This is a genomic window from Rhizobium favelukesii (assembly GCF_000577275.2).
Classification (GTDB): domain Bacteria; phylum Pseudomonadota; class Alphaproteobacteria; order Rhizobiales; family Rhizobiaceae; genus Rhizobium; species Rhizobium favelukesii.
Genome location: NZ_HG916854.1, coordinates 56652 through 113175 on the forward strand (window position 1 = coordinate 56652; position 56524 = coordinate 113175).

Consider the following 56524-nt stretch of genomic DNA (forward strand, 5'->3'; position numbering starts at 1 on the left):
GCGCTAACACTGGAGGAGGCGCATGCCAGCCCGGAGAGTTGCGATTTATTACGCCTGGAGTCGGCCTGACGAGGCGAAAGCTCCGCTCGACGTCATCGAGGATCGCTTTCCGGCGCTCTTCGAGAGCCGCCGCATGCTCTTCCCTCGGTTCGAGGAACTGAGTGATCCTTCGCGCTTCGATCAGGGCATTGCTGGGTTTCTTGATCACATTGTGAAGAAGAACTTCGCCGCCGTGACGCTCAGCGAGGCGATAACCTGCGCACCGGTTATCGAAATCGAGCGGGTCGATGAGGACGGACGGCTTACCCCCATAGTCCCGGAAAATCTTAAAGGTACCGACACGCTCGTCGTTATCAGCTTCGATTCTCGCCGGACCGTTCAGCAGGCAAGCCAAGCCGAAATCACTTTCGTTTGCTCGTTTCTCTCCATTCCGGACCATCTCATTTTTGTCTGTCCCCACCACGACATTGGCGAGGAACCGTCTGTTTCGCATGAGAAAGCAATCTTCCGGCAAGTTGCGGACTTTTTGCATCATGGTGACAAGACAATTCCGCCGCGACAGGGGTTTGGCGGCTTCGGGCGCTCGTTGCTCGCCGGTCTGGGCGTTCCCGTTGAAAACAGGTTTGGACTGCGTCCGGCCTCCGAGGCCGATGGCACGCCTTTCCCCATCGAAGCCGAGGCATCTCTCGACCGCCTTCATCTGCTCGCAGGTGTGGACACCTTCAATCTTCATCCCCATCTGCCCCACTTCGAGCGCATGGACGCGGCCATCCCGAAACTCGATGTGCTGGCGCGCCAGAAGATAGACCCTGCGGCTCCACCGCATCCATTCACTGCTGACGGTCGCACCTCCTTCGACGCATTGCTGCAGTCGAAGCCGGACACATTCGCGGGGACGCTCTTGGTTGGCGACGCAACCCTGTGGAGTTCAACGGCCGGCGGTGTCGACAGCCTTCGCGCCTTCTGGACCAACGTTGTTCAGCGTCCCCATCGAGGAGACCACCCGTGACCGGCGCGATTCGCAAATTGACTCCGAGTTTGGCGGGCTCCGAACACGATGCTGGCATGAACGGGTTGGCCGACCGGCAAGCCGACTTCGCCAGAGCACTGCTTAATCCGGAAATACCGGTTCCTTCAGGTCTGGTCGGTCCGGACGGACTGCCAAGCGCCAAGCGGTTCGCCGTCTACCGCAACAATGTCGTGGTCGGGTTGATCGAGACCCTGAAGGCGGCGTATCCTATGGTCCACCGCCTTGTTGGCGAGGAATTCTTCGCTGCCATGGCGCGTTTGTATGTGTTGGCAGAACCGCCGGCCTCTCCGATCATGCTCGACTACGGATCTGGCTTTCCCACCTTCATCGCACGCTTCGAACCCGCAGCGGTGCTCCCCTATCTCGAGGATGCTGCCCGGCTCGAGCGAGCATGGGTGGAAGCATACCACGCAACCGAAGCAACGCCGCTGCCGTCTTCTGCTCTCAGTCGGGTGCCGCCAGGCGACCTGCCAGCGCTACGGTTCGCCCTTCATCCGTCCGTCCGCATCGTAAGGTCAGTTTTCCCGATCGTGAGCATCTGGCAGGTGAATATCGATGGCGTCGAACGTGCGCAAATCGACTTGGACGACGGCGGAGAGGATGCGCTCATTGTTCGTCCCGAGGCGGATGTCGAGGTTCGGCGTCTGCCGGCGGGTGCAGCCGCTTTCATGGAGGCTCTGCAGGCAGGTTCGCCAATCGCCCACGCCCTTAAGCAAGGGCAGTCCGCCAGTCCGCGTTTCGACCTTGCCGGCACGCTCCGTGGCATGATCGAGTCAGGTGTAATCATCGGCTACCATACGCAGCCGATCCGGTCGTTGGAGATCGCATGAGTTCGCAACCGACACTGCTGAACGGGATTGTGACGGCCATCCATCAAGCGCATCTCCAGATCAGTATGATCACACGATGGATCGCACCGCCGGTGTTGCGCATCGCCCTGGCGCTTCCCTTCCTTCGCTCCGGCCTCACACGCTGGGACGGTTTCCTGTCCCTCTCGCCGGGCACGCTGTTTCTGTTCGAGGAACAGTTCAGGCTTCATATCTTCGGCGGCGAATATGTCCTTCCCGCACCAGACCAACTCGCATTGTTAACCGCGACTGCAGAGATCGTATTGCCGATACTGTTGATCTTCGGCCTCGCGACGCGCTTTGCCGCACTCAGCCTGTTGGTCATGACAGGCGTGATCCAACTGGTGTTTCCGGATGGTTGGGCCAACTTCCACCTCTATTGGGCGGCTTTGGCCCTGGGCGTCATCGCGATCGGTCCCGGCGCAATTTCCGGCGATTACTTGCTTAGACGCATGGTCAATGGTTTCCGTGCGTCGGGGTCGAGATGGTAATGTCCTGGTGTAAGATCATGGTCAACCGGCTCGCGCCTGTGAGGGTGCGGGGATGAAGGATGAAAAGCGCAAGCGTCTTACAGTGGTGACCTCAGATGGAGCGCGCACCCGAACGAAAGAGAGAGATCGTTTGCAGGACGAGGAGACCGCCGCATCACGCGACCTCGACTGGACTATTCTCATGGCGCGTGCGCAGGATGGCGATACCGTGGCCTATCTCCGTCTTCTTCAAGAAATCACGCCATATCTCAGATCACGGGTCAGACGGTGGCATAGGGACCCTTGGGACATCGAAGATACAGTGCAGGACATCTTGCTCACCCTCCACTCGATCAGGCACACCTACGACCCTTCGCGTCCGTTCGGTCCCTGGCTCGTCGGCATCGCCAATCGTCGCGCCATCGACCGGCTGCGTCGCCGTGGTCGGCAAATGCAGCGCGAGGCGCCACTCACTGCCGAACACGAGGCAGCAGCAACGGCGCCCGATGAAAACAATGGCATGCTCGACAAACACAAACTGACTGAAGCCATCAGAGTGCTGCCGCCGATCCAGCAGAAGGCCGTCGATCTCCTGAAACTCAAGGAAATGTCGTTGAAGGAGGCGTCCGATGTTACCGGGATGTCAGTGGCATCCCTGAAAATGGCAACGTATAGGGCACTTCAGAATTTGCGTGCCCTGCTCTCGGATCGGAGGGATTGGTGATGGAGACGTCCGACTTGATCCACTCCCTCGCCACCAATGCAACCCCCGTCAAGCGTCTTCGGCCGCCGCTGGTCCGTGCCGCCGGCTGGCTCGTCATCGCGGCGGCGATCATGGCGCTGATGACGATCAGCCATGGCGTGCGGCCGCAATTCACTGAGCGCATGCAGGACACAGTATTCGCCATCAACATGATGTCGTCGCTACTGACGGGCGTTCTTGCGACCTTCGCCACCTTCTTCGCCAGCCTGCCGGACCGGTCCCGCCGATGGCTTCTGTTGCCCATCCCGCCGCTCGGCGTCTGGCTCTCGACAATCGGCTATCAATGCTTCGCAGGATGGGTGCCTATACCACCGGGAGCAGTTACGGTCGAAGCGGCATCGAGTTGCGTTGCCACACTCGTCCTGACCAGCCTGCCGCTGTCGCTTTTGATGCTGGCGATGCTGCGTTACACGGCTGCACTCCGGCCAACGTCTGTCATTCTCATGGGAAGCCTTGCCGTTTCGGCAGTCACCGCGACAGCCTTGTCGATGTTCCATCCGCTCGATGCCACAGCAATGATCCTCGGATGGAATCTCGGCACGGCCGTTCTGTTCCTGGGAGGGGCCGCAATCTTCAGTCGGAAGGTGGCGCGCTCGAGTAATGAGCGGAGAGACCGATCGCCAAGATGATGTTCCTATTGGGTACACGGGCGAATGCCTCGTCAGGGCGGCCTCTGAAAGGTGATTGATCGGATGATTGCCTCACCGGCTCAATTTTCAATCCTGAAACAACGCTGCGATGGCCGGACTTCGGAGGCCATCGAACGTTTTTTTGTGCGAAGCGTCGGACTTCCGCGTGAACCGCATCAATCCGCTCGCTTTCGCCATGGAGGTTGGCCTTGACGAGACGGCCTGCATCGGCGCCTTCCTTCACGCTACCCAAATCGGGATCGTCGATCTGGCTTGGAACGTCGTTTGCGGTGGGTGCGGCAGCATCCTCCATTCGGCTAATTCCCTTAAAGCAATAAACGATCTGCACTACCGATGTGGGCTCTGCGCTGCCGACTGTCAGACGATGCTCGATGACAGCGTCGAGGTGACCTTTACTGTCAGCCCGAAATTGCGTGCCATTTCTGCCCACGAGCCGGATACACTGCCACTGTGGGACTACGTCCGCCAGGTCTACTGGAGTTCAGGGAGTGATCTACCTGCCGATCTTCGGCCGGTGGTCGACGGAGCCGCGCTGGATGCGATCGAGTTGTCGGCCGGCTCGTTCGCGACCCGAACGCTGCGGATGGCCGAGGGGTTCGTGGTGGTTTTCGACCCGGTAACACACAGCTCGACCCTGCTTCGCGTCGTTGGAACACTGCAGGATGCTCAACAAATGCTGACCATCGCTCTCGCCGAAGGAGTGGAAGAACGCGCTCAGATAGAGGTGGCGCCGGGCCTGTTTGAGCTCACGCTGGAAAACAGGACAAGGCAACGTGCAATGCGATCCTGTGGCTTGCGGGCGACGCATTGCGCGAACTCATCAGCCGACGGGTGCCGTCTCTGAGCGCCAAGCGGTTGCTCAGCCACCAGACGTTCCGCGATCTATACCAAACAGACGTATTCGACATTAACCAGCACTTCCGCATCACCAGCCTGACATTCCTGTTCACCGACCTGAAGGGATCGACGGCGCTTTACAGGCGCGTCGGCGATCTCGCAGCGTTCGATCTGATCCGGGCACATTTCCTTGTGCTAACCAATATCATCGCACGGAATTCCGGGGCGGTGGTAAAGACCATCGGCGACGCGGTCATGGCATCGTTCCCCACACCGTCCGATGGCATGGCGGCTGGACTGCTCATGAAAAAGGCGATGACCGAACTCAATGCACAGCACGGCAGCGAAGACATTCTCCTCAAGATAGGACTACATGCCGGCTCCTGCATTGCCGTGACCCTCAATGAACGGCAGGATTATTTTGGGCAGACAGTGAACATTGCATCCCGCGTGCAAGGACTGGCCGACAGCGAGAAGATCGTTGCTACCGAAGCTGTACTGGAAGACGCGGGCGTCCGGGCGCTGTTTGGGGGGCGCGAAGTCGGTATCATTCATTCCCGCCGGCGGCTACGCGGGTTTGACGAAGAGATTTCTGTCTACGAAATTGCGTGAAGGAGTGGCTCCCTTGACGGATGTAACCACTCGCCTTGGTTTTGAGGACGTAGGAGAGCAGCGATGAGCTATCACGTCGGATTGAACGTGACACTTCTGACGCCGAATTCAAACTGCTATACGTGATCAACGAGTCCACACCTGCCCGCGCTGCTGACCAACGCTGAGCGGTGTGAGAAGTCGAGAATTATGCTCCACATGTGCAGATTCGTTGGTGTGGGACCCTAAATATCGTAGCCACTTATCGCGGCATCTCGAAGCGGGAGGCCGTCTTCGTGCCGGTCCTTGGATACCTCGACGACATCGTCATCGTCCCGTTGGGCATTCTCCTGGGCGGTCAAGCTGATCCCGCCCCACATCCTGGCCGAGCGCCGTGCGACGGCGGCGTGCTCGGAAAGACCCCTGGAGTCGCGCCGCCATGGTCGCCATCGTCGCGATCTGGATTGGCGTCGGGCTGATCGCATCGACAATGATGCTGAAGGCGATCTCAGCTCGAGCCTGAGGATTTGCCAGGCATCCCTAAAGGTGCATGAAGCCGCCGAACCACAACCAAAGGCCGGCGAAGATCATGGACAGAACCGTGATCGGTACACCAGCTTTGGCATGATCCCGAAAGGTCAGCCGTACGCCTTGGGCTGACGCACGCTCGGCCACGATCAGATTTGCAAGGCTTCCGACCAGAAACAGGTTTCCGGCCAGCGTCGAAAGAATGGCGAGGCCAACCAGGACCCCCTCCGGAATCCCCTGCCAGACCTTCAAGATCATCACCACCGCGGGAACATTGCCGATGGTGTTGCTCAAAAAGAGCGAGATCGGCACAAGGAACGAAACTCGATCGGGAAGGAGGCCATGGGCGGCGAGCATCCGCACCGCCTCCTCCGGAAATCCTGTTCGGGCGAAGGCGTCGTTGACGACGAACAAAGCCGCAAACAGGATCAGCAATGGCAGATCGATTTCGCCGAAGAGCTGCCGGGTCGGAAGTGTGCGGCTTACGATCAGGCAGGCGGCGACCAAAAGAGCCGAAATCTCGCGTGGCAGCGGCGTGGCAAACAGGACAAGCAGCGCCAGAAGGGCGATGGCACAGATTCCGACCTGAACGCGGTCGAAGGCAACAGGCTCGAGGGGTGCGCCGTCGTCTGCCGCTGCGAGACTTGACCGCCAGATGAACGCGATGCATCCGAAACTGAGAGCAAGAGCTGCGATCGCCGGGGCGACGGCCTGTGCGAAATAGGACCAGAACCCCAGCGCGCCGGCCTGGCCGATGAGGATGTTCTGCGGATTGCCGATCAAGGTGGCCGCCGAACCCGCGTTGCTGGCGGCTGCAAGACCAAGCAGGAATGGCCTTGGGTCGAGTTTCCGCACTTTGAGGCCGGTACACAGCAGCGGCGTCATGGATCATCAAGCCGCCGAGCAAAAGCAAGGTCGGAAAATGGATCGCTTCGCTCATCCCGTCGACGGGAACTGCCCCGAGAGCTACAAGCGCGACTGCGACGATCATCGCGATACCGGCGCGGTCGATCCTCAGTCCTGGGACGCGTCCTAATGCCATCCCGAGATAGGTGAGCCCGAAGAGAATAACGACGAGGTTTGTCATTGTGTGAAGCCGTCCATCGCGTCCGTTTACGATTGGGCCACTGTGTCGACAAAGGCGAGCAGTCGGTCAAGCGTCTCCTGACCTGCCCACATCATTGTTTCGCTAATTTCCAACGCGTGAGGAGACGCTCTCCGCCAGCATTTATCCAGCTTCGCATCGTTCCCCCTCCCACCTTATTATGTTGGGACGGCGGCTGCGTAAGGGAGGGCGTCGCGTTGAAAGTACGCCTGGCAACGCGGCCTTTATCAACCAAAACAGCGAAACCCTTGCCGGAAACGATGCTTGCAGTTGCCAACATTCGGATCGCTGAAGATATGATCGTGACTCCGGGATGATGAACAATATCGGCGGTTGCTGGAAGGCGTGGTGTGGCTGGATGAGAGAACAGAGGCCGGTTTGATCCAGGTCATGCGAGTGCCTCGGCCAAGGAGCAGCGTAAATAAGATCATCGGTGCCCACCGCGCTGCTTCGTAGTTGCGCGTCCGAGCTGGAGCATCATCGCGGCTTCAAGCATATTTCACGTCCGCCACGGGGACGGTGGCTGGTCAGCAATGGCATTGGGGCCGAACTCAGCGAGGTGGCGCGCTTCAGCGTTTGTCACTCCCGTCGTAACCACGGCCAATCTCCCGCGCCGCTCTGACCTGAATCAAACGATCTGAGACGCCGCCTTGCACCTTGCACTCAATGTTGATGCGGCATTTCGTCCTTTGCCATTGCCAGGTGGTGCGGCTGATGATGCGAGCTCGCTCACGAGCAGTCCAATAAAGCCGAGACCGCGGATGTCTACCTGGGGGTGGTCGACGTGACCGTCAAACGCACGCCGCCGGGCAACGGTTCGGTCTTGGCACGCCAGCCGTTCATTTGATTGAGCTCTTCAGCATGCGCAGGCAGCATCCGCTGAATGGCGGCGGACGTGCGATCGTCTCCCGTGATGTCAACCTGCAGGCCGCCGTTGACCGGTGTCGGCGCGGCGTCTGCCTTGAGTGTCACCTCGTTCATGTCGATCAGATGCTGACGCAGCGCTTCAAGGTCAATCTTCGACCAGTCGGTCGCCGGATCGGCCTCCACATGCGGACGATTTCCTGGATCGCGCCGAAAGCGTCCTGACCCGCCATGGTCGGTATGCTCATGCGGGAAACCCGCCCGCGTGGATCTGTGCGGGGGGCGCCCAGTAATGGGCGTCCCTACCGCGATACGCCGTATTGCCTCATTGGTGAATGCTCCTTGTCTGCCGGATCATTGCCTCACGAGATTGCTCCCTTTCGCCTCGGTGTAATCGACGGGATGCTGGGCTGTTTCGGAACTCACGCCAAAAATCATGGCATGGGCTTTATTTCGACGCCACTCCTTCACGCGCCTTTGGACTGTTCGCAGGAGGCCATCGGGATATTTATTCGGACAACGCTTCTGTAATCGTTCCAGCAGCTCGCGGCCTGTCCGCCATGGCTCCTCGTCAAACCATGAGCGTAGATCGTCCGTGACCCCGATGAGAGGGTCTGGTCTACGCCGCTGGCGAACGGCAGGCCGTTGTCGCTACGGATCGCGCTTGGCAGGTCATGTTCGGCAAACAATCGGCGGAACGCCTCGAACACACCCACCTCCTTTGTCGATTCGAAGCCGCGCTGGCAAGCAGGTAACGTGACGCCTGGTCGGTGACCGTCAGCGGGTAACCCTAGCGGCCGTCACCGAGCTTGAACTCGCCCTTGAAGTCGGCACACCACAGATCGTTCGGCAGCAATGCCTGAGACAATGCTGTCCCTTCGGCTCGATGGCGTTGTCGTTTTACGTGCATGGGCGACCGGCCCGTGCCGGTCAAGAACGGCATGCACCGTACTCTTCGACGGCACGCGCACATCGCCGGCCAGACGCTTCACCAGCAATTCTCTGATCTTCCTGGCACCCCAATGCGGCTTCTCCTTCTTGAGCCGCACGATCATTGCCTCCACCGGCTCGGGCAACTGGTTGGCGTAACGCACCGGCTGTCGAGACCGATCCGTCAGCGCCTCCAGGCCGTCGTCCTTGTAGCGATTGAAGATTTTGTAGCCGGTCTTGCGCGAGATGCCGAACTCCCGGCACACGTCGCTCATGCCTTCGCCCTCAAGCAGCCGGGCGACGAAACGTAGACGTTCCTCCATCACCGAAGTCTCTTTCCACGGCATCAACACCTCCCGCAAAAAGCGAAAAGTGTTACCCATGTCTCCGGTACAAAACGTCACCTATCTCTCAGGCCGGACAAGGCCGCCATTGGCCTGTATCGCACCAAAAGCTGTTGCGAAGTCGCTCGCGGACACCGCACCGGCTATCTCTTCATATGGCTTCCGCCCAGGGGGGCAAGTTCCTTTTCGTCGCAAAGCAGTTGTAGCTCGCTCTTGTCAAGTTCGATTTGATTCCAGCGTATGCGATAACCGCGATGCTTGCGGCGCAGGCGGAAAAGACCCAAGAGCTCTTTGCCTATTGGCGATGCAGACATTCGCTCCATGGCTGCGTACAAGCCGACATGGAATTCGGTTATGACAAGATCTGGACCGTCTTGTTCCGCCCGTACCTCTTCAATATGACCAATTGTTTTCCCTGACCTCGATAAGACGGCCCGACCCACCAACAATTCGATATTGATCTCAACCAATTTATGCTCCGGGAATTTTACTCACCACTCTGTCTCGTAACCAGTCTTGCCAATCAAAAATTGCGGTATCGCTCACGGCCGCGTCCAACTCAACGTCAAGCCCAATATCGCGGACGGCGCTCCATGCAACGCGATGGGGTCTGGAGTGTCCATCTCCGCCGAGTTTGGATGCGAGCCAAGTTATCCATTGCTGTGGCCGTCGGCCAAATCGACGGGCCAATACAATAGCGCCGACCTCTATCGCGACCACCCGGGGCGGGGCGCCTCGCCGAAGTTCGGCGACGATGCCGTCTACCTTGCCCATCTTCACGCCGTTTCGATCGACCAGTTGCTTGTCGAGAACATCACGCAGCAAATCCATCAGATGCCTCCGAGTAGCTCAAGCGGGATAGTCACAATCGCCAAGATAGAGCCCAGCATGATGATCAAGACGACTGCCGAATTGGAGATGGTTCCGTTCCCATGTTTTCCAACATATCGCTCATCATTCATCAGGAATAGAAACGGGATGACTGTTAGCGGGAGCGTTGCTGCGGTCAAAGCCATGGATAGGATCGTCAGATTTAGCGGATCGAAGCCAAAGACGATCGGAATGGCCGCAAGCAAAAGTGCCAGAGTATAGGCAGCGCTAAATCCTGGGTCTTCGCTTGGTTTGCGGTCTTCGCCCCAGTTCCAACCAAGTCCTTGAGCCGCCAGATAGGCCTGCTGTAACCCGAGTTCCAGGATCGCGCCGAAACAGGCGATACCCAAGGAAGCAACAAACAACCAGTATCCCCAGCGACCAAACACGGGGACCAGCATGGTCGACAACTGATGGTAATCGGTGATTTGATCCACCCCATTCGGAGCCAGCACAAGGGCGGCCACGATTAGGACGGCGATCGATATCGTGCCGCCGAAACTCATGCCCAGTCCTGCGATCGCGCGATTGGTGCCTAGATACGTTTCGTCCCACTTATCTTCGACGGCGCCAGAAGAATAGAACAAGAATAGGTATGGCGATATCGAGGCGCCGAGAATGCTGACGACCATAAACCAGTAGCTGGCATGGTCGTGCTGCGGTATGCTTGGCAAAGCACCGGCCGCCACCGCCTTCAAATCAGGTTCAAGCAATACTGCCGCAACGACGAAACAGAGGGTCACCAATCCGAGAATGGTAACGCATTTCTCGATGAAACCGAAAGTGCCCTTCCAGAGCAACAACCACGCAAGGAACGCAACTGCCAGCGCCCACCACTGAAAGGCAATGCCCGTGGCAAGCTCCAGAGCAATGGCAGCGCCTCCTGTTTCGGCGGCAAGAACCATCAGATTGAGCAACAGGGTCGAGAGAAAAGGTAGCAGGAAAAAATTGAAACCGAACCGCTCACGGATGCCGTCCGAAATCGTGTGGCCACTTACCGCGGCGAAACGGCCAGCCATTTCAACAAGGAAAATGATGCAGATAGTGCCGAGCGCGATCGCCCAGATGAGTTGAAGGCCGAATGCCGATCCCGCTTGGGCCGCCGTCGCCAGCGATCCGATTTCAAGAAAGCCGCCAACACTCGTGACAATTCCAAGCGATATTTCCAATATCTTCTTCATGTGGATCGTCTTATACCTGAAGTCAGGCTGAGACGCTCGGTTGCATCTTTAAGGTGAACCGCCGTTTGCACGGTGTCGTGATCTCCCCGCGCAACCTGGTTCTGCGCTTGTGCAAGTAAATTAACGATGTCGGTTACGGAACTAGTCAGCAACTCGCGCTCTGTCGTGTCGACGTCGCGGAGAGCTTCGATTTCAGAAGCGGCAGTTTCGACGTTGCGCTGCATCGAATGCAAGGTCTGCCGTACATAAGCATCAGGCAGTTGATTCAAGTGCCAGCCATTGAGCGCCATGCGCGCCGAATTCGAGCAGGACGAAATAATTCTTGATTGCAAGCTGACTTGATCAGCATCGGAAGAGGAGCAGCCTGCCAAGGCTGCGACCAAGCAAAGAACGCTTACGTGGATTTTCGAGAAATTCCGATGGTCCATGTTAAGTCTGCTTAGCGGTTTATTGCCTTCGCCATAAAACGCAGGTCCAGTCAGCATGTTCCGGGGGACCAAACCCGTCTGGGAACTTTCGCAGGTCGAAATGGTTAGCACCGAATAAGATCGATGAGTGGCGGGTACCTGCGTGAATATGCAGCGGACGTTTGCTGACGATGCGTTTGAACTCCAGTTCATAAACACTGAGGGTTCTGAGCAGTAGCGCCGTGGGCGCCGGGAATGTCATGCTGTGCAATGCGTGGAAATTTGCTCTCCTAACGATTCTGTGCGCAGGCATCGCGGCAGCGGCTGGCTGGTATGTAACTGCAGCCCGCGCGCCGTTTGCAGCAGGAGACCGGCGGTTCGACGGTGCGGGCGACATCGCGTACGGGCGCCTCATATTTGCTGCCGGCGATTGCGCTTCCTGTCACGCAACACCAGGCCAGTCCGATCGCCTTAGGCTCGGAGGCGGCATGGCGCTCGCCTCACCGTTCGGGACCTTTCGGCCGCCCAACATTTCCCCCGATCCGGTGGATGGTATCGGCGCATGGACCGTCGTGGATACCCGGTTTGCCGGGGGCGTCGATCCCCAGGGTACAGGATTTGTGCCAAACATCACGCAGCAGGAGTTAGGCCGGTGGAGCGAAAGCGACTTCGTGACGATGCTAAAATCTGGCGACACGCCCGACCATGGGCGTGTCGGATCGTCGATGTCCGATGTCGTGACCAACACGGCTATGCTACCCGACAGCGATCGTGTTGCTATCGCTCGTTATATTAGGGCTCTCCCGCCTTTGTCCACGCCTCGTCACTGAACTCAACGGCTGTAGATGTAGGCGGCGAGATCCCGCGCTTCCCTCTCCGAAATACCGCTGTTGGGCATTGCCGTCTGCGGGGAAAAGGCCTGAGGGGAAACGATCCACGAGACAAGATTGTCGGAGCGATTTTCCATCACGCCAGCGATATAGACGCGCTTGGAAAACCCCGTCAGAGGGGGGCCGACCTCGCCATCCGCACCGGCTATGCCAGGAATCGTGTGACATCCGGTGCAGCCGTAGCGGCGGAAGATCATTGGCGCGCGGGTGAGATCGCCGCCCGTCAGCGCCATAGCCGTAGCAGCTTTTGTGTGGTTGTCGCGCAAGGTGTTTGTTGCGATCATAGTGGCCAGGCCCGCGAGGACGGCGGCGGCTGCCCAGACAGTGCGATGCAATGCCGAAGCGGGGACATCAGGCATTTTGCGTGTCTCTTTTGCTGGAGTTGTGAATCCATAGGGCCAGCATCGTCATTGCGGCGGCTGCGTAGATGATCCCGGCCGGCACCCACATGATCATCCCGGCGAGTTGCTGGTCCTCCAGAGGTGTCAGCTCCCAGGCCGGCGCCGTTTGCGTCTGGGCGACGTAGAGCACGCGCGGCGCGAGCGCGATCAAGGCTCCGAGGATGCTAGTGTGTATCATCGTCAAGAATAGGTGCCAGGCCGCCGCGCCGTAATCGCTTTTCCAAAGAACCGCCCAACAGAACAGGATCGCAGTCGCAAAAAAGCTGAGGTGCTGGAGGCGATGCATCGTGGTGTTGGTCACCGCCGCATCAAACAGGAAGGGCAGGTGCCAGCTCCAGATGACAATACCATGAATGATGGTGGCGTTGGTCGCACCGGTGCCCCAATCCCATGACCGACGGACCAGGGGAGCTTGCATGGCAGCACCTAAGCCCCGGCGCGGTCGTCTAGGCAATCCCCACAGGAGCAGACCGACCGGTCGCGCAAGTACGATCAACGGCGCGGAAATGACCATGACAATCTCGTGCTCGATCATATGAAAGGTAAAAAGGTGCTCTCCAAGCCAATGAAGCGGCGAGATCAGCGCAGCCGCCAAAGTCAGCACGCCGACGTAGAAGAATAGACTTTGCCGTTGTATCTGCCCAAGCCGGCGCGCCCGACCTGAAAGCCTGACGACGCCGAAAATATAGAGTAGGCTAACCGTCGCAATGGGGAGCACGACCCAAGGATCGAATGTCCAGCTCAACGCCGCCGTATGAGCATTGTCACCGTGCGCCAGGGCCGGGGCAGCCATCATAAGTGAGATCAAGATGCAGATCAGCGCTGACATGGATCCAGCAGCATGGACGCCGCTCCCTGCAGTATCAGCGCAAAGACAAATGCCGACGCGATCAGAAATCCTGCATCGATAATAAACCGCTCCGCCCTGCCTACGAGCTTTGGAGACAGACGAGATGCAGCGGTCCCCGCAATTGAAACGAGCAAGAGGGTTCCGCAAACGGCGGGCGTCAAAGCCACATGTCGGCTACAATCGATATAGGGGGTAATCTGCCCAAGCTGGGTTCCGACGACCCAGGCCAGAGGCGGGACAGCAAGTCCGTTAAATCGCAGCCAACTTATCGTCATAGACGCGGCACCCAATACAGGCAGACATACATAGGCAACCAGGTTGCCACCACGAAGTTCCAGTACATCGCGTTGTCACTGACATCGCCGTAGCGCCGCGGATTGTCACCGTGCCTGGAAAACATCAGGCAGGTCAGCACCAGCGTTTCGATCAGGTCGGTAATGATATGGGTCGTGTGCAGCCCAAGCATCACCCAGACGATCGAGCCATAGGCATTCTGGTCCCATTTTACGTGCATCGCTGGAAATTCAAAAAAACGCAAGACCAGCGGCGCGGCGCCCAGCACCGACATAATAATCAGACCGATGCGTACCTTCACCAACTTCTGATCGCGCGCCCAGCGCGCGATGAGGAGGTTTGGCAGCAGGCTGGTGATCAGGAGTGCCGTCAGCGCCGTTCCGGCCAGCAGATCGGGTGTCGGCGCATGCAATCGCCACTGCGATGCGAGGCTCATGAGATAGAGATAGACGACGATCGAAAGCGCGAAGCCTGTTCCCTCGATCAGCATGAAGGCGAGCGTCCCCCACCAAGTCAGACTTGCCCCGCCGAGACCATGCGGCGGAAGCCTCGTCAGGTCGAGCACGACGGCTTGTTTCATGAATCATCCTCCGGCGCGCCTTTCGGCCAGAACCAACAGATGAGAGCGATCGCAACTGGTATCGAGCCCCAGACAACCGCCCAGGGCGAAAAGATCGACCAGATTAGCATCACCGTGGTGGCAAGCGCCGACCACAACGGCCAGATCGAATTCCCAGGTGATGACTCACGGGCCTCCGGAAGCGCTTCGACAACGCTGCTGACGATTAGTTCGCGTCGGTTAACGGACAGGCCTGTGACAACGGAAAGCGTGTCGGGATCGGCGGACAGCGGTTCGAAGCTGCCGACTACCGGCAATCGTGCGAAATTATAAGAAGGGGGTGGCGAAGACGTCGCCCATTCGAGCGTCGACGCGCCCCAGGGATTGGCTGGCGCGGCGGAACCTGACGCGGCGCTGCGAACGGCGTCGATGAAAAATACCAGAAATCCGGCCACAAGAATGACGGCGCTCAGGCTGACGAACATGTTAAGGGCGGACCACGGCATTTCCGGCTGATAGGTATAGATGCGGCGCGGCATGCCCTGCAGCCCAAGGATGTGCATAGGAAAGAAGGTCAGGTTGAAACCGGTGAAGATCAGACCGAATACCCAGCGGCCCAGCGTCTCGCTCATCATCCGGCCAGTCAGCTTCGGGAACCAGTAATAGATGGCGCCGAGCAAAGGAAAGACAGCACCGCCAACCAGGACGTAGTGGAAGTGGGCAACGACGAAATAGGTGTCGTGAACCTGTGTGTCAAAGGGCACGGACGCGACCATCACGCCTGTCATCCCGCCAATGACGAAAATCACCATAAAGCCGATAACAAATAGGAACGGGGTTTTGAAGAGCGGTCTTTCAGTCCACATCGTGGCCAGCCAACAAAATATCTGCAAGCCGGCAGGAATGGCGATCGCCATACTCGAGGCCGTGAAGAAGCTCTCCCCGAGCCGGGGCAAACCCGCGACGAACATATGATGGACCCATAGCCCGAAGGCCAGGACCCCTGTCGCGATCAAGGCCATCACCATGGCGAGGTAACCGAAAACGGGGCGTCGCGTGAACGTCGCGACAATCGTCGAGACCATGCCGACGGCCGGCAGGAAGATGATGTAAACCTCCGGATGGCCGAAGAACCAGAACAGGTGCTGCCATAGCAGCACGTCGCCGCCTTCGGCCGGATTGAAGAAGTGCGTGCCTACCAGTCGGTCGAGGATCAGCGCCGTGCTGGCGACCATGATTGCCGGCATGGCCATGATGATGAGAAACGATGTGACCAGCATCGACCAGACAAACAAAGGGATCCGGTCGAGCGACATGCCCGGCGCACGTTGCTTGAACACGGTCACCACAATTTCGACCGCAACCGCGAGCGCCGAGACTTCGGTGAAGGTGATCATCTGCGCCCAGATGTCGGCGCGCTTTCCCGCGGCATATTGCGGCCCCGACAGTGGCACATAGGCAAACCAGCCGACGTCGGGGCCGGTATCGACCGCAAAGGCGATCCACAACAGCAGCCCGCCGGCGAGATACATCCAGTAGGAAAACGCATTCAGGCGTGGGAATGCAATGTTGCGGGTACCCACCATCAACGGCACCAGATAGACCGCCATAGCCTCCATGACGGGCACAGCAAACAAAAACATCATATTCGTGCCGTGCATGGTGAAGATCTGATTGTAACGATCCGGGCCAATGAACCGGGCTTCTGGCTGGGATAGTTGCAGGCGCATCGCGAGCGCCAGTGATCCTCCGAGCGCCAGGAATATAAAAGCTGTCACGATATAGCGACGGCCGATGATTTTATGATCGACGGTCGAAAGCGCGCCCCAAAAACCTGCCGGCGTCGACCACGTGGCGGCGAGACGGCGGTCGAGTTCCAGCTCGTCCATTGCCGTATCGCGCAACACCTCGCCGTCATCTCTAAGGGTCATTTGAGGCTTTCCATATAGGCGGAGATATCTCGCAACTCCACGCTGGTAAGGGGAACCATCGGCATATTGTTTCCGGGCTTGAGCGTCTGCGGATCGGCAATCCAGGCCGCCAGCGATCCGCGGGTCGTCTCAAGCAAGCCGGCTGCGATCGTCTGACGGCTGCCGACATGCGTGAGGTCGGGTCCAGTAGCACCGATGGCTGGCGTACCCCGTACAGTATGGCAGGCAGCGCAGGGCTTCGCCAGAAAGGCAGTCTTTCCGGCGGCGGCGTCCGGGTCGCCCGGCATCGCTCCATCATCGCGTTGGGCCGCGACCCAGCGCTGATAGCTTGCGGGTTGCTCCGCGATCACCATCATGGCCATATGGGTGTGCTGAAGCCCGCAAAACTCGGCGCACTGACCGCGATAGACGCCTGGCCGCTCGGCACGCAGGACAAGACTGTTGCTTCGCCCCGGCACGAGATCCTGTTTGCCAGCAAGGCTTGGCACCCAGAATGAATGAACGACATCGACACTTTCAAGCTGGATTCGAACATCCTGACCGACCGGGATATGGATTTCGTTGGCAGTCTGGAAGCCGAGCGCAGGATCAGGATCGGCATAGACGACCTGCCACCACCATTGCTGCCCTCTGACGGTGATCGTCAGCGCCGCGTTTTCCGGCAACGCGATGCTGCGTGTCGTGTAAAAGCTCGCGATTGTTAGTCCTGCGATGATGACAACGGTTGCTCCCACGGCAGTAGACACCGTTATCGTCAACTTTCGTTCACGGGACCGTTCACTCTCGTCGGGACGGTTTCGCAGTAGCGCCCAACCGAGCATGATCATCACCAGCAGCCAGATGACCGAGCAGACAATGATCATGCCGATAATCAGATGCTCGACATGAATCGCCGGATGGCCCTGAGGATCCAGTGCCGACTGGTTGCCGCTGCAGCCCGAGGCGGCAGTGACAACCAGCAGCAGAAGGATGCGGGCTGTTTTCAAGGGGATGGCCCCTGGTCCGGATGGGCGCCGACTGGCCCTTCGTTGAAAAGCATCTTGGCGGGCGCCCGGTTCTCGGCCGGCCGCGTCTGATGGTCGTCGTTCCGCCCGGTCGCCGCCACTTTGGCAGAATAGGCGCCGATGGTTTGAACATAGCCGGCAAGCTGCCAGATCTGTTCGATCGTCATTCGATCACGAAAAGCGGGCATGCCGTGTGGGCGGCCATCGCGGATGGAAGCGACGATGGACACCATCTCCGGTCCGTAAAGCCACCACCCATCGAGGAAAGAAGGGCCTAAGTTGCCGCGACCGTCGCCGTGGCACGACTGGCAACCGAACCAGGCATAGAGGCGTTTGCCCTGGCTGAGACTATATGCATCGGTTTCGTAAGGCTTACCGAGCGCGAAATAACTCTCAGGGGGTGTGCCGCTGATACCGTTGGGCATCAGCCGAAACCGGTCAAGATCGGCGACGACCGGTGCAAAGGTACGAAGTTCCCTTGGCTGTCGCATCCAGCCAAGTAAAGCGCCCCCAGCGACCAGCAGGAGAAAGGTTGCCAGAAAGGGCCACTTTGCATCCTTGAATGCGCGAGGCATCATGGGGTCATCCGGCGCAGCTCTCCTTCATGTGGAATCTCGATCGATCGACTGAGACGCACGGGGAGAAGTTTATAAGAGGGTGTTTTTGACTTCGGGTCATGATGCGCCAGGGGAAAGAGCGGATTTGTCTCCGGATAATACGCCCCACAACAGCCCTTTGGAATGTCGTATGGGACGATCCTCAATGCCGTCACTTTGCGAACGTTGTTCGCATCAATTGCGGTGGTCACATCGACGCTCTCGCCATCCGCGAACCCCCACCGGATGATATCCTCCGGATTCATAAAGACGATTTTCCGAGTGCCTTCCACCCCGCGAAAACGGTCGCTGTAGCCATAAATCGTCGTATTGAACTGATCGTTGGACCGCAGCGTGGCAAGGTGCAGGACGTCGGCGTTCTGCGACGTCGAAAATTCCGGAAACAGTCTTTCTGGCGTTAGGAAATTCGCCTTGCCGCTCTTCGTCACCCATTTGCGCTCGCGCGCAGGAAGCGCCCTGGCAAATCCACCCGGCTTGAACAGCCGTTTGTTGAAGTCCTTGAACGTTTCCGGATAGGTTCGCTCGATGGCGTCCCTGATCTCCGCATAATCGCCGACCCAGGTATCCCACGGGACCTTGGTTTCGCCGAGAGTGGCCTTCGCCATGCCGGCGACGATCGCCGGCTCCGAGAGCAGTTCAGTGCTGGCTGGTTTCGTCATTCCGCGGGACCCATGAAAATTGGCAATCGAGCTTTCGATCGAGACTGCCTGCGGACCGGTCGCCTGCTCGTCCAGTTCGATCCGACCGAGACATGGCAGCAGATAGGCAATCTCGCCGTGGACAACATGGCTACGATTGAGCTTGGTGGCGATCTGCACGCTCAGCCCCAGCTTTCGCCATCCTTCTTCCATGGCGGCCGTGTCGGGTACGGCTCTCAAGAAGTTGCCTCCGAGACTGATGAAGCCTCGCGATTGGCCGCTCATTATCGCCTCGCACGTTTCGATCGTTGAGCGACCTGTCCATCGCGGCGGTTCGAAGCCGTACAGTTCGGAGAGCTTATCCAGCGGCGCAAGTCCCGGTTTCTCGGTGATTCCGACGGTCCGTTGTCCCTGTACGTTCGAGTGACCACGAACAGCGCAGATATTGGCGCCGGGCTTGCCGATATTGCCCCGGAGCAGTGCCAGATTGCAGACCATGTGAACGTTCTGGACGCCCATGAGCTGTTGGGTCAGACCCATGCCGTAGACCATCATTACGGCATCGGATTTGGCGTAGGTGGCCGCAGCCTGCATCATCTGATCACGGCCAAGGCCAGAGACCCGCTCTAGTTCCTCCCACTGATGCCCACGTGCGGCTTGAGCAAATTTCTCAAACCCCGTGGTGTGCTCGTTGATGAAGTCGTGATCGAGCACATGCAGCTTGTCGGCGGCTGCAATCGACGCGGCAAAGGCGACCATTGCTGCGTTATCCGGATCTTTCGGTTTTGCGTCCTCGCCTGCGACACGGCTTCCCCCCGATGCTTTCAAGGTATCGTCCGCCTCGATGAGCGCCTTGCAAACACCAAACAGAGCCGCGATATCGCCGCCATTCTTCACCTGATAATATTCGGAGGAGATCTTTGTTTCCTTACCCGTGACCATCTGCGTCGGCGATTGCGGATTGACGAAGCGTTCAAGGCCACGTTCCCGTAGCAGATTGAAAGTAACTATCTTCACCCCACGATCGACGGCGTCCTGGAGATCGTGGAGCAAGCGGGGCGACGAGGTACCGACGTTCTGAGCAATGTAGAAAATGCAATCGGTATTCTGAAAGTCCGACAAAACGGCAGTTCCGACCGATGCCCCGATACTTTCAGGTAGTGCCGCCGAAGAGCTCTCGTGGCACATGTTCGAACTGTCAGGCATGTTGTTGCTGCCGTACATGCGTGCGAACAATTGGTACATGTAGCTAGTTTCGAGCGACGCTCGACCCGAGGTGTAAAAGTCGACCTGATGGGGGTCGAGCCCACGCAATTCTCTGCCGATTTCTTCGAATGCCGCCGCCCACGCCACTGGAATATATTTATCCGTGGCCGCGTCCCAGCGCATGGGATGGATCAACCGGCCCTGTGCCTCAAGGTCGTGGTCCGGCCAGAGCTCCAGCTCGCGAAGTGTGTATTTGTCGAAAAATGCCCGATCGGCACGCCGTGATGTGACCTCCCACGCCGTTGCCTTTGCGCCGTTCTCACAAAATTCGAGCGGATGCGGCTTCGCGGGTTTCGCCCAGGCGCAACTCACGCACATGTAGCCTTGTGGCTTGTTCTGCTTCGACAGCAGCTCAGGCGCCTTCAATGTGACATGCTCTCTGACGGCAATCTCGGCGATGGATTTGGCAGATCCCCATCCGCCGGCGGGCCCAGAATAAGGTTTGATTTTAGGGAAGCGTATTTTCGATGTCATGTATGCCTCACGCGGTGCGAAGAGGGCGAACCACCCCCGCGGCACTAACTTCCGATGTCGCAACGTGTTCCGTGCTGCGCCGCTTGTGTCCGAATGCGGCGCATTTCGTTGCCCTTAGGCAATCCTCATCATCTGCGGTTGATCAATTATTATGGCCGTTGGGATCGTTTGCGGTTCGGGCCGGTCTTATCCTCGGCTCTTTCCCTGAGACTCACCCACGTTCGTATCACGCTCGTCGTAATTGACGTCCCAGTCCTTAGCGCCTTTATCCTTACCGGGCTTTTTCTTGTTGCTGGTGGCGTCGTCCGAATGGGTGATAACACGAGGCTTGGCGCTGCTCACGCCATCGTTGGTTCCGCCTTGCTTTCGGACTGCCCTTTGGCGTCCTGCTCGATCTGCGTTTTCGAGGGTCGGTCATTTTTTGCGATGTTGGGGCTCCTGAATAGTTGGTGCGACGCGCTCAATTGCTTCGTCGCTCTGGGTTTCGGCGATCGCTCGGCGCAGCCCTTTTTCAGCCTCTCGAGCCAGATTGCTGCGACGGCGTGTGGCGGTGGGGCCATCGCGGGAAGCGCAAACTGGTTTCCTTCGCAGTTGAAGGTCTCCGCCCGTTTCACGCGCAAACGGGCGCCTTGGAGAGTGTAGCTGCGGGTACGATTGTCGCGGCTGAGCCGGCCGCGTGCACGTCTTCGTCCGCTATCGCACGCATCCTTTTGAATTGTCCTGCGTTTCTACGTCACTAACATTGGAGACGATCATGAAGAAACGCGAACTCATCGACACCGGGCGGGCAAGCCCTATGTCCGCCGCGACGTACGGCTGCTTCAAGGAGAGCGTTGACGTCGGCCGCTCCCTATCCGCAGACAAGCGGTGGAAGGCGAAGAACGACGCGAAGCCGGGCGAGGGTGATCGCGGCGACGATCAAGAAGCATTGAGGAGGGGTCGATGACCAACTTCCGCGCCAAAGGCTTCAACGGGAAGAATCTCGATTCTTATCTCGCAGAATACGACGATCCGGGTGTCGAGGAGACTGTGGACGCCGCCGAGGACGACGACATGGACGCCGGCCAGAAGGAAATTGCCTGGCTCCGAAAGGAAGTCGCCGATCTTCGGGAGCGGCTTTCCGTCATTCGCGGTGAGACCGGCGGTATCCCAGCCGCGAAGGACCGCGCCCGACCCTGGCTCCGTATCGCGGCGACGGCTGCTGCCACGTTTATCCTCGGTAAGGCCTTCCATCGATTGCGGTTGGGCGCGGCGGGCGCCGCGGCGATTCCGAGGATCACCCCACAGCTCGCCCGCAAGCTTTGGTAGGGATCGAACTGGCGGAAGGGACGCTCGAGTGTGCTTCCAGAGAGCACCAAGCGTCCCTTCCTCTGGCATTCGAGATTTCGTCCAATACAGGATGCTCGTCCCGCTCCGCCCTGTTGGGCCGCACCGTTCGGTTGCGATGAGGGACATATTAGCCAGCTGAAAAAGTGTTTTGAACCAAATCCGGGGCCTGTGGCGATTTTTTCCAAAGGCGACGGCGCGGACGTCAGAGCCAGCCCGACTTCTTGAAGCGCCAGAACAGGATACCGCACAGCGAGAAGATGACGGCCGGTACAACGAAGTAGCCGTGCTGTGTCTTTAGCTCCGGCATGTTCTCGAAGTTCATCCCGTAGATGCCCGCGATCGCTGTTGGAACTGCCGCGATTGCCACCCATGCGGCGAGCTGGCGCTGGATCGCGCCGACCCGCTGTTGCTCGAGAAGATTGCTGGCTTCGAACACGGAGGTGATGACGTCCTTCAAACCGCCGACCACGCCTTCGACCCTTCGAACATGGTCGTGCACGTCTCGGAAGTAGTTCTTCGCTTCGACGTCGATGCAGGGGAGGTCGACGTGGACGAACTTGCCGCAAACTTCCGACATCGGGCCAACGAATCGCTGGAACCGGATCACCTGGCGGCGGAGCTGGAACAGCCTCGTGATCTGCTCCCGCGCCAGGAACGTATCGAGCATCTGCTGCTCCATTCCCAGCACACGATCCTCGACACTTTCCACGACCGGGAGATACCCGTCCACGATGAAGTCGAGAACCCCGTGGAGAACGTAGTCGGGGCCGTTCTTGAGAATCTGCGGTGACGCCTCGAGCTGCTGCCGGAGAGCGCTATGTCCTCGGTCGGAGCCATGTCTGATCGTGACAACATGGCGCCGGCCGACGAAGATCGAGGTTTCACCATACTCGATCACGTCATCTTCGAGATGGGCTGTCTTCGTCACGACGAAGAGCTGGTCGTCGTAGACGTCGACCTTGGGAACTTGTGTGTGGGATAGGGCGTCCTCTACTGCCAACGGGTGCAGATGGAAGATCCGTTGGAGAGATTTCAGCTCGGCTTCGTCCGGGTCGTGCAGTCCGACCCAGACAAACTCGTCGGAAGCCTCCGGCGACCATCCGCTTTCGATGTCGAAGGAGGAGGTGCGGCGACCGTCCTTGTATAGGTAGGAGGCGACGACTGTCATGGGAAGGACTCGTTGGCGGGGCCGGGTATGATGATGTATAGCGCTGGTACCGGGCTGCGTTTGTGAAAGTGCAGCCGTCGCCACCGTCGATCCGGCATTCGAAACGATGCCGCCCAGGCCGGAGAAGGCCCCCCCGACAAGGGCACCGACCGACGTGGTCAAGAGGTAGACGACCACCAGCGTGGTGACGGCCCAGGATGTCACGCCATGAAGCGCTCCCGTGGGAGGGACGGGACGTCCCGACAGGCGGCTTGCGATGTAGCCGCCGACGAAGGACGCGATAAGTCCGCTGACTACGAACCACGCCGCCGAGCTGACCGACAGGGTTGTCGCGCTTGGGTTGTCGTTTGATTGGGGGTAGATCACGGCAGCACCAATGCCCGCACCCAGGAGATTGAGCAGGAGTTGCACCACGAGAGCGACCGCAACGCCGGCAAAGACCGCTCCCCATGAGACTTTGTTAAAGGCTGCGTTCAGATATGGGTTGTCGTCACGAGTATGTATATGAGCGACGGGGAGACAGATTCGGTCATCAGGAGCTTCCTCTTCTTCACGGATTCGTCGAACTCGCTAGGGACCGGGTTGTTCCCCGTCAAACGATGCCGGCCTTCTACGACTTCAGTGAAGAAGGGGCGGCCGCGGTCATCGAGATCGAAGGCCGCAATGAAGAGAAGAAAGGTGCATGATATCCTCAAGTGAAGGCGAGGAACTTTCACTGAGTCTGGGGGTTCACAAAGCGTCAATCACTCGATGCAAGTTAGAGCTTCTCTCAAACGAGCACGCTTCCATCAAAGGCTTTCCTCAGGATTGGCGAACTTTTGCTGCGAGTCACGGGAACCGTTTCGTCTGATCGAGGTTGGGACACCGGAGATCATTTCCGATCTCATCAACGAGGAGTTCAACATGCCATCTACAAGCGGATCACACTCGGGAAAAACCGGGTCAAAGTCTGGGGCTAGCAAAAGCGCTGCTGCTAAAAGCTCGAGCTCAACAGGCAAGCAGGGCGGTTCACATGAGCAGCATGTCAAGGCTGGCGAACAGAGCCACAAGAATTCGAAATAGTCGCTGCAGGCGGGGGCCTCTCTTGGGGCTCCCGCTCATAGTGCAGATCTTCATGGGGGCGATCCGAAGTCAATCAACACGGATATTCGTCCGACGCTAACATGCGAGGCTGGAAGCGACTGGTTGCCTCCTCCCTCTCTTCGACACGACCGCCTGTACCTCATGTGCTCGCCGACGGCTACAGCAGCCGTCGCCGACGTGCCGAGATAAACTGGCTGAAACGAAATAGTTCCTGATCGGCTCTTGGATTTCGTCGCCGCTGGAAGGCATCCGGAACAACCGCCGTTCTCCTGCATTCTCTCGCGACAAAGGAGAACTCCCATGCAGCTTATCGACACCCACGTGAGCAATCTGAACGACGGCACCGTCACGGTTGAATTTCAAGGGAGGGTGGTGATCGCGTGTCCGTTCGGATGGCGACCGACGGTAGCCTCGACCACGACGGCGCTGTCCTGCGGGCAAAGGAGCTGATGGTTCAGCTCGCTGTCCTCGGAACCGAGAACGACAAGGATCTGAAAGGGGAGGGCAACGGGAACGAGCAGGGCTCGCTCGAGGACGAACAGCCTTTTCTTGAAGTTGCCGCCGAAGGGCCCGAGGAGGGTCGCGGGGATACCGTCGAGGCAAGCGATCCCGTCTCCGTCATAAACCCCACCGGATCGCGGGACTGACGGATGGCACGGCCAGTCGCGTTCGTCACCGGTGCGAGCTCCGGGATAGGTCTCGCCACAGCGACAATTCTTGCGTCGTCGGGTTACGATCTCGCGCTCTTCGATCTTAATGACGAACCACTGGAAAACCTGGCTCGAACACTCCGACAACAGGGTGGGCAAGGTAGTACCTGTGTACGGAGACTTCTTCTCCGAAGTAGATATGGACCGCGCCATAACGGCCATTAGGAGCGATTTCGGTCGGCTCGACGCTGTGGTCGCCAATGCCGGCATCAACGGCGTCTGGGCGCCAATCGACGATCTCACACCGGACGAATGGGACGCCACCATCCGCGTCAATTTGCGTGGAACCTACCTGACGCTGAATAGGACGGTCGCGTCGCCGACCCAGCCTTGGTTTTCCGGGGGACGATGCCCGATGGAGACGGTCACAATATTGATCGCCGATGATGAGGCATCAGTGCTGCTGGTTTCCGCCCGCGCACGGATTGGTCACCGACATTCCGCTGAGAGACGCGCCTGACGGCTGGGAGGTGGCCCGCGTTGCGCGGGAAATCGAGCCAGGAATGCCTGCCGTATGCACGACTGACGACAGCGCCGCCGACTGGCCATCGAAAGGTGTTCCAAACAGCATCATGCTTCAAAAGCCATTTGACATCGCGCAATTGGTGACCGCGATCTCGCAACTGCTCAACGAAAGCTCACTACGTCGGACAAGGGCGAAACCGAGGATCGCGGTTGATGTTTCGGTACCACCGCACGTCAATCGGATGTCGCCGATGCTGAATTGGATGAGCCCACGGTGACGCAAGCTGGGGCGACGCTGCGAACAAAATTCGTGGTGCCTCGTTCTGATAAAACGGTGCCAGCGATGAGGAGAGCGGCTCGTCTTGAACAAGTGAGACCAGTTCTCCTTGGCCATATCATTCCGATCGCCGTCGGATCAACCCTCGATGGACTCACGATCGTGCGAGCTTGGCAGGTCTAAAGCATCGCGAACGACGAATGATCCAAGAAATCCCCGATGGCGTCGGCAGGCATCGGGGCGCCCAAGAGGTTTCCCTGTAGCCGGTCGCATTTCCTTCTGCCAAGCCAGGTCGCTTGGCCGACAGTCTCGACGCCTTCCGCAGTGACCCGCATCCCCAATCCGTGAGCAAGGCCGATGATGAAGCGCACGATCGTCTGGCTCTTCGGGTTCGTCTCGACATCGTTGATGAAGTGCTTGTCGATCTTGATCGTATCGAAAGGAAAGTTCTGTAAGTAGCTAAGGGACGAATATCGGGTACCGAAGTCGTCGAGCGCGATCCGGATGCCTAGGATCTCGAGTGTGTTGAGCGTGTCAAGATTGTTGGTCGTGCGCTCGAGCAAGACGGTTTCCGTTATCTCGAGTTCCAACCGATCGGCCGCGAGTCCGACCTCGTCAAGGATTGCCGCTACGCGATCGGTGAAACCACCGAGTAGGAACTGGGCCGGGGAAAGATTGACCGCAACAATGAAGTGCGAGGGCCAGGTTGTCGCCTGGCGGCAGGCGTTTTCCAGCACCCACTCTCCGATTTCTCCCATCAGGCCGTCAGCTTCGGCCATGGGAATGAAAAGGTTCGGTGGAATGACTCCAGCATAGGGATGGCGCCACCGCAGCAAAGCTTCGAAGCCGACGATCCGCTCCGGCAGCTCTACGAGCGGCTGGTATTCAATGAAGAATTGCCCTTCCTGGAGCGCGACACGTAAGCTGCGCCTCAGCATCTCGCGCTGCTCTAGCATGATCAGCATCGAGCGGTTGAATGCTCTCGCGCGACCGCGTCCATCGTTCTTCGCAGCGTAGAGCGCGATGTCAGCCGCCTTCATCAATTGCTCGCCGTCGTTTCCGTCATTTGGCGCGACGGCGATTCCAATGCTTGCGCCGACAAAGACATCGATGCCGTCGATGGTGAACGGTCCCTTGAACGCATGGACCAGTGATTCCGCCAGCCGCTCTGCTTCACCGGGCTGATCGTCATGGCATTGAATGACGGCAAATTCATCGCCTGCGAGCCTGTAGGCGGTCTCCCCATCGCGAAGCACGGCTTGGATCCGTTCCGCCGTCATCTTGAGCACGATATCGCCAGCGCCGTGACCAAGGGTGTCGTTGACCGGCTTGAAGCCATCGAGATCCATCTGCATCAACGCAAGCTTGTGCCCAGCAAGCACAGGGAGATTCGCCTGAAGATCGCTGCTGAACTGCCGACGATTGGCCAGTCCTGTCAATGCGTCATGCCGAGCCTGGTGAAGAAGCAAGGCTCGATCTGCGTATCCATTCGGGGCTTTCGAACGAGCCGCCTCGTTTCGCGTCTCGATGACCCCGAGTCCCCGTTCCGTGCTGAAAAGGAGAAGATTGCGCCCCTCATCGGACGCGCCAGGTTCAATCGCAATATTGCACGGGATGCCGCCGGCAAGCACCGCCTCGACAAACGGCCTGCGGTCGGAAATCAGCAGCTCTGGATAGACCTGCCAAAGAGTTGCATCTGTCGCGGCCACGATTCTGTAGGCCTGGGCAACCTTTGCAGAGCATTTTACCAGCTTTAGGCTATTCCCATAATAGGAAACAAATTCATCGGTTTGACGATGCATAGACGCCACATTAGAATCTTTCATTCCCGCCTCAGCCTGTTGAGACAACGCTAACATGCTGACACTAAGTTTTTCAATCAAGTGTCGCGTGGTCACCGAGAGGACAACTAGGGAGCGTCAAATAAAAAGAAAGTTCCGGAATCGGCGTTCAAAGGCGCGGTCGGCAGCGGAGCAACTAACACCGGCCGCCAGAAGATCGTGTGGTGACGGCCCTTGATGGGATGAAGTTGCTGGTGATGATGATCCCCGACAGCGGGATTAGGGATTGCCCAAATCCACTGGCCACTTCTTGGGCTGGTGAGATCGAGCAATATCTGTCCGAACTGCAAATCGCCGTTCCACGCGGCGAAATCCTGATGGCCTTCAGCCGGCCACGTTTCTCGCCAGCGATATCTCGGTTCATATTCGGGCGCACAGGGCTTCCCTCGGAAGATGTTGCCGACAGCCGCATGTCGATGGTTTGAATTCTTGCTCCGCCCGACCCTCATGCCCGGGCGCGGGCAGTACGACGCGGGCTTCTGTTAACACATAGTCGATCTTGGCAGCGGTCGGCGTCTTTTCGTCAAAAGTAGACATGCTCGTATCTCCATCGCCGTCACGAAGCAGGATTGGACCGTACCACAACCCAAGCGCCACCAGGCCCCCTAAGATACCGGCTACGATCCCCGCCAATATTCCGAGACTGCGGCTCGTGGCAACGCCGAGACCCAAGCCGAGTGCGAGGGCAAATGGGGCAAGCGTCAAGCAAGAAATCCGCGTGACAAACCCATTGAAATCTCGTCGCTTCTCCTCGCTCCACAATCCGATGGCGCGCGCTCGGCGTAATCAGAACTGCGATGACCCCGACCATGATGCAAAGCAGGATCACTTCGATCCCTTTTTGGAGGAAACTGAGATTGGAAAAAGCATTTTGAAATGGCGCATGGAACTGAAAGCCGAGCAAGATCTGCGCGCCCAACATCGGCATGCGCAATTCATCCAGAGCCGTCTTCGTCTTATCGGCCCGAGACACCTGCTCGACCTTTTCTTTTGCGCAAACGCGAATGGCTGGAACTGCGTCTATGCCGCGTCACCCGACATGAAATGGCAAGTTTCATAAGGCATCCCGCCCCGTCTATGCCATAGAACCGCTACTCCACTCGGAAGTTCCACGAGTGAGGATCTAAATCAGAGTTAGGGTCTGGGGTGCTGACCAATCCAATTGGGCACGAAAAACAATGGCCGCTTAGAAGCGCCTAAGATTTTAGCACTTCGATTCACAACAATCGGGTGTTGGTTACGCGTTCGAATTCAAGGCCGAAAAAGAACGGGATGCCGATGGCGGCACCCCAGCTCCAATCACATGGAAACTGATCCGGTTGGTTACGCCGCTCTTTCTTCTGCTGCGTTCGGTCTCCACTTAATGAGCCGGCCTTCCAAAACATCGAGAATGCGGTCGATGATGAGCACGAACAAGGCCAGGATGATGATGCGGCAAACACTCCGACCGCGTCGAAGTTGCCTTCCGCCTGCGCGATCAGATAACCGAGCCCCGCAGAGGAGCCGAGATATTCACCAATGATGGCGCCTACCACCGCGAAGCCAACTGACGTGCGAAGGGAAGACAAAATCCAGCTGGCCGCCGCCGGAAAATAGACATGCCGCAACAGATCGGAACGTTTGGCCCCGAGGATCCTTGCGTTTGCGAGGACGACCGGGTTGACTTCGCGGACGCCTTGCATCGCGTTGAAGAAGGTGATGAAGAAGACAAGCGTTACTGCGAGCGCTACCTTCGACCATAGGCCGAGACCAAGCCAAAGCACGAAAATTGGGGCGAGTACGACGCGCGGAATGGCGTTCAGGCCCTTGATGAAGGGGTCTAAAATCCGTGCCGTGCTGCGGCTGAGACCGAGCCATACCCCGGCTGCGACGCCCAGGCCCGTGCCGATGATGTAGCCGAGCACAGTCTCCGTCAGTGTGATTGACACATGTCGATAGAAGCTGAGGTCAACAATCCAGCTGACCATCTGGTTGAAGATGTCGAGCGGGGCTGGAAAGAAGAAGACATCGATGAAGCCGGCGGTCACGCCGAGCTGCCAGCCGCCGAGGATAAAAACCAGCATCCCGAGCTGGATGATGCGTTCAGTCACGACGCTCATAGCTTTTCTCCACTTCGCCGCGCAGGGAAGCCCAGATATTTCGATACAAATCCATAAAGCGTGGATCGAGCGTGATTTCCGCGACGTGCGCGGGGGCGCTCGAGTTCCACCGCGAAGCTTTCGATGACCCGTGAACGAGGGCCGGCTGCCAGAATCGCGACCCGGTCGCCGAGGGCTATTGCTTCCTCAAGGTCATGCGTGATCATTACGACGGCCCTGCGCTCTTCCTGCCACAGACGCAGGAGTTCGTTTTGCATGAGGTGCCGTGTGTGAATATCGAGGGCCGAAAAGGGCTCGTCCATCAGGATGACCTTGGGGCCGGAGATCAGGGCCTGCGCCATCTGAACGCGCTTGCGCTGGCCGCCCGAAAGCTGATGCGGATAGCGATGCTCGAACCCTTTGAGTCCGACTTTCGCAAGCCAGTTCATAGAACGCTCGCGCCGCTCTGCACTCGGCACACCTTTGAACAGCAGTCCCAGCTCGACATTCTCGATCGATGTCTTCCAGGGCAGCAGTGCGTCCTGCTGAAAGAGATAGCCGATATCGTTCTGGACGCCCTTAATCGGAGCGCCGTCGATCGCCACTCTGCCGCTGGCAGGCTTCAGAAGACCGGCAATGGCGTTGAGAACGGTACTTTTGCCACAGCCTGTCGGTCCCACGATGGCGAGAAACTCGCCATCGGCAACTGTCAGGTTCACGTCCTGCACCGCGACATAGGAGCCGAATGACATCGTGACTGTGTCAATCGATACCATTGGCCTTTTGTTTAGCTCGCCCGTCGGAACGGACATGGGTTTTACGACAGCCAATGCCATGGCCTCCTCCTGGGGTTAGTTGATGGTCTTGTCGGTGACTTTGTCCACGAATGCGCTCGTGTAGGTTTTGGAAAGATCGATGGTCGCGGCAGCAACCTTTTGGTTGAAACTCTTCAAAACGGCGAGGGGTGTCTGAGTGTCGGTCTCGCTGAATTTGCCATCGACCGAGAAGATCGGTTTGGCATTCTCGACAGCCTTCACATAGGTGTCCCGGTCACCGGAGATGAATTCCTTCGGCAGTTTTTCGACAATCTCTTCAGCGCTGTGTGTGTTCATCCAGGCCAGCGCCTTAACGGTCGCGTTTGTGACTTTCTGGATGGTTTCCGGATTCTCATCGATATAGGCCTGCGTCGCATAAAGGACGGAGGTCGGGTAGATCCCGCCGTAGATTTCCGTGGCACCCTCGTCGCTGCGGGCGTCAATCAAAATCTTGCCGACACCCTTGGCTTCGATAAAGGTTGCCGCCGGATCGTAGTTGACCAATAGATCAACTTTTCCTTGCTCGAGCGCCGCAACAGCAGCCGAACCGGAGCCGACTCCGATCAACGAGACGTCATCAGCCGATAGGCTGTGGCGCTGCAGATAATAGCGAACGAAGAAGTCTGAAGACGAGCCCGGTGCTGTGATACCGATTTTCGCGCCCTTGATCGTTTCAGGTTTGGCAGGATCAAACGTAGCGTTCTTTCCACCGGCAAGCACGAGCCCGGAATTGCGGGCCAGCTGCACGAAGGCGACAACAGCCTTGTTCTGCGACTGCATCTGGATGGTGTGGTCGTAGAAGCCGACCGCGATATCCGTGGAGCCGGCAACGAGCGCCTGCAGCGTCTTGGAACCGCCCGATGCGAAGTTTTCGACGGTCACCTCAAGACCTTCCTTCTCGTAGAGACCTAGGCCAGCTGCGACCGGAAAGGGCAGGTTGTTGAGGTTGTAGGACCCGACGCTGATGCGGACGGGTTCCGCAAAAGCCGAACCTGCGAAGGCGGCCGTCGCTGCAAGGGCGAGCAAAAGTTTACGCATGCGTATTCCTCCCTGATGCGTGGCGCCCTCCCGGCAACCACTTTCGATTATGCCGCGCAAACCATTTGCGCGATAGGTTTTGCAAAGACCCGGCCTTCGAAGAGGCGGCGGGCCGTACGCAGGATTCCGGCAACTGTCTTGCCGTCGCGGGTATCCAGTTTCACTTCCAAACGACCACTTGGATGTTCGAGAACGAGAACGACCGGCGGCTTGCGGTCGCCGATCAGCCGCGAGGCGACGGTTCCGTCGCTGATGCAGGCTGTGGCAATGCCGACCGCACCGGTCGTTGCGAGAGACGGGTGGCATTGACGTGGCATGAAATAGCGCACGCCGAGATCGCCACTCTTGTTAGGCGTCGAGATTAGAACCGGCTTTGGCGTGACCTGACTGCTGACGTCACCCATACCCATGCGCCGGCCGGCTTCGAGCCTCAGAGTTTCGAGACGTTCGAGCAATGCGCCGTTGGCATTAAGCACGGCCGCAGGTTCGTTCCCCGTCACGCCGAGGGCGGTGGCTTCCAGCAACATCATCGGCATCGCGCAATCGATGCAGGTCACATCGATGCCATCGATCCTGTCTCGCGGGTTGCCGGTGGGAAAAAGCATGCCCGTGCGTGCTCCGGCAGCATCCATGAAGGTCAGCGCGATTGGCGCAGCATTGCCGGGCACGCCGTCGATCGACGCATCTCCCATGTAGGCAACCCGGCCATCAGGGGTCGGAACCTCGGCTTCGATCAATTTGCCGGTATTAACGTTGTGAATGCGCACGCGGGTTACCCCCGTCGTCGCCTTGATCAGGCCGGCCTCGATCGCGAACGGCCCGACGGCCGCCAGCATATTTCCGCAGTTGGGCGAGGTATCGACGAATTGCTGATCGATGCGGACCTGAGCGAACAGATAATCCACATCCGCATCGGACACGGTTGCTGGACCAACGATGGCGACCTTGCTGGTGACCGGATTGCCACCGCCGATTCCATCGATCTGTAACGGGTGACCGGATCCCATAACCGAAAGCAGGATCTGATCGCGTTGACGCGAATCCGACGGAAGGTCGGATGCGAGGAAGAACGGTCCTTTGGAGGTGCCGCCTCGCATCAGAACGCAGGGAATGGAAATCAGGTCGTTCATGGTTGTGTCCGCATACTGATGTGATCTAAATATCAATCAGCTTCTTTGTTGCAGTAAGCGGCAAAACGATTGATATGTGAAATGCGAATATCAGAGGGAATGATGCGTTGTGAGCATTAATTGCGAGATACTGGATCTGCGCGCGTTTCTATCAGTCGTCGAACTGGAAAACTTCCACCGCTCTGCCGAAGCGCTTAATCTGTCACAGCCGGCACTCAGCCGGCGAATTCAGAAGCTCGAGCTGGCAATCGGGGCACCGTTGCTCGAGCGCACGACGCGTCATGTCTCGACAACCGCCCTTGGCGCGGAGCTGATCCCCCTGGTACGGCGCATGCTTGAGGAGTTCGACACGTCGCTGTTTGCAGTGCGCGATGTTGGGTCCCAGCGCAGCGGTCTTGTGACGATCGCATGCCTGCCGACGGCTGCTTTCTATTTTTTGCCGACCGTCATCAAGCAGTTCAGCGCCGAATATCCCAATATTCGTTTTCGCATTCTCGATTTGCCGGCCACCGACGGTCTGCAAGCAGTCGCCCGCGGGGAGGTCGAGTTCGGCATCAATATCATGGGCTTTTCAGATCCCGACCTTGTCTTCGACCGGCTCATCGAAGATCCGTTCGTGCTTGCGGCACGCAAGGATCATCCGTTGGCGGCCAAGAGCGAACTCGAATGGGACGATCTGGCGCCCTATCAACTGATCACGGTTCACCGATCCAGCGGCAATCGTACGCTTTTGGATGCAGCATTGGCGAAATCGAACCTGAAACTGCGCTGGTCGTATGAAGTCACGCATCTTTCGACATCACTTGGTCTCGTGGAAGCCGGGCTTGGAATTTCGGTTCTGCCGAAACTCGCCACACCACAAGAGGAGCACCCGTTTCTCGTCACGAGACCTATTCGCAATCCTCAAATCTCGCGAACGATCGGCATTGTGCGCCGTCGCGGTGGGACGCTTTCGCCCGCAGCCGAGCGCTTCATGACCATGTTGATTGGGACGTGGGCCGAAGGAAATTGAGCGGCAAAAGCGTTGATGTTGGCGAGAAGGTGACGATGCCGGAGCCCACGGCTCGGCGTACCGGTCGCCGTCGGGGGCTATTGCCTGGCGGGGCGGTATGCCTTGCCGCAAGGCTGGCGAATGGGCGCACCCTCAAGGCATTCATGTCCGCTCATGACGCCCGAGAACCCAAATTTGTGGGTTGCCGCTCTCCCATCCGCAGGTCGTCCTTGTTTTCTTCGGGTACGACCGGCATGCCGAAATGCATCGTCAACTCGGCCGCGGGAACGCGACTGAAGGAATGTCGCCGGCGACGCATATTGCGTCCTCGCAATCTCCGGTCAGACAGCTTCTGTAATCAGCTTGGTGTTGAAGAAGTTGTCCATCGCCTCAGTCCCGCCTTCGGACCCATAACCAGAGTCCTTTATTCCGCCGAAAGGCAGTTCCGGCAGCGCGAGACCATGATGATTGATCGACACCATACCGCTTTGTATATCGCGCCCGAGCGCGGCGCTCACTTTTGCCGACGTTGTGTACGCGTAAGCTGCAAAGCCAAAGGGGAGACGGTTGGCTTCCGTGATGGCTGCTTGATAGGTTGAAAAAGGGCTCAACGTCACGATCAACAAGCTCTCGCAAAAATGGATGAAGATCGGCCTCGAATAGTCGGCGATCTCTGCCTTCTACAATCGGAAAAGATCGCCGCCGCCATGCGCTCGGGCCGGCTCAATTGCACCGCCTGTTAGTTCCATAAATACGGGTTACACAACAAAGGCCGAGTTTTCAGCATCTTTGAAAAGAGGCTGTGAGGCCGATGGTTCGTATCCCATCACATCAGGATCGATGCGGTCGGTCTTCGCCCGGCGATGCCGGTAGGGCATGGCAATCGATGCGGCCTCTACAATGTGAGCGCAAATCTAAAGTTTGGTGGCGGAACGTGGCCCGAAGTTAAAATTTTCAGCCCCTCGCGATCTGAACGTCCACTAGTTCCGAAGACCCGACGCCGCCATGCAACGTTCGGCCCAAAGCTGCCGGCATCCGACACCCTTCATAGAAGGTGACATTCGGCGAACCTCGGCGTCTGGATCCCGGCTGCCTGATCGAAAAGCGGGCGCCGAGGGCGAAATTCGACTCAGTGCTTTTTGTGTAGACGCCGGCGATATCCCAGAAAGTTCGCCGCCCGCCTAGGGTAATCCATTGGCTAAGTTGTTCCCGAGCGTTTTGTTTTGCGCCACTCTTCGTACTCTCCGCGGGCATCGTCATGCAGCGGATAGTAGCGCTGCAACGACCCGCCCCCCATAAGCTTCACTCGCGAGAACTCCTCCCAATCGTGATGCTTTTGCGATTCTTCGATTACCTTCGGGGCCATTGCGACTGGAAGCACCACCACCCCGTCATCGTCGGCGACGACGATGTCTCCGGGGATTACCGTGACACCGCCGCAGGCAATCGGAACGTTGACGGCGTTGGGATAGATGCCAGTCTGCACATGATAGTTGGGCGTCCAGCCGCGCAGCCATAGGGGGAGATCTAGCTTCTCGACATTGGGCCGATCGCGCATGCACCCGTCGATTACGATGCCAGCGCCGCCTCTGCCTTTGAAATACGTCGACATCATATCGCCAAAGACGCCCGAGCTCATGTCGCCGCGCGCGTCGACCACGACCACATCGCCCTCGTGCACGTGATAAAGCACATGGCGGTGCAACTGCGTCTCCGGATCTGCATATTCTCCCTCGGTGAAGAGGTCCGGCCGCTGCGGCATGAATTGAAGCGTCAGGGCCGGCCCGACGATCGACTTCCCGCGATTCTGCGGCACGGGACCGACCATGTGCGGATTGCGGAAACCCATGTGGCCAAGCGTGCCGGAAACCGTCGCGGCGCCGATTTCCTTCAGTGCGTCGATCAGCTCTTTGGGCGGTCGCGTAATGTCGGGTGTATGCGTCATTTTAGGCTCCGGTGGATGAAACTACCAGTTTGTGACAGAACCGTCGCGGCGCTTCAGGTGAGGCGCTTCCCAGAAACGAAAGCTCTCCGCCTTGACCGCCTCTTCGTTGACCTCGACGCCGAGCCCCGGCAGATCGCTGACCGGATAGTCGGGGCCGTCGAGCCGTGGTTGTACTGGGAAGAAGTCGGAATTATCGAAGCCCAGCTTTGCTTCGGGCGCCCTGGTCTCGAGCCAAGCGAAATTCGGTACCGCGGCGGCGAGATGGATGGTCGCGGCCGTGCAGACTGGGCCGAGGGGATTGTGCGGCATCAGGTCCACATAGTGCGCCTCGCTCCAGCCAGCGACCTTCATCGCTTCGGTGAGCCCGCCAACATTGCAAACATCGAGCCGGTTGAACTGATGGATGCCTCGCTCGATGTAGGGCAGGAACTGCCACTTGCTAGCAAATTCCTCGCCGATGGCGAACGGGATGTCGGTCATCGTGCGCAGAGATTCGTAGGCCTCCGGGGTCTCGTCTCGTATCGGCTCTTCGAGGAAATCAAGCACGCCACGGCCGAGCTTGTTGCAGAAGCTCGCCGCCTCTGCCACCGAGAGCCGATGGTGATAGTCGATGCCGAGCACGACGTTGTCGCCCAGCGCCTCGCGCGCCTTGTTTAGCATACTTGCGGTAGCGCCGATCGACTCGCGCGGCTCAAAGAAGTCCTTGCTGTTTTGCCCGATGGGGAAGAAGCGGATTGCCTGCCACCCCTGTGCGCATAGTTCGCGGGCTCGCTCGATGGCAACATCGCCCTCGGCCTCGTCACCGGTCGAGGCGAAGGTAGAAATGCGGTCGCGCTGCTTGCCGCCCAGCAGGTCGTGGGCCGGCACCCCCAGCGCCTTGCCCTTGATGTCGTGAAGGGCAATGTCGATGGCGGAAATCGCCGCCTGCAGAACGCGCCCGCCCTCGAAGTATTGGCTACGATAAACTTCTTGCCAGATCCGACCAATTTGCATCGGGTCGCGGCCGATGAGAAACTCGCGATAGTGCTCGATCGCGCCGGCCACTGCCTTCTCGCGACCGCTCAAACCGCTTTCGCCCCAGCCGAAGATGCCGTTGTCTGTCTCGACCTTGACGAGCATCTGGTTGCGTGTTCCTACCCATACCGGATAGGGCTTGATAGCGGTGATTTTAAGCTTCGTAGTCATCCACGTCCTCGTTCCACACGCATCCGCTCTGTCTCAGCTGGCCTTGAGGGCCATTTCTGTTTCGCCGTCGAACAGATGCATCCGCTCCTGGTCGAACTCGAGCCAAATCTGCTCGTCGGGCGCGACGGCAATGGTCGGCGGCACGCTGACGTTGACGATGACGCCAGACAGGAACGCCTGTATGAAGGTGACATCGCCGGTCGGCTCGACCGTGTAGGCCTTCGCAGGGACGCTTCCTGGCACCGCACTCTTGTGCAGCTTGATCGTCGAGTGACGTGCGCCGAGCACGACTTTCTTGGTGGTTGCCCTCGCGACCTTCTGGGCGTTCTGTGGCGAGAGCTCGAGGCGCCAGCCCTCCGCGCTGGTCAACACAGTGTTGCCGCTTGCCGTTGATGCCTCCAGCGGAACAAGGCTCATCGCCGGGCTGCCGACGAAGCTGGCGACGAACATGTTCACCGGATGGGCAAAGACCTGCGCCGGTGAATCGTATTGCTGCAGGTAGCCGCCGTTCATCACCGCCATCCTGTCGGCCATGGTTACGGCTTCGAGCTGGTCGTGGGTCACATAGATGATCGTCGCCTTGAGGTCCTGGTGGAAGCGCTTGATTTCCGACCGCATCTGCACACGCAGCTTTGCGTCGAGGTTGGACAGTGGTTCATCCATCAGGAATACCGCCGGATCTCGAACGAGGGCGCGGCCCAGGGCCACGCGCTGCTGTTGCCCGCCCGAAAGTTCGCGCGGCTTACGCTCGAGCAGCTGCGTCATGTCGAGCACTCGCGCTGCTTCCTTGACCTTCTTGTCGATCTCGTCCCTTGGCAGTTTGCGCATCTGCAGCGGGAACGCCAGATTTTTATAGACCGATTTTTGCGGATAGAGCGCGTAGTTCTGGAACACCATTGCGATGTCCCGGTCCTTGGGGTCGAGGTCGTTGACCACCCGGTCGCCGATGACGATGTCGCCAGATGTGATGGGGATGAGCCCCGCCACAAGATTGAGCGTGGTTGTCTTGCCGCAGCCTGAAGGGCCGACGAGCGCAACGAATTCGCCGTCGTTGACCGTCAGCGAAACATTATTGACAGCTTTGAAGCTGCCATAGGTCTTGATCAGATCTTTGAGGACCACGTGGGCCACCGGCAACTCCCCTAGTGCTTGACTGCGCCTTCCGTGAGGGCGCGTACGAAGTATCGTTGCAGGACGAGAAACAGGACCACGACGGGCACGCTCATCATAAAGCTGGCCGCCATCAGGCCCGGAAAGTCCGTCGTATTTTCCGAGAAGAAGCGCTGGATGCCGACCGGGAGTGTCAACTGCTCGTTCTTGGAGAGGAAGGTGTAGGCATAGATGTATTCGTTCCACGCGCCGATAAAGGAATAGATCGCCGTGGCGATGATTCCTGGCGTCGAGAGCGGCATCACGATCAGGACAAAGGCCTGGAACCGCGTTGCCCCGTCGATGCGCGCCGCTTGCTCGAGCTGCACCGGGATGTTGTCGTAGAAACCCTTCAGGAGCCAGATTGCCAGCGGCAGGCCGAATGTGAGGTAGGTGAGGATGAGCGACCCATGCGTGTTTACCAGCCCGATCGCGCGCATCAGGATGAAGAGCGGCACGAGAAAGATCACGGCCGGGAACATGTTGCGAAGCAAGACGGCGAAGAACAGAAAGTTCCGGCCCGGGAAGGTGAAGCGCGAAAACGCGTAGGCCGCAGGAACTGCCACGATCACCGAAAGGATGGTCGTGGCGGTGGAGACGAAAAGGCTGTTCCAGAAGAAGCGCAGGAAGTCCTGACCGACGCTGTTTTGCGGATCGAGCAGCTTCTGGTAGCTGGCAAGGGTGGGTTGGTCCGGCCACCATTGCGGCGGGAATTGCATGGCCGCGAAGCCGGACTTGATCGAGGTGATCAGCATCCAGATCATCGGTAACGCGGTGTAAAGCAGCATGAACACAAGAAAGATGCGTCCGCCCCACCGCCATCCATCGATGCGCACACGACGACGCGCCTGGCCTCGATGAGCATTCTCGGCAATCGTGCTCATTCGCTCCCATCCTTCTGTTCGTTACCGCTCAGCGCACGGACGTAGAAGTAGCCGAGCGACATCAGGATCAGGAACAGCAGCACCGAATAGGCCGATGCCACCCCCCAGCGCTGGCGGCCGAAGGCGAGTTCATAAATGTGGGTGATCCAGATATGCGATGCGTTCGACGGCCCGCCGCCGGTCATGATCCAGGGGATGATGAAAGAATTGAAGTTGGCCACTGCCAGCAGAAGGATCGTCACCGTCGAGACGTTTCTCAAGTGCGGAAAGGTGACGTGCCAGAACCGCTGCCATGCATTGGCTCCGTCGACTTTTGCGGCGCGCAGCAACTGGTCGGGGACTGTCTGCAGGCCAGCCATCATCATGATCATGGCAAACGGAAACTCCCGCCAGATATTGACGACGATCAGCGAGGGCAGCACAGTGCTGACGCTGTCGATGAAATTCGGCGGCCGGTCGGCCAATCCGAGGCCGACCAGCACCGCGCCGATAATCCCAAAATCCGAATGATAGATCCACTTCCAGATATAGGACGCGGCGACCGCGCTGATGACCCAGGGAATGATCAGGACGGCGCGCAGGATGCCACGGCCGGCAAAGTCACGATGGAGCGCCAGGGCGCTGGCAAACCCCAGGACAAATGAGATGAAAGTGGATCCCAGTGTCCAGATAAGAGTGTTCGAGGTGACCTTCCAGAACACCGGACTTGTGACGATGGCGATGTAGTTGTCGAGGCCGATGAAAATTTTGTCCCGGAGCTGCAGGCCAGGCGGTGTATTAAAGAACGACAGCTCGATCGTGTAGTAGATAGGGTAGGCTATGACGATGAGCATCACGGCGATCGCAGGAAGCACGTACGCGTAATCAGCGCGGTGCTCCCAAATCTTTCGCAGCACGCCGGACCTACCGGGTTGAAGTCTTCGGCGAGTCTCGGCCTTGCCAGTCAAGATCGTCACTGTGCCGTGCCCTTATTCTTCGGAACAAACCGGCTGCAATCGAGACGCAGCCGGTCAGATCGTCAGGCTTGGTCTAGAGTCCGCCGTCCGTCAGGTCTTTTACCTTCTTGGCCGCGTCGTCCGCTGCTTGGTCGACGGTCATGGCTCCGGTCAGGGCATTCTGCAGCATGTCCGGGACGATAATGTTCATGATCTCGGGGGACTGTGGCAGCGCCGGGAACGGGATGCCGTAGGGCAGCATCGAGGTCGTGACATCAAGGAACTTGATGTTGTCCAGACGTTCCTTCATCCATTTGGTCTTAAAGCCGTTAAGGTTTCCCGGGTTCGAGCCGGCATAGGCCATCTTCAGTGACCATTCGGGGCTCGTCCACATGCAGATGATAGCCTTTGCAGCCGGTTCGTCTACCTTGCCGCCCTCGACATATTCGGGCTTCAGGATGTGAATGTTGGAGCCCCCGAACACGACGGCACGCTTGCCGTCGGGGCCAGTTGGAATCAGGCCGTAGCGCATGTTGTCGATGACGGTCTGCGCCTTATCCTTGTCGGTATCCGTCGCTTTTTTCTGCAGGTCGAGCATGACGTTGTAGTCGGACGGGTGCGAAATCATCATGCCGAGCTGGCCAGCGAGGAAGAGGGGCTGGTTGTCGGCCTGCTGGTTGGTGAGCGCCGAAACCGGAACCGACTTGTCGCGAACATACATATCGTAGGAGGCTTGCAATGCCGCCTTGCTCTGCGGGCTATTGAGCTCGACCTTCTTATAGGTCGGGTTGGCGGTAGCTTCGTCGAAGACGCCGCCGCCGTAGGCCCACAGCTGCGGCATGAAGCGGTACGGCGTATTGCCGGCATTCTTGCGAGCCACGAGGCCGTAACCGGCAATGCCGAGCTTGTCGTGGATCTGCTTGGAATACTGGACGACGTCGTCCCAGGTTGCCGGAGCCTTGTCCGGATCCAGGCCTGCACGCTTGAAGATGTCGGCGTTCCAGATGAACGCCATCGTCTCGTTGTTGGTTGGAATGCCGTAGGTCACCCCCTCCCAAGTTACAGCCTTCATTGCGCCGGGCCAGAAATCCTCGGTCGAATACCCTACATCCTCGGGTTTGAGCGGCTGCAAATAACCCTTTGAGGCGAACTCGGTGCCCCCCAGGATTTGCAGTCGGACCGCCATGGGCGCTGCATTGCCAAGGAGCGCGGTCCGGAACTTGTCCAGCAGGTCGTTATAGGTGAGGGCTTGTTCCTCAAGCTGGATGTTTGGATAGGTTTTGCGGAAGGTCTTGAAGAACTCCTTATAATACTCTCGCAGGAGGTCGGGGTCTCCCTCGAACACGCCCTGATACCAGAAAGTCAGTCGCCCCTTGTAGTCGAGCGGGGTGACCTTGGCGCAATCGCCCGCCGTGTCAAAATCCTGGGTCCCGGCAATGGAGCGCACATATTGCGGCGACCACTTGCTCAAGTCGACCGGCGCACCCAGCGCCGACGCGGACATCAACGATACCATCAAAGCAGTGGAGACAGTGCCGCGCAGGACGGCACCTCCGAGTGAAATCCTCGTCATAGGTATCCTCCAGGTTCTCTCCCATGCCGCTCTGCCTCAAGGCGAGCGGTCTTTGCTCGTCGGCCGCAGGACGTTTTCAGCGAATGTATCCCTTCGAGCTAATCATACGTTTTCAGATCGTTGATTGCCTGTCAACTAGAGAAATCGTACATTGTTTGCAGAAGCCTCGCATGATATCTGAGCAATGTGTGTATTGATTGGGGACAGTCTTGGCCGATACAAGCGATTTTAAAGCAGAGCCACCCGAAGGGATTGACGCTATCGGGGCCTCCAGCGAGGGCGCCTCGCTTTATCAACTGATCAGGGAAGACATCATCGAAGGGCGGCTCGCTGCCAACGAACGGCTTGTGGTCACCGATCTCGCCCGGCGCCACGGCACCTCGACCAACCCCGTGCGTGAGGCTTTGCAACTGTTGCGCGGGGAGGGCTTTGTCACCCTTGTTCCCAACCGCGGAGCGCGCGTCCGGCCCATAGACCAGGATTTTGTTCGGGACATCTACGAGATAGGAGTCTTGATCGAGCCGGCACTGACGCGATGGTTCGTGAATATGGCCACCGTCGAGGACATTGCTGAACTCGAACGCATCCAAGGCTTGATTGAAGAGAACAACTTCGCCGACACGTTCAGGCACAGCGAGCTGGACACCGCCTTTCACACCATAATGTACCAAAGACACTACAACCGCCATGCCGCCGAGCTTTGGTGGAAGCATCGCGAAGTGCTTCGAGCCGTGAGCCGGCGTTTCAACTTCACGCTCGCCCGGCGCGCCGCGATCCTTCGCGAGCATCGCGAGCTCATCGCGCATGTAAAAGCGGGAAATGCGAACGAGGCAGGCGAACTCATTGCACGCCATGTCGAGGGCTCCGGCCGGCACATCCTCGAACACATGCGTGCGCGTAACGCCGCTCGGGCAGGATAGAATACATGGCGTGGAATATCGTTATCCCGACCACTTCGGATCAAGGCAATTGAGATGAAAATCACCAGCGTTCGGCCGTGGCTAATCAAGTCCGATGCTTCTTATTGGGGAGAGTTTCTGTTCGTCGAAGTGACGACCGACGAGGGGGTGAGCGGCTGGGGAGAGATCACCACCACGACAAGGCTCGCCAATCGCGCCCTCTGCACGATCCTGAGGCAGATCGGTGCCGCTGTGACAGGCGAGGACCCGGCGCGTATTGAGTATCTGTGGCACAAGATATTCCGCAGCTTCACCTACATGGGCAGTCGCGGCGCCGCAGTCGAATGCGTGAGCGCCATTGACATAGCCCTCTGGGACATCCGAGGCAAAGTCTTGGGTAAGCCGATTTACGAGCTGTTGGGTGGACCGGTACGCAATGAAATTGCGCTCTACACTCATCCCCACCAGGCTAAATTTACCAGCAATGAGGCTGTGGTCCGCGAAATTCGAGACATCGTCGAGTCCGGCCACACTGCGCTCAAGTTCGATCCTTTCCCCCACCAAGGCCGCACCGCCGATGGACAGCCTCGCGAACAGCGCGACGGCTACCTCGATGGCAGCATGACCCGCAAGGATGAGCGCGAAGCCGCCGAACTCACGGCTCTGATCCGCGAAACGGCGGGCTCTGATGTCGACATCCTCATCGATGCGCATGGCCGGTTCGACGTTCCCACCGCCATTCGCCTTTGTCGGAGCCTCGAGGAAGCTGGTCAGATCGACTGGTTCGAGGAGCCCTGTCCACCGGAGAGCCTCAACGCTCTCAGACAGGTCCGTGAGAAGGTCAGCGCCGCTATCTCGTGGGGCGAGCGCGGCCACACGAAATGGGATTTCGTGCCGGTGCTCGAAAACAAGCTCGCTGACTACATCATGCCGGACGTCACCTGGACCGGCGGCATTACCGAACTTAAGAAGATTTCTGCCCTATGCGAAGCCTACTACATCCCGGTCTCGCCGCATGACGCCGCAGGGCCGATCAACGTGGTTGCGGGAGCGCAGGTGATGATGACCGTTCCTAATTTCTACAAACTTGAAACGTCTGAGTGGAACCTGGGCAAATACGATCACCTCATCGACAGAGCACTCGATGTTTCGAATGGCAGCCTCAAGCTTACGCCCAAGCCTGGTCTCGGCGTTGAAATGAACCGCGACTACCTTCAAAATCACGAGATAGAGCTGGACTAGGTAGCAACGCTCTACGCCGCCTCAGCGTGCGCGACGACGAGCCCCGCCGACCAGAACGAGGATAAATCATGCCAGAGGCAGATGGAGCCGACGAGGCGCTCAATCGGGTGAACACGCATTCCAAGCCGTCCGACCTTCGCATCACCGACATGCGGGTAGCCGAAATTGTCGGCGCGCCGTTCACCTCAGTGCTGCTTAAGATTTACACCAACCAGGGCATCGTCGGGCTTGGCGAGGTGCGCGACGGTGCCAGCGCCACCTACGCGATGATGCTGAAGAGCCGGTTGCTTGGCGAGAACCCTTGCAACATCGATCGACTGTTTCGCCGGATCAAGCAGTTCGGCGGGCACGGCCGGCAAGGCGGCGGCGTATCGGCGGTTGAAATCGCGTTGTGGGATCTTGTCGGCAAGGGCTATGGCGTCCCCATCTACCAGATGCTCGGCGGTCGTTTTCGGGAGAAAGTGCGCGTCTACTGCGATACCGACGCCACCGTGCCGAGCGGCACCGAGACCGGCAAGCGCCTCAAGCAGCGCATGGAGCTCGGCTTCACCTTCCTCAAGATGGATTTGGGACTGATGCAGATCGCGGATGTGCCCGGTGCGGTCGTGTTTCCTGCCGGCTCACTAGAAGGATACCGCGACCACCCCGGTCGCGGCGCAGTGAAGACCTTTGACGAGCGGCGCGTCCGCAACGCTGTGTACGATTTGCATAACGTCCAGCACCCGTTTACCGGCCTCCACTTTTCCGACAAGGGCCTCGACCTGCTTGAGCAATACATCGCCGAGGTTCGTGAGGTCATCGGCATGGATGTGCCGCTCGCGATCGACCATATCGGCCATATCTCAGTGCAGAACGGCATTCGCCTTGCCAGGCGAATTGAAAAATACGTGCCAGCCTGGCTTGAGGACGTGATCCCATGGCAGTACACCGAGCAGTACCGACAACTGCAGGGCGCCACCACGGTGCCGATCTGCACCGGGGAGGACATATACCTGAAGGAGGGCTTCGAGCCTCTGCTCAAGAGCGGCGGCCTCTCCGTTATCCACCCGGACCTGCTCACCAGCGGGGGTATCCTCGAGACCAAGAAGATCGGCGATATGGCGCAGGACCATGGTATCGCCATGGCCATCCACATGGCAGAAAGTCCAATCGCCGCAATGGCCGCGGCACATGTCGCGACCGCGACTGAAAACTTCATGGCGCTCGAATACCACTCTGCCGATGTCGACTGGTGGGACGATATCGTCACCGGCCTTCCCAAGCCGCTGGTTAAGGACGGCTTTATCACTGTTCCGGACAAGCCGGGCCTGGGGATTGACGACGTCGTCGACGAGGTGATCTCGCAGCATCTGCAGCCGGGTGTCACCGGCATCTGGCAGCCTACGGATCACTGGGACGATGAGTATTCCTGGGATCGCACCTGGAGCTGAGGCGAAAAGGAACGAAGATGAAGATCACCGATCTCCGCTGCGCCGTTATCGGCAAACACCCGATCGTCCGCATCGTTACGGACGAGGGCCTCTATGGCTTGGGCGAAGTCGAATTCACCAAGTCCTACCTCAAGCCCTGGGTGCTGCATTTCCGCGAGGCGCTGGTCGGCGAGGACCCGACCGACGTCGAGAGAGTAATGTTGAAGATCCGCCAACGCGGCTCTTTCAAGCCGTACGGCGCGGCAGTGAGCGCTATTGAGCATGCGCTGTGGGATATTGCTGGCAAGGCCGCGGGCGTGCCCGCCTATAAACTGCTCGGCGGCAAGGTGCGGGACAAGGTGCGCGTCTACAATGGCTCGGTTCGCCAGAAACGCACGGGCGACCGGCCGGAGGAATACGCCGCTGACGTCAAATGGATGATGCAGCAGCCGCAGAACTTCTTCATGGTCAAGCAAGGAATCTCGTTCCACTCCAACATGAAGGACACCATCGAGGGCTTCCACTACGGCGTGACGCAGAAGAAGGCCGGCTATCATGGTGCCATGGATCAGGGCGTGATCAGCGAGCGCGGTTTCAATCACATGCTCGACTGCGTGATCGCGATGAAGGAAGTGCTGGGCGACAAAGTCAGCCTGGCACTCGACTGCGGTCCGGGCTGGATGCTGCCCGATGCGATTAAGTTCGCTCGCGCGGTAGAGAAGTACAATTTGATGTGGCTCGAGGACATGCTGACGGGCGACTATGTGCCGTGGGTCAATCCGCAGGCCTATCGGGAACTGACAACCTCCACCTCGACGCCAATCCACACTGGTGAGCAGATCTACCTGCGGCACAATTTCAAGGAACTGATCGAGACGCAGGCGGTACGCGTCATCGGCCCCGATCCAGCCGATGTTGGCGGCATTGCCGAGCTCAAATGGGTCGCCGAGCACGCCTACATGCACTCGATCCTGATGGCACCGCACGGCACTGCTAACGGCCTGCTGGGCCTCGGCGCGTTGATCAATGTCTGCGCCACGTTGCCGGCAAATTACATCGCCTTCGAATATCCGACCGCCTCCGACCCCTGGTGGGAGGACCTGGTAATCGGCTTGCCGCCGCAGATCGTGAAGGACAGCATGGTGGACCTACTGGAAGCGCCGGGGCTGGGCCTCGATATCGACGCTGAAGGGGCCAGGAGATATCTCAGGGAAGAGGATGCGGGCTTTTTCGACTGAACCTCCCTCCACCTGCCGTGTCCATCTTGTTGGGCGCCAGGTAATAGGGCTTCTCGAAATAGGTGAAATCGATCTGTAAACAGGAAATGAAGGCCTCGATCTTCAAGGTCTTGTCGCTATCGGGTACGGCGGCGGCGACCTCTTCCGACTCCAGCACGATATACTGCGCGTTCTCGATAGCCCTCTTCTATTTCACCACCTGCGGCTGAATGATGTGGAACTGGCTTGCGTCAGGAATGGCAAGTGGCGGGACGTATGCTTGTTCAACGGCTCGCCCTTCGCCCCCTCAGGCAACGTTTTGTGGCACTACGCCGCTGAGGAGCGCTTCGCCATCTTCGACACATCAGCCAAATATTTCGACGCGATGCGCAAAGGCGGCATTGAACCGCTGAGGACCCATGATCTCTCTAAGCTTCGTCTCATCATTTCCACCGGCTCGCCCTTGTCTCACGAGGGCCTCACCTTCGTCTATGAGGGCATCAAGGAGGATGTGCAGCTCGCCTCGATTTCCGGCGGCACCGATATCGTTTCCTGTTTCGTGCTCGGCAATCCTGTAACGCCGGTCTGGCGCGGCGAGATTCAGGGGCCCGGCCTCGGCCTCGCCGTCGATGCGTGGGATGACGAGGGCAGGGCGGTGCGGGCGAGAAGGGCGAGCTGGTCTGCACGCGCGCTTTTCCCTCCCTGCCCGTTGGCTTTTGGAACGACGATAACGGCGCCAAATACCGCGCCGCCTGTTTCGAGCGTTTCGACAATGTCTGGTAGCACGGCGACTTCGCCGAATGGACGGAACATGGCGGCCTGATCATCGATGGCCGCTCGGAGGCGACCCTCAACCCGGGCGGCGTGCGCATCGGCACGCCCGAAATCTACAACCAGGTCGAACGGCTCGACGAAGTCGCCGAAGCCATTTGCATTGGCCAGGACTGGGACGACGACGTTCGGGTGATTCTTTTCGTTCGCCTTGGACCAGGCCTGGCGCTGGACGCCGATCTCGAGAAGAAGATCAAGTCGAAGATCCACACCGGCGCCTCACCGCGTCACGTGCTTGCAAAGGTGACCCAGGTCGCCGATATTCCGCGCACCTCCGGCAAGATCGTCGAACTCGCTGTCCGAGAGGTTGTGCATGGAGGCCAGTGAAAAAAAGGAAGCGCTCGGCAATCCGAAAGCGCTGGAGCTTTATGCGGGGCTCGAAGCGCTGAAGGTTTAGGAGTCAGCGTGATCGATGGCTGGCTGCACAATACAATTTCGATGATTCACGACAAATGCGTTCCATAAATTGCGCTACGCCGCAAATTATTGATTTTTTCAGGTGTTTAAATGATTTAGTTGAGGGTTCGTCGGTTCAGATCATTTCAAGGCGACCATAGAAGAACGAACTTTGCTCTAGAAAATGTCATTCAAATGAATTACGTTTGCGGTGAAGGAGATCCACAGTATGGCTGCAAATGCACTCGTCCAGACTCGGATTGATGCCGACGTAAAAGAACGCGCCACGGCGGTTCTCGAAAATATGGGTTTGACCCTGTCGGATGCTGTCCGAATTCTTCTGACTCGGACAGCAAATGAGGGAGCCGTACCGCTCGAACTTATCAACCACAGCGAGGCTCACGATGCGTGGTTTCGTGCGAAGGTATTACAGGCGCTAGAGGACACTCGACCGGATCTCGACGATGGTGACGCCGAGGTGCGTTTTCGAGAGCGCCGGGCGGTAGCATTACGCAAAGCAGAGGTGCGCGACTGATGAAGCTTGTTTGGGCGCAATATGCGCTTGACGATCGCGATGCCATCTTCAGCTACATTGAAAAAGAAAATCCACGGGCAGCGGCTCATGTCGACGAGGCGATTGTTCGTGCTGCACGTCGTCTTCTTGAGTTTCCTGAAAGTGGACGTCCCGGCCGAATAACTGGCACTCGGGAGTTTGTCATACCGCACACACCTTACATCGCCGCTTACGTTGTAAAGATCGATAGAATACGGATCCTGCGCGTTTTGCATGGCGCGCAAATGTGGCCTACCGAGGTCGGCGACGAGTAGAGACTTTACCCGGTCCTTGGTCCGAATCTCTTCAAGACCACCAAATGAGAAACCCAGGTTAATCAATGGCTAAGAGGCTTCTTCAACGAGCCTCCGGTTCGATTACTATCAAGGCGGGCGTTATCAGCGCAGACATCCAAGTCGCGATCAGACTGGCCCCGAGCATTTGGGGGATGGCACGATATCGGGCCATCGCGTGGAAGGCAAAAGCCAGGCTATACCAATGATACTGTCGGCTCGCCATCGGCAAACCGCAACCGAAAGTCAACAATGCGATTGCCCGCGAACTGACCGGCTTCGTCTGGGACGTGAGCAGAAATTTGCGGCCAATAGCCCCTTCCGTGATGATCGCAAGAACATCTGATCCCAACAATTTTGGGGCAGTTCTGAACATACCAACTTGCCCGGCGTGCCGCGAAATCCACGCAGGATGAGAATCCTCGATATACGGTGGGGCGAGCTCAGTCTTGTGTCCTTCCTTAAAGAGTGGAAGGCTGGTGACAAACATGGCAAATGCAGTACCCAATCCGCGGATAAGAGCGGATCAATCGCGCATGATCGGATCGCGGCACACCGGTCAGGTTGAAATCGACCGCCTCGATGTAAACTCGGCGAGGTCGTCCTGTGCTTCCCACACCCACGACGGTCATGAGAGCGTGCCTGTGACCCCTACGAGCGCGCGAACCCTAGTAAGGGTTCGATCTCGTGATTGTCGGCCGCCCGGAGCGCCGTGACATAGCGGGCACGGGTCTCGCCAGCGTCAATCAGGTTTGCCCGGCCCCAGCTAAACGGTGGTCGTCCGAGCTGGCGAGCGAGCAGGTCGCCCACCAGGCGGGAAAATCGTCCGTTTCCGTTTGGGAAGGGATGGATGGCGACCAAACGGTGGCTGAACCGGACAGCGATCTCATCGGGTGGATAGGTACCGTGCTCGACCCAATAGCGGCCATCGTCGACTGTCTGCCTGACATCCATTGCGATACGATATGCAGCAACGCCAATGTTCCGGCCCGTCGTGCGGTATTGTCCCGCCCAACGCCACACCTCGCCAAACATGCGGCGGTGCAGCTCGTTCAAGGATTCCTGGTCGAGGACGTCACGCCTTCGTGACATCGCCCAGCGCAAGCCTTCGCCGATGTTGACCTGTTCGGCCTCGTTTAACTCATGCCGCAATGTGATGTAGGAAGGGATGAGCTGCTCCCGCTCCTCGGCGGTTAGCGGTGTGTTCGCTTCGTCATCGTCTTGGAACCGAGGATCGGCGTCTGCCATGGGAGTCAGTCATTCTCCCACAGGCGTCGGGGCGAACCGGCCAGAATGGCGTCAATGAGACGGCGGCGTTCGTCCTCCAGATCCGGCTTGAGCAAAGCTTGGTTTTCCAGCATCATCGTATGATCCAGGCGCGCCATGTCCTGCCCCGCCTTTTCTGCCGCTCGCTCGTGAAGGATGTCGTCGAGTGGCTTGATCGGTACGAAGGCGTAAACGAACGTGCAGTTCATTGCCGCCGCGGCTTCCCGAAGCGTCTTGATCGTCGTCGCGCCCGAAACCTCGGCTTTCTCGATGGCCGGAATGCGCGAGGGGGCTGCCCCCATCCGAGTGGCGAGTTGTCGTGTGCTCATCCCCAGAGCTTCGCGGATGGCTTTCATCCAACCGCGAGGCGGTGCAATGAGCTTAAGTTCCCGCAATGGCGCGAGACGGCGTTCCAGCTGTTTGCGCGCGAGCGCGGCCTGTTTTGTGTTCATAAATATATGTCCATCTACGGATGGATATAGCATAAAAATATGAGCGGAAAAACAGAAAACGAACATATACAAGTGGTCGCGGGCGTGGCCCGGTACATTCACCTTAGAGGGGATGTAGCGGGCGCGATGGGAGGGCAACTCCAGCATCACGAAAAGGATGCGAGACCTACCCGCTCGAAGGAGGGCAAGATGAGCTTGAGGCCGATACGCGCGACTATCTATGGATTGGGAACAGTGGAACGAGTAACGGCCCGCTATCTCCAGGAAAGGAATGTAGAGGTGGTGGCAGCGTATGTCACGACGATCGATTTGTCCGACACGGGCTTCTACGGCGCGCAGGTTTCGGAGGAAATCGCCCGTGAGCCGTTGGTGCATCTGGGCCACCATCGGCGTGCGCTGGAAAGCGCTGGAGGCAACATGCTCGATGAAAACAACCTGCCGCATCGCGCATGAAAGAGGACTTATCCTGCGGGTGAAATGCAATCCGGCGTCGGTTTCCAAACTGCAATGACAATAGTGCAGCCATGGTCGACAAGTTCAAATACCGCGAAGCGGTGTCCAGACTCGGGGCGGCGGTGAGTGTCGTGACTCTCTAATGGCGGGACGTCTCGGCGGTCTGCAGCGTCACGGACGCGCCGGCAAAACCTACCCGGCCATTCGACCGCTCTCCAATCCGGACTTCAAGATGGCAAGCAAACGCGCGTTGCCAGCGAGCCGGGTTTGATATTCCTGCTCAGCACGCTCGTCGCGATCGGCGCGATGTCGATCAACCTCTACCTCTCGGCATTGCCCGAGTTCGGTGCGGTCTTTGGCGCGTCGGCCGGGACGATGCAGCTGACCGCCTTCGGTTTCCTCATCGGTCTTGCCTGCGGTGGCCATATTTCGCCCGCTAGCCGACCGGCACGGGCGGAAACTGCCGCTTGTAGCCGAGTGCTTGCCGCGCTTCGAATGCGGAGGGTTTCATCGCCGCGCGCGTGATCGTCACGGCAAAAATGAACCAAGTCGATCCTCAGGCCTGGCTTGCCGACCTTCTTGCCCGTATCGCAGATCATCCAGCGAGCAGGATCGACGAACTGTTGCCTTGGGCTTGGAAGGCCGAAAAAGCCGCTATCGCGGTGCCCGCCCAAATAGCTCGACAAAGAGCGCTTTTGAGCGCTCCAGGCCTTCATCCGTCAGGACCAACGACTTCGACTTGTTCACCGGATCCCCGATCATCCCCCTCTTGAACAAGCGATCGGTCGTGGCCCAGTCAAAACCCTTCCACGCCCGGTACCCGTCATGAAGCGTCAGCGACAGCAACGCCAAGACAGCATCATCGATCTTGTCTTCGTCGATATCCATCGCGAGAGCATATCACGAGCAAAGCGAAATTCCTGCGGGTCCTCGCCGAATGCGTCCAGATTTTCCTCGCCTGTCGAGAGTGCCTAATTCCGACCGAAGATCTCGTGTATCTCCATGACAATGAGACAGCTGCGACGACACTTATTCCCTGGTATCGTTGGTCTCGGCCGGGCTCGGCATCGGTTTTGCGCCCGAGTGGGCTGAGGGCCTGCCGAACCGGGCCTTCGAGCTGAAGGCGGTGCGCTGCATCGATTTCGGGATTGGGCTGGCTGTGGCCTGGAACAAGAAGATCGCGCGACGACATCGTCGATTGCGCGGCAACGGCACGGGCCGGGCAGGTGACGATGACCTGGTCGACTGGTCCATACCGGTTTCGCCATACCGGATAGCGAGGGCAGGAACTAAAGTCGGGGATTATGCAAAGCAGCCCCAATCGGCGTCGCCTTGGTGAGTCCATCTGGTAAGATCATCAAGGTGAATGAAAGTCTCGCCGCCATGTCTCTAGAGCGCGCGCCAACGACAGTGAAGGCTGCCTTGCCGCGGAACACTCAGCTGCGGGACAGGTCATGTTTCGTTTTAAACAGGCGCTATTATCAGTCTAATCTTGCCATTGCGAGTTCGGCCTGCCTGTTGAGGCTCGTCATCCAGTCGGTAAAATGCGGCTGGCTTTTGATCTGGCGTCCGTAATGGCGGGAAAGCTCTTTCAAAAGCTCTCCGTTGCGGCCGAGTTGTTCATCAGCAAATCCGATCATTTGAGAATTCGGCCATGCTTGCGGGCGGATGCGAACCAATCTCGCAAACAGGGATTGTGCGCTTTCATCCGGATCCGTCTGGGCCATCAAAGTCAGCATTGCCGCCGTCGATCGAGAAACGCCCATATGACAGTGCACGAGGACGTGGCTGGGAGCCCCACGATCCTCCCGAGCCAGATACTCGGCGCCGAATTTCAGGATGGCTTCGACATGCTCTGGTGCTGGCATGATCAGACCCCGCGTTGCGACGATGATGTCGTGGAAGCGCAATGTCGCGCGGTTGTGCTTTCCGTAAGTCTCGAATACTTCCAGTTCAGGGTGATCCGGATCCACGATCGACAGAACATGCGTGACATTGCGAGCGCTCTGCGCGGGCAGTTCCTGAATACCACAAATGGTCAGCTCAGGGGCAATAACCGATTCCAAAACTCTACCCTCTATGATGATTGTCCGACTGGAGCCGCCGGCGGTTCTAATTAGCAATCATTTCGAGAGGACGCCACAATTTTAGCCTCGGCTCACTCTCCATGGGGCCCATCTCAGTCCACAAGTGAACAAGGGGTCTGCTATCCATCTGAAATCAATGGCTGATGTACAAGCCGCAATACCGGGTCCTTAGGTTCGATGGATAGAGGCTGCGAAGTCAGCTTTTAGTGCCGGCCAGCCAGCGGGCTTCAATGCTTGCGGGGAAATGGTTTGTAAGATTGGCGGGGCTGTCGGACGAGACTAAGGCCCGTCGGCAGGCTCACCGTCTGGGTTCGGCGCTGGCGTCTCTCTTGTATCTCGCGGCGGATGTTTGCGATCGTTAGCATCCTGGGGCGCGCCCTTCTGTTCGGAGTCACGGACAGGCTGCTCTTTAGGGTCTCGCCCCCTGGGTAGGGTTGCAATTTTCTTGGGCATAGCCAGTTCCTCCAGCTTCAACGATAAGAACCGGCTGGCAGGGCTGAAGGTTCCGAGCCAGCCGGGTTGCAATCATCAACGCATAAAAAGAAACTGAAAGGGCCCCATGGCGACCATCGTGGTCGATATCGGGCCCTCCAAATGGCTCGCTGTCTACGACCTTGTTTTTATGTATGGAACGCTATCTTCTCACCTCCACGAGCAGGAGGTATCGATGCGCCAATACTTGCTTTTGACATTGTTATTTGCACCGGGAATCGTGTTCGCACAGGCGCCGGATCTAGAGAAGACCTGCGTAAACGTCGCAAAGAGCTTTTTACTTACCGACCAGATCACTGTCGGGATAGTGCAGTCGTTTCCAGAGCTAAAGCCTCCAGGTGTTCGCATGTCGTATTCCACCAAGCCCGGGGCGCCGAAAGCTGAAATGTCCGATATCTTCGAATGCGAATTCGAAAACCCCAATCCACCCCATCGTTTGTCTCGGTTTTGTGTTTCCAGTACGTGTTACTCGCCGACTGAAGAAGATGGCGAACGTAAGAGACGGTTCGCGGAAATGCGAGTGGTTCTCGATCGAGCTGAAGCCCGTCCATAGTGCTTGAACCGCACCCGCGATGGTGCGCGCCACTCCGTCGGCCGACGACTTATCACTGTGGTGTACGCCATGCATAGTGTGTGGGAAGTAGTCTTTGAAGAGCTTTGCTTCAGCATGTTGAGCGTTTGTGGCGATAGGGGATATCGCGCCACCAGCCGTCCATCCGATTTGAAGATGGAGTTTCATGCTGAATTCCAAAATTGACTAGCGTCAATCGACTGAAATCTCAGCGATTGTTAGCTCCTTTCAAGAGCAAGGGATCGAAAATATCCGGAACCTCGTGCGGTATTGTTTCAGGATTTAATTAGGCAGGTTGACCGGCATGTGCACCGAAGCCCCCGCCTTTTCGGCCGCTGCCCGCAGACGCTTGTCTCTGGTCCATAAGGTCGCTCGCTGGTCAAGGAGGACCGATGCCAGCAAGTGGGCATCCGTGTAGCCAATACCGATGCTGAACATGCCGTGGCGATCGATCATTGTCATGACTTCGTCGGGCGTGGGGCGACAACCGCTCCGCGCTGAGCCGCCAGAAAAGCCATCACACTGCTGCGATCCCGAAGGCTGCCAAGCGCCAGCTCACCGATCACGGCCGGGTGGCAAGTAGACGATCGTGCTCAATAACCCTGCGCAGTTCGGCATCGACATGGCGAAAATGATCAATCCAGATCGAGGTGTCCGCTAGTATCACTTGGCCGCTGCGCTCCGGCGGCGCGGGGCTGCCTCGGCATCGGGCATGGTTCCTCCGAGCGCGATGAGGCGCTTTCCGGACTCCACACGAACAAGCGTCTCCAACGCCTGGCGGACAAGCGCCGCGGTTTCCTTGGTGCCGGTTAAGGACCTGGCCTTTTCCATCAGTGTGTCGTCGAGGTTCATGGTCGATCGCATGATCTGGCTCCCTTGCTAAGGCATGCAACTGAACACCATTTGGTGATTTAATCTATGCCCTGTTTCCGCTCCCACATATCGGGCGCGGTCCTATAACTGAAGCAGCACGACCCAAATTTTGGACAGCGGGGAAGCCCGGCACCGTAACATTGACCGAGGGTTGATATGTTATATTGCAAGCGCCCGTTTGAGGTCGTCGTGTTCGAAGGCGCTGGCCATTCGGGTAATCTCGGCCGAGCGCGCTCCCACTGCCCTTGCGGTGTCGCGCCATTTCGCGGTCACGGTCGCAACCTCTTTGATGATCGCGCGAGCCTGGGGGAGCGCGAGTGCGAAATACTCCGACGCCTCTTCGAAGATTACAAAAAAATCCAGGGTGCCCAGCAAACTGAATCTCGCAGCTGTCGATAGCGCCCCGTAGGCGATGTTCGTCACAAGACTTCACATCAAATGTAAGATTTAATTAACTATAGAATTATGCAACTTCAGATTTTAACGTATCATTTGCAGTTAAAACAATAGCATTCACGACATAAAACTGGGGTGGGTGCTATGAATACAGTCAGTTTAAACAGTCCGACTCTGTCGGGAGAGACTTTCACCAGACGTATCATTTTCCCCATGGCCAGCATCGTGGTTGTTGCAATCGCCGTCGTGCTGGGTTTCGTGCTTGTATCCGCAAGCGGTCAGAATCGACTTGAGGTCGAAGCCTCGACCAAACTCGCAACCGCCGCCCTTCAGGTTAAGGCGAGAGAAGTTGCCCGCAACCTCCGCGACTATGCCGTTTGGGAAGATGTCTACAAGAACCTCCACGAGACTGTGGACGCCGAATGGGCCGCGACCGACGGAAACGTTGGAGCGAACATTTACGAAGGTCTGGGCTATGAGATGGCCTTTGCGATCAATCCGAGCGGCAAGACCGTTTATGCGGTGATCCACGGAGCACCCCAAAAGGTTGATGCGCTCCAAGTGATGCCTCATGGCTTGAAAGATCTCCTACATGTCGCCTCGATACAGACTGATCCGGTCACAAGCATCATCAAGTCCGGGGAAGATGTGTTCATTGTCGCAGCCACGGGAATTCTTCCGCCTTCCATCGAAAGATCGACGGTTCGTCCTAGGGATTTGTCGATGCTGGTGTTCGCCAAGAAACTTGATCAGAAGTTCCTTGACGGGATCGGCCGCGACTATCTTCTGAATGGGCTGGCGATCTCGCCCTCCAAGCCCACCGACGCAGAGGCTTCGATCCCCCTGCTTACGCAGGACCGGGTTTACCTCGGCTCGATTACCTGGTTTCCAGCCAAGCCCGGCTACCAGTTGCTTCGCTTCATCCTGCCGCCGTTGGCAGTCGCGCTTGTTATCCTCGCCGCTTTTTCCTTGCTGGTGGTCCGCAATGCTCGCCGATCCACTCGCGCCCTGGAGGAGTCGGCCAAGACAGTCGAAGCTTATGCACAGACGCTCAAGGAGAGCGAATCTCGGTTCAAGGATGTCGCGGAGGCATCCTCGGACTGGATCTGGGAGAGCGACAACATTCTGCGGCTGGTATACTTTTCGACCCGCTTCACGGAAGTGACGGGCGTGGCGGCCGCGAGCGTCTTAGGCAAGACACTCGAACAGTTTTTTTCGAGCGACGCCGATACCGACGGTTGGCGCCGGCTGATCGAGGAGACCCATGAGCGGACGTCATTTCGGGATCTGAGATGCTGCTATCGTGATGCAGGCGGCCAAACGCGTATCTGCCGGCTCGCAGGACGTCCCATCACAAGTGCGAGCGGTGAATTCCTCGGTTTCCGGGGCACGGCAACCGATATTACCGAGGAGGTCAAGGCACAGGAGCGAGCAACGCACCTGGCACACCATGATGCTCTCACCGGCTTGCCGAACCGCGTGCTCTTCCGCGAACGGCTCAACATCGCATTGGCGGCGAATGCCGTCGAGGCGTCACGCGTTTCCATCATCTGTCTCGACCTCGATCACTTCAAAGAGATCAATGATACGCTTGGACACGGCGCTGGCGACATACTTCTCCAGCAACTCTCGAACAGGCTTTTGGGCTGTGTCCGTTCGAGCGACACCGTTGCCCGGCTCGGCGGCGACGAATTCGCGATCATCCAGGTCGGTGTAAACCAGCCTCTTGAATCCGAACAACTCAGCCGAAGGCTTATCGAAGTCGTGAAAGCCCCGTTCCAACTCGACGGCCAGGACTTTCATATCGGCGTCAGCGTTGGCATCGCGGTTGCGGATACTCGTGACAACGATCCCGAGCGGCTCCTGAAGAATGCCGACATCGCGCTCTACAGGGCAAAGCAAGCCGGCCGCGCGACTTACAAGATCTTCGAAGCCCAAATGGACGTCGAGCTTCAGGCCCGCAAGGCGTTGGAATATGACCTGCGCCAGGCAGTCCTCAAAAACGAGCTCGAAGTTCACTACCAGCCACTCATCGATCTTGAGGCGCGTGCAGTGGCCGCCGTCGAGGCGCTCGTGCGGTGGCGCCACCCCACGCGAGGTCTTGTCTCACCAGCGGAATTCATTCCACTCGCAGAGGAGACGGGTCTGATTGTCGC

Annotated in this window: 52 protein-coding genes and 13 pseudogenes (2 of these 65 only partly in view); 29 read left to right on the forward strand and 36 right to left on the reverse strand. The window is 58.3% G+C overall.

Annotation, left to right across the window (positions count from 1 at the left end; translation table 11 throughout):
• The 7 genes and pseudogenes from bufB to LPU83_RS75895 form a co-directional block, all read left to right on the forward strand.
• A protein-coding gene (gene bufB / locus LPU83_RS60215; protein WP_024316418.1) for an MNIO family bufferin maturase crosses the window boundary here: on the forward strand, positions 1-7 show its final stretch. It extends 893 nt beyond the left edge of the window; 7 of the gene's 900 nt are visible here — the last part of the coding sequence; its start codon lies off the left edge, out of view; its stop codon occupies positions 5-7.
• Between the two features lie 15 nt (positions 8-22).
• A complete protein-coding gene (locus LPU83_RS60220; protein WP_024316417.1) occupies positions 23-1009 on the forward strand; it encodes a hypothetical protein in 987 nt (328 codons plus the stop codon).
• A gap of 56 nt (positions 1010-1065) precedes the next feature.
• Positions 1066-1860, forward strand: coding sequence for an HvfC/BufC N-terminal domain-containing protein (locus LPU83_RS60225; RefSeq protein WP_024316416.1), 795 nt, complete (start codon positions 1066-1068; stop codon positions 1858-1860).
• A 65-nt stretch (positions 1861-1925) separates the two neighbouring features.
• Positions 1926-2369 carry a DoxX family protein gene (locus LPU83_RS60230; protein ID WP_425301961.1) on the forward strand — a complete coding sequence of 148 codons (444 nt, stop codon included), beginning with the start codon at positions 1926-1928 and terminating at the stop codon, positions 2367-2369.
• A 52-nt stretch (positions 2370-2421) separates the two neighbouring features.
• On the forward strand, positions 2422-3072 hold the full coding sequence (locus LPU83_RS60235) for a sigma-70 family RNA polymerase sigma factor (protein WP_024316414.1): 651 nt from the start codon (positions 2422-2424) through the stop codon (positions 3070-3072).
• Entirely contained in the window at positions 3072-3740 is a 669-nt protein-coding gene (locus LPU83_RS60240; protein ID WP_176703592.1) for an NrsF family protein, read from the forward strand. Before LPU83_RS60235 ends, LPU83_RS60240 begins: the two co-directional genes overlap by 1 nt.
• Positions 3741-3803: 63 nt before the next feature.
• Positions 3804-5210, forward strand: a pseudogene (locus LPU83_RS75895) (DUF5939 domain-containing protein).
• Positions 5211-5729: 519 nt separating this feature from the next.
• On the opposite strand, the gene LPU83_RS60255 reads toward LPU83_RS75895, so the two are convergent.
• Positions 5730-6602: an SLC13 family permease gene (locus LPU83_RS60255; RefSeq protein WP_245272559.1), complete on the reverse strand. Its 873-nt coding sequence runs from the start codon at positions 6600-6602 to the stop codon at positions 5730-5732.
• Between LPU83_RS60255 and LPU83_RS75425 the strand changes: the two genes are divergently transcribed.
• Positions 6601-6753 (forward strand): hypothetical protein, encoded by a 153-nt coding sequence (locus tag LPU83_RS75425; RefSeq protein ID WP_245272558.1) that lies wholly within the window; start codon positions 6601-6603, stop codon positions 6751-6753. The two genes, LPU83_RS60255 and LPU83_RS75425, sit on opposite strands and share 2 nt — an antisense overlap.
• An 834-nt stretch (positions 6754-7587) precedes the next feature.
• On the opposite strand, the gene LPU83_RS60260 is transcribed toward LPU83_RS75425, so the two are convergent.
• The 6 genes and pseudogenes from LPU83_RS60260 to LPU83_RS60285 form a co-directional block, all read right to left on the reverse strand.
• The gene (locus LPU83_RS60260; protein WP_024316412.1) at positions 7588-7872 is read right to left on the reverse strand and encodes a hypothetical protein; all 285 of its coding nucleotides are present in this window, start codon (positions 7870-7872) and stop codon (positions 7588-7590) included.
• A gap of 440 nt (positions 7873-8312) precedes the next feature.
• Positions 8313-8963: pseudogene (locus tag LPU83_RS60265) on the reverse strand (helix-turn-helix domain-containing protein); the annotation flags it as partial.
• A 140-nt stretch (positions 8964-9103) separates the two neighbouring features.
• On the reverse strand, positions 9104-9430 hold the full coding sequence (locus LPU83_RS60270; RefSeq protein WP_024316411.1) for a hypothetical protein: 327 nt from the start codon (positions 9428-9430) through the stop codon (positions 9104-9106).
• A 1-nt stretch (position 9431) separates the two neighbouring features.
• The gene (locus tag LPU83_RS60275) at positions 9432-9791 is read right to left on the reverse strand and encodes a hypothetical protein (protein ID WP_024316410.1); all 360 of its coding nucleotides are present in this window, start codon (positions 9789-9791) and stop codon (positions 9432-9434) included.
• A complete protein-coding gene (locus LPU83_RS60280; protein ID WP_024316409.1) occupies positions 9791-11011 on the reverse strand; it encodes an Nramp family divalent metal transporter in 1221 nt (406 codons plus the stop codon). Before LPU83_RS60280 ends, LPU83_RS60275 begins: the two co-directional genes overlap by 1 nt.
• Positions 11008-11439 (reverse strand): hypothetical protein, encoded by a 432-nt coding sequence (locus LPU83_RS60285; RefSeq protein WP_037070913.1) that lies wholly within the window; start codon positions 11437-11439, stop codon positions 11008-11010. Before LPU83_RS60285 ends, LPU83_RS60280 begins: the two co-directional genes overlap by 4 nt.
• A gap of 239 nt (positions 11440-11678) precedes the next feature.
• Here LPU83_RS60285 and LPU83_RS73630 point away from each other — a divergent pair, with 239 nt between their 5' ends.
• Complete coding sequence (locus LPU83_RS73630) at positions 11679-12248, forward strand: c-type cytochrome (RefSeq protein WP_040680782.1); 570 nt, start codon at positions 11679-11681, stop codon at positions 12246-12248.
• Between the two features lie 2 nt (positions 12249-12250).
• Here the strand turns inward: LPU83_RS73630 and LPU83_RS60295 are convergent, their stop codons facing one another.
• From LPU83_RS60295 to LPU83_RS60325, 7 genes are all read right to left on the reverse strand, one after another.
• Positions 12251-12592 (reverse strand): c-type cytochrome, encoded by a 342-nt coding sequence (locus LPU83_RS60295; RefSeq protein ID WP_231052456.1) that lies wholly within the window; start codon positions 12590-12592, stop codon positions 12251-12253.
• 67 nt (positions 12593-12659) lie between these two features.
• Positions 12660-13538 carry a cytochrome c oxidase assembly protein gene (locus tag LPU83_RS60300; RefSeq protein ID WP_024316405.1) on the reverse strand — a complete coding sequence of 293 codons (879 nt, stop codon included), beginning with the start codon at positions 13536-13538 and terminating at the stop codon, positions 12660-12662.
• A 292-nt stretch (positions 13539-13830) separates the two neighbouring features.
• A complete protein-coding gene (locus LPU83_RS60305) occupies positions 13831-14433 on the reverse strand; it encodes a cytochrome c oxidase subunit 3 (protein WP_024316404.1) in 603 nt (200 codons plus the stop codon).
• Positions 14430-16301, reverse strand: a complete 1872-nt coding sequence (gene ctaD / locus LPU83_RS60310) for a cytochrome c oxidase subunit I (RefSeq protein ID WP_112334125.1) — start codon at positions 16299-16301, stop codon at positions 14430-14432. The genes LPU83_RS60305 and ctaD overlap by 4 nt, the downstream gene beginning before the upstream one ends.
• A gap of 38 nt (positions 16302-16339) precedes the next feature.
• Positions 16340-17329 (reverse strand): cytochrome c oxidase subunit II, encoded by a 990-nt coding sequence (gene coxB, locus LPU83_RS60315; protein WP_024316402.1) that lies wholly within the window; start codon positions 17327-17329, stop codon positions 16340-16342.
• Positions 17326-17922 carry a c-type cytochrome gene (locus tag LPU83_RS60320; protein WP_082321306.1) on the reverse strand — a complete coding sequence of 199 codons (597 nt, stop codon included), beginning with the start codon at positions 17920-17922 and terminating at the stop codon, positions 17326-17328. The genes coxB and LPU83_RS60320 overlap by 4 nt, the downstream gene beginning before the upstream one ends.
• Entirely contained in the window at positions 17922-20342 is a 2421-nt protein-coding gene (locus tag LPU83_RS60325; protein WP_024316400.1) for an FdhF/YdeP family oxidoreductase, read from the reverse strand. The genes LPU83_RS60320 and LPU83_RS60325 overlap by 1 nt, the downstream gene beginning before the upstream one ends.
• Positions 20343-21096: 754 nt before the next feature.
• Between LPU83_RS60325 and LPU83_RS60330 the strand changes: the two are divergent.
• Positions 21097-21288, forward strand: a pseudogene (locus LPU83_RS60330) (hypothetical protein).
• Entirely contained in the window at positions 21285-21650 is a 366-nt protein-coding gene (locus LPU83_RS60335; protein WP_024316397.1) for a hypothetical protein, read from the forward strand. Before LPU83_RS60330 ends, LPU83_RS60335 begins: the two are co-directional and overlap by 4 nt.
• A gap of 223 nt (positions 21651-21873) precedes the next feature.
• On the opposite strand, the gene LPU83_RS60340 is transcribed toward LPU83_RS60335, so the two are convergent.
• Positions 21874-22839 carry a magnesium and cobalt transport protein CorA gene (locus LPU83_RS60340; protein ID WP_024316396.1) on the reverse strand — a complete coding sequence of 322 codons (966 nt, stop codon included), beginning with the start codon at positions 22837-22839 and terminating at the stop codon, positions 21874-21876.
• Between the two features lie 1463 nt (positions 22840-24302).
• Between LPU83_RS60340 and LPU83_RS60345 the strand changes: the two genes are divergently transcribed.
• From LPU83_RS60345 to LPU83_RS75900, 3 genes and pseudogenes are all read left to right on the forward strand, one after another.
• Positions 24303-24569, forward strand: coding sequence for a hypothetical protein (locus tag LPU83_RS60345; RefSeq protein WP_141652581.1), 267 nt, complete (start codon positions 24303-24305; stop codon positions 24567-24569).
• A 3-nt stretch (positions 24570-24572) separates the two neighbouring features.
• Complete coding sequence (locus LPU83_RS75200) at positions 24573-24797, forward strand: SDR family NAD(P)-dependent oxidoreductase (RefSeq protein ID WP_208245278.1); 225 nt, start codon at positions 24573-24575, stop codon at positions 24795-24797.
• Positions 24748-24945 (forward strand): annotated as a pseudogene (locus tag LPU83_RS75900) (SDR family NAD(P)-dependent oxidoreductase); the annotation flags it as partial. The gene LPU83_RS75200 and the pseudogene LPU83_RS75900, both read left to right, overlap by 50 nt.
• A gap of 608 nt (positions 24946-25553) precedes the next feature.
• Here LPU83_RS75900 and LPU83_RS60365 read toward each other — a convergent pair.
• Complete coding sequence (locus tag LPU83_RS60365) at positions 25554-27200, reverse strand: putative bifunctional diguanylate cyclase/phosphodiesterase (protein WP_024316395.1); 1647 nt, start codon at positions 27198-27200, stop codon at positions 25554-25556.
• A 179-nt stretch (positions 27201-27379) separates the two neighbouring features.
• On the opposite strand from LPU83_RS60365, the gene LPU83_RS60370 reads away from it, so the two are divergent.
• On the forward strand, positions 27380-27640 hold the full coding sequence (locus LPU83_RS60370; RefSeq protein WP_141652580.1) for a hypothetical protein: 261 nt from the start codon (positions 27380-27382) through the stop codon (positions 27638-27640).
• A 131-nt stretch (positions 27641-27771) separates the two neighbouring features.
• On the opposite strand, the gene LPU83_RS75905 is transcribed toward LPU83_RS60370, so the two are convergent.
• From LPU83_RS75905 to LPU83_RS60395, 5 genes and pseudogenes are all read right to left on the reverse strand, one after another.
• Positions 27772-28143: a DUF6328 family protein gene (locus tag LPU83_RS75905; RefSeq protein ID WP_375680023.1), complete on the reverse strand. Its 372-nt coding sequence runs from the start codon at positions 28141-28143 to the stop codon at positions 27772-27774.
• 395 nt (positions 28144-28538) lie between these two features.
• Positions 28539-29314 (reverse strand): annotated as a pseudogene (locus tag LPU83_RS60380) (ABC transporter permease).
• A pseudogene (locus LPU83_RS60385) lies at positions 29298-30069 on the reverse strand (ABC transporter ATP-binding protein). The pseudogenes LPU83_RS60380 and LPU83_RS60385 overlap by 17 nt, the downstream one beginning before the upstream one ends.
• A 75-nt stretch (positions 30070-30144) precedes the next feature.
• Positions 30145-31146 (reverse strand): ABC transporter substrate-binding protein, encoded by a 1002-nt coding sequence (locus tag LPU83_RS60390; RefSeq protein ID WP_024316391.1) that lies wholly within the window; start codon positions 31144-31146, stop codon positions 30145-30147.
• Positions 31147-31193: 47 nt separating this feature from the next.
• Positions 31194-32276 (reverse strand): 4-oxalomesaconate tautomerase, encoded by a 1083-nt coding sequence (locus LPU83_RS60395; RefSeq protein WP_024316390.1) that lies wholly within the window; start codon positions 32274-32276, stop codon positions 31194-31196.
• A 109-nt stretch (positions 32277-32385) separates the two neighbouring features.
• On the opposite strand from LPU83_RS60395, the gene LPU83_RS60400 reads away from it, so the two are divergent.
• The gene (locus LPU83_RS60400) at positions 32386-33288 is read left to right on the forward strand and encodes a LysR family transcriptional regulator (RefSeq protein ID WP_024316389.1); all 903 of its coding nucleotides are present in this window, start codon (positions 32386-32388) and stop codon (positions 33286-33288) included.
• Positions 33289-33608: 320 nt separating this feature from the next.
• Here LPU83_RS60400 and LPU83_RS60405 read toward each other — a convergent pair.
• The 7 genes and pseudogenes from LPU83_RS60405 to LPU83_RS60435 all read right to left on the reverse strand — a co-directional run.
• Positions 33609-33875: pseudogene (locus tag LPU83_RS60405) on the reverse strand (aldehyde dehydrogenase family protein); the annotation flags it as partial.
• A gap of 590 nt (positions 33876-34465) precedes the next feature.
• Positions 34466-35212 carry a ribonuclease activity regulator RraA gene (locus LPU83_RS60410; protein WP_024316387.1) on the reverse strand — a complete coding sequence of 249 codons (747 nt, stop codon included), beginning with the start codon at positions 35210-35212 and terminating at the stop codon, positions 34466-34468.
• 21 nt (positions 35213-35233) lie between these two features.
• Positions 35234-36397, reverse strand: a complete 1164-nt coding sequence (locus LPU83_RS60415; RefSeq protein ID WP_024316386.1) for a mandelate racemase/muconate lactonizing enzyme family protein — start codon at positions 36395-36397, stop codon at positions 35234-35236.
• Between the two features lie 33 nt (positions 36398-36430).
• On the reverse strand, positions 36431-37528 hold the full coding sequence (locus LPU83_RS60420) for an ABC transporter ATP-binding protein (protein ID WP_024316385.1): 1098 nt from the start codon (positions 37526-37528) through the stop codon (positions 36431-36433).
• 11 nt (positions 37529-37539) lie between these two features.
• Positions 37540-38430 carry a carbohydrate ABC transporter permease gene (locus LPU83_RS60425; RefSeq protein ID WP_024316384.1) on the reverse strand — a complete coding sequence of 297 codons (891 nt, stop codon included), beginning with the start codon at positions 38428-38430 and terminating at the stop codon, positions 37540-37542.
• Positions 38427-39386, reverse strand: a complete 960-nt coding sequence (locus LPU83_RS60430; protein WP_024316383.1) for a carbohydrate ABC transporter permease — start codon at positions 39384-39386, stop codon at positions 38427-38429. The genes LPU83_RS60425 and LPU83_RS60430 overlap by 4 nt, the downstream gene beginning before the upstream one ends.
• Before the next feature lie 73 nt (positions 39387-39459).
• A complete protein-coding gene (locus LPU83_RS60435) occupies positions 39460-40938 on the reverse strand; it encodes an ABC transporter substrate-binding protein (protein ID WP_024316382.1) in 1479 nt (492 codons plus the stop codon).
• Positions 40939-41147: 209 nt separating this feature from the next.
• Here LPU83_RS60435 and LPU83_RS60440 point away from each other — a divergent pair, with 209 nt between their 5' ends.
• From LPU83_RS60440 to LPU83_RS60455, 4 genes are all read left to right on the forward strand, one after another.
• Complete coding sequence (locus LPU83_RS60440; protein WP_024316381.1) at positions 41148-41858, forward strand: GntR family transcriptional regulator; 711 nt, start codon at positions 41148-41150, stop codon at positions 41856-41858.
• A 54-nt stretch (positions 41859-41912) separates the two neighbouring features.
• Complete coding sequence (locus tag LPU83_RS60445) at positions 41913-43079, forward strand: mandelate racemase/muconate lactonizing enzyme family protein (protein WP_024316380.1); 1167 nt, start codon at positions 41913-41915, stop codon at positions 43077-43079.
• A gap of 68 nt (positions 43080-43147) precedes the next feature.
• The gene (locus LPU83_RS60450; RefSeq protein WP_024316379.1) at positions 43148-44509 is read left to right on the forward strand and encodes a mandelate racemase/muconate lactonizing enzyme family protein; all 1362 of its coding nucleotides are present in this window, start codon (positions 43148-43150) and stop codon (positions 44507-44509) included.
• A gap of 17 nt (positions 44510-44526) precedes the next feature.
• Positions 44527-45726, forward strand: a complete 1200-nt coding sequence (locus LPU83_RS60455; RefSeq protein ID WP_024316378.1) for a mandelate racemase/muconate lactonizing enzyme family protein — start codon at positions 44527-44529, stop codon at positions 45724-45726.
• Between the two features lie 16 nt (positions 45727-45742).
• On the opposite strand, the pseudogene LPU83_RS60460 reads toward LPU83_RS60455, so the two are convergent.
• Positions 45743-45904 (reverse strand): annotated as a pseudogene (locus LPU83_RS60460) (Ku protein); the annotation flags it as partial.
• Positions 45905-45908: 4 nt separating this feature from the next.
• Between LPU83_RS60460 and LPU83_RS60465 the strand changes: the two are divergent.
• From LPU83_RS60465 to LPU83_RS60475, 3 genes and pseudogenes are all read left to right on the forward strand, one after another.
• Positions 45909-46933: pseudogene (locus LPU83_RS60465) on the forward strand (acetoacetate--CoA ligase); the annotation flags it as partial.
• A gap of 228 nt (positions 46934-47161) precedes the next feature.
• Positions 47162-47467, forward strand: coding sequence for a type II toxin-antitoxin system RelB/DinJ family antitoxin (locus LPU83_RS60470; RefSeq protein ID WP_024316375.1), 306 nt, complete (start codon positions 47162-47164; stop codon positions 47465-47467).
• A complete protein-coding gene (locus LPU83_RS60475) occupies positions 47467-47760 on the forward strand; it encodes a type II toxin-antitoxin system RelE/ParE family toxin (RefSeq protein WP_024316374.1) in 294 nt (97 codons plus the stop codon). Before LPU83_RS60470 ends, LPU83_RS60475 begins: the two co-directional genes overlap by 1 nt.
• Positions 47761-48429: 669 nt before the next feature.
• Here LPU83_RS60475 and LPU83_RS60480 read toward each other — a convergent pair.
• The gene (locus LPU83_RS60480; RefSeq protein WP_024316372.1) at positions 48430-49026 is read right to left on the reverse strand and encodes a mobile mystery protein B; all 597 of its coding nucleotides are present in this window, start codon (positions 49024-49026) and stop codon (positions 48430-48432) included.
• 5 nt (positions 49027-49031) lie between these two features.
• Entirely contained in the window at positions 49032-49496 is a 465-nt protein-coding gene (locus LPU83_RS60485; protein WP_024316371.1) for a mobile mystery protein A, read from the reverse strand.
• A 39-nt stretch (positions 49497-49535) separates the two neighbouring features.
• On the opposite strand from LPU83_RS60485, the gene LPU83_RS60490 reads away from it, so the two are divergent.
• The 3 genes and pseudogenes from LPU83_RS60490 to LPU83_RS60500 all read left to right on the forward strand — a co-directional run.
• The gene (locus LPU83_RS60490; RefSeq protein ID WP_141652579.1) at positions 49536-49949 is read left to right on the forward strand and encodes a hypothetical protein; all 414 of its coding nucleotides are present in this window, start codon (positions 49536-49538) and stop codon (positions 49947-49949) included.
• A gap of 267 nt (positions 49950-50216) precedes the next feature.
• Positions 50217-50474, forward strand: coding sequence for a multidrug effflux MFS transporter (locus LPU83_RS60495; RefSeq protein ID WP_141652578.1), 258 nt, complete (start codon positions 50217-50219; stop codon positions 50472-50474).
• A pseudogene (locus tag LPU83_RS60500) lies at positions 50471-50593 on the forward strand (transposase domain-containing protein); the annotation flags it as partial. The gene LPU83_RS60495 and the pseudogene LPU83_RS60500, both read left to right, overlap by 4 nt.
• 10 nt (positions 50594-50603) lie before the next feature.
• On the opposite strand, the gene LPU83_RS60505 reads toward LPU83_RS60500, so the two are convergent.
• Positions 50604-50837, reverse strand: a complete 234-nt coding sequence (locus LPU83_RS60505; RefSeq protein ID WP_024316369.1) for a DUF6429 family protein — start codon at positions 50835-50837, stop codon at positions 50604-50606.
• 127 nt (positions 50838-50964) lie between these two features.
• Between LPU83_RS60505 and LPU83_RS74400 the strand changes: the two are divergent.
• Positions 50965-51226 (forward strand): annotated as a pseudogene (locus LPU83_RS74400) (hypothetical protein); the annotation flags it as partial.
• A gap of 204 nt (positions 51227-51430) precedes the next feature.
• Here the strand turns inward: LPU83_RS74400 and LPU83_RS60510 are convergent.
• On the reverse strand, positions 51431-52015 hold the full coding sequence (locus LPU83_RS60510) for a tyrosine phosphatase family protein (protein WP_024316367.1): 585 nt from the start codon (positions 52013-52015) through the stop codon (positions 51431-51433).
• 580 nt (positions 52016-52595) lie between these two features.
• Between LPU83_RS60510 and LPU83_RS60515 the strand changes: the two genes are divergently transcribed.
• Entirely contained in the window at positions 52596-53081 is a 486-nt protein-coding gene (locus LPU83_RS60515) for a hypothetical protein (RefSeq protein ID WP_309475105.1), read from the forward strand.
• Positions 53082-53381: 300 nt separating this feature from the next.
• Here the strand turns inward: LPU83_RS60515 and LPU83_RS60520 are convergent.
• The 3 genes and pseudogenes from LPU83_RS60520 to LPU83_RS60530 all read right to left on the reverse strand — a co-directional run.
• Positions 53382-53766 (reverse strand): annotated as a pseudogene (locus tag LPU83_RS60520) (type II toxin-antitoxin system VapC family toxin).
• Complete coding sequence (locus tag LPU83_RS60525) at positions 53763-53963, reverse strand: type II toxin-antitoxin system VapB family antitoxin (protein WP_024316365.1); 201 nt, start codon at positions 53961-53963, stop codon at positions 53763-53765. Before LPU83_RS60525 ends, LPU83_RS60520 begins: the two are co-directional and overlap by 4 nt.
• 168 nt (positions 53964-54131) lie before the next feature.
• Positions 54132-54320 (reverse strand): annotated as a pseudogene (locus LPU83_RS60530) (type II toxin-antitoxin system HipA family toxin); the annotation flags it as partial.
• A gap of 192 nt (positions 54321-54512) precedes the next feature.
• Between LPU83_RS60530 and LPU83_RS60535 the strand changes: the two are divergent.
• A protein-coding gene (locus LPU83_RS60535) for a bifunctional diguanylate cyclase/phosphodiesterase (RefSeq protein WP_024316363.1) crosses the window boundary here: on the forward strand, positions 54513-56524 show its 5' portion. 586 nt of this gene lie beyond the right edge of the window; 2012 of the gene's 2598 nt are visible here — the first part of the coding sequence; its start codon is at positions 54513-54515; its stop codon lies off the right edge, out of view.

What these genes read in the sequence shown, in the direction of transcription:
- LPU83_RS60220 (WP_024316417.1), top strand. Translation starts at nt 23, where the DNA reads ATGCCAGCCCGGAGAGTTGCGATTTATTACGCCTGGAGTCGGCCTGAC.
- LPU83_RS60225 (WP_024316416.1), top strand. Translation starts at nt 1,066, where the DNA reads ATGAACGGGTTGGCCGACCGGCAAGCCGACTTCGCCAGAGCACTGCTT.
- LPU83_RS60230 (WP_425301961.1), top strand. Translation starts at nt 1,926, where the DNA reads ATGATCACACGATGGATCGCACCGCCGGTGTTGCGCATCGCCCTGGCG.
- LPU83_RS60235 (WP_024316414.1), top strand. Translation starts at nt 2,422, where the DNA reads ATGAAGGATGAAAAGCGCAAGCGTCTTACAGTGGTGACCTCAGATGGA.
- LPU83_RS60240 (WP_176703592.1), top strand. Translation starts at nt 3,072, where the DNA reads ATGGAGACGTCCGACTTGATCCACTCCCTCGCCACCAATGCAACCCCC.
- LPU83_RS75425 (WP_245272558.1), top strand. Translation starts at nt 6,601, where the DNA reads ATGGATCATCAAGCCGCCGAGCAAAAGCAAGGTCGGAAAATGGATCGC.
- LPU83_RS60255 (WP_245272559.1), bottom strand. Translation starts at nt 6,602, where the DNA reads ATGACGCCGCTGCTGTGTACCGGCCTCAAAGTGCGGAAACTCGACCCA.
- LPU83_RS60275 (WP_024316410.1), bottom strand. Translation starts at nt 9,791, where the DNA reads ATGGATTTGCTGCGTGATGTTCTCGACAAGCAACTGGTCGATCGAAAC.
- LPU83_RS60280 (WP_024316409.1), bottom strand. Translation starts at nt 11,011, where the DNA reads ATGAAGAAGATATTGGAAATATCGCTTGGAATTGTCACGAGTGTTGGC.
- LPU83_RS60285 (WP_037070913.1), bottom strand. Translation starts at nt 11,439, where the DNA reads ATGGACCATCGGAATTTCTCGAAAATCCACGTAAGCGTTCTTTGCTTG.
- LPU83_RS73630 (WP_040680782.1), top strand. Translation starts at nt 11,679, where the DNA reads ATGCTGTGCAATGCGTGGAAATTTGCTCTCCTAACGATTCTGTGCGCA.
- LPU83_RS60295 (WP_231052456.1), bottom strand. Translation starts at nt 12,592, where the DNA reads ATGATCGCAACAAACACCTTGCGCGACAACCACACAAAAGCTGCTACG.
- LPU83_RS60300 (WP_024316405.1), bottom strand. Translation starts at nt 13,538, where the DNA reads ATGTCAGCGCTGATCTGCATCTTGATCTCACTTATGATGGCTGCCCCG.
- LPU83_RS60305 (WP_024316404.1), bottom strand. Translation starts at nt 14,433, where the DNA reads ATGAAACAAGCCGTCGTGCTCGACCTGACGAGGCTTCCGCCGCATGGT.
- ctaD (WP_112334125.1), bottom strand. Translation starts at nt 16,301, where the DNA reads ATGGACGAGCTGGAACTCGACCGCCGTCTCGCCGCCACGTGGTCGACG.
- LPU83_RS60320 (WP_082321306.1), bottom strand. Translation starts at nt 17,922, where the DNA reads ATGCCTCGCGCATTCAAGGATGCAAAGTGGCCCTTTCTGGCAACCTTT.
- LPU83_RS60325 (WP_024316400.1), bottom strand. Translation starts at nt 20,342, where the DNA reads ATGACATCGAAAATACGCTTCCCTAAAATCAAACCTTATTCTGGGCCC.
- LPU83_RS60335 (WP_024316397.1), top strand. Translation starts at nt 21,285, where the DNA reads ATGACCAACTTCCGCGCCAAAGGCTTCAACGGGAAGAATCTCGATTCT.
- LPU83_RS60340 (WP_024316396.1), bottom strand. Translation starts at nt 22,839, where the DNA reads ATGACAGTCGTCGCCTCCTACCTATACAAGGACGGTCGCCGCACCTCC.
- LPU83_RS75200 (WP_208245278.1), top strand. Translation starts at nt 24,573, where the DNA reads ATGGCACGGCCAGTCGCGTTCGTCACCGGTGCGAGCTCCGGGATAGGT.
- LPU83_RS60365 (WP_024316395.1), bottom strand. Translation starts at nt 27,200, where the DNA reads ATGAAAGATTCTAATGTGGCGTCTATGCATCGTCAAACCGATGAATTT.
- LPU83_RS75905 (WP_375680023.1), bottom strand. Translation starts at nt 28,143, where the DNA reads ATGCCGATGTTGGGCGCGCAGATCTTGCTCGGCTTTCAGTTCCATGCG.
- LPU83_RS60390 (WP_024316391.1), bottom strand. Translation starts at nt 31,146, where the DNA reads ATGCGTAAACTTTTGCTCGCCCTTGCAGCGACGGCCGCCTTCGCAGGT.
- LPU83_RS60395 (WP_024316390.1), bottom strand. Translation starts at nt 32,276, where the DNA reads ATGAACGACCTGATTTCCATTCCCTGCGTTCTGATGCGAGGCGGCACC.
- LPU83_RS60410 (WP_024316387.1), bottom strand. Translation starts at nt 35,212, where the DNA reads ATGACGCATACACCCGACATTACGCGACCGCCCAAAGAGCTGATCGAC.
- LPU83_RS60415 (WP_024316386.1), bottom strand. Translation starts at nt 36,397, where the DNA reads ATGACTACGAAGCTTAAAATCACCGCTATCAAGCCCTATCCGGTATGG.
- LPU83_RS60425 (WP_024316384.1), bottom strand. Translation starts at nt 38,430, where the DNA reads ATGAGCACGATTGCCGAGAATGCTCATCGAGGCCAGGCGCGTCGTCGT.
- LPU83_RS60435 (WP_024316382.1), bottom strand. Translation starts at nt 40,938, where the DNA reads ATGACGAGGATTTCACTCGGAGGTGCCGTCCTGCGCGGCACTGTCTCC.
- LPU83_RS60445 (WP_024316380.1), top strand. Translation starts at nt 41,913, where the DNA reads ATGAAAATCACCAGCGTTCGGCCGTGGCTAATCAAGTCCGATGCTTCT.
- LPU83_RS60450 (WP_024316379.1), top strand. Translation starts at nt 43,148, where the DNA reads ATGCCAGAGGCAGATGGAGCCGACGAGGCGCTCAATCGGGTGAACACG.
- LPU83_RS60455 (WP_024316378.1), top strand. Translation starts at nt 44,527, where the DNA reads ATGAAGATCACCGATCTCCGCTGCGCCGTTATCGGCAAACACCCGATC.
- LPU83_RS60470 (WP_024316375.1), top strand. Translation starts at nt 47,162, where the DNA reads ATGGCTGCAAATGCACTCGTCCAGACTCGGATTGATGCCGACGTAAAA.
- LPU83_RS60475 (WP_024316374.1), top strand. Translation starts at nt 47,467, where the DNA reads ATGAAGCTTGTTTGGGCGCAATATGCGCTTGACGATCGCGATGCCATC.
- LPU83_RS60480 (WP_024316372.1), bottom strand. Translation starts at nt 49,026, where the DNA reads ATGGCAGACGCCGATCCTCGGTTCCAAGACGATGACGAAGCGAACACA.
- LPU83_RS60485 (WP_024316371.1), bottom strand. Translation starts at nt 49,496, where the DNA reads ATGAACACAAAACAGGCCGCGCTCGCGCGCAAACAGCTGGAACGCCGT.
- LPU83_RS60490 (WP_141652579.1), top strand. Translation starts at nt 49,536, where the DNA reads ATGAGCGGAAAAACAGAAAACGAACATATACAAGTGGTCGCGGGCGTG.
- LPU83_RS60505 (WP_024316369.1), bottom strand. Translation starts at nt 50,837, where the DNA reads ATGGATATCGACGAAGACAAGATCGATGATGCTGTCTTGGCGTTGCTG.
- LPU83_RS60515 (WP_309475105.1), top strand. Translation starts at nt 52,596, where the DNA reads ATGGCGACCATCGTGGTCGATATCGGGCCCTCCAAATGGCTCGCTGTC.
- LPU83_RS60525 (WP_024316365.1), bottom strand. Translation starts at nt 53,963, where the DNA reads ATGCGATCGACCATGAACCTCGACGACACACTGATGGAAAAGGCCAGG.